Source organism: Streptomyces spongiicola (assembly GCF_003122365.1).
Lineage (GTDB): Bacteria > Actinomycetota > Actinomycetes > Streptomycetales > Streptomycetaceae > Streptomyces > Streptomyces spongiicola.
Window position 1 is genome coordinate 230560 of record NZ_CP029254.1, and the last position, 57307, is coordinate 287866.

Below are 57307 nucleotides of genomic sequence, written 5' to 3' on the forward strand. Positions count from 1 at the left end.
CCCGGTCCGGCGACCGCCCGGGGCGGCTCGCGGGCCCTCGGCTACTCGAACCGCGCGGTGTCGCCGGCGCCCCGGCGCACGATCTCCGGTCCACCGCCGGAGAAGTCGACGACGGTGGTCGGCTCGGTGCCGCAGTCCCCCGAGTCGAGCACGGCGTCCACCACGTGGTCGAGCCGCTCCTTGATCTCCCAGCCCTGGGTCATGGGCTCGTCCTCACCCGGCAGGAGAAGGGTGCTGGAGAGCAGCGGCTCGCCGAGTTCCTCCACCAGTGCCTGAGCGACGACATGGTCGGGAATCCGCACGCCCACCGTCCTCTTCCTGGGGTGCATCAGCTGGCGCGGAACCTCCTTGGTCGCCGGCAGGATGAACGTGTAGCTGCCGGGGGTGGTCGCCTTGACCGCGCGGAAGACGTCCTTGTCGACGTGCACGAACTGGCCGAGCTGGGCGAAGTCCCGGCAGACGAGGGTGAAGTGGTGCCGGTCGTCGAGGTTGCGGATCGAGCGGATCCGGTTGATGCCGTCCCTGCTGCCGAGACGGCAGCCCAGGGCGAAACAGGAGTCCGTGGGGTACACCACCAGGCCGTCGGACCGGATGGTGCCGGCCACGGTGCCGATGGTGCGGGGCTGCGGGTTCTCGGGGTGGACGTCGAAGTACTTCGCCATCCGGTGAGTGTAGGCGATCAGGGTGATCACGCCGCGGTCGGTCCGCCGGCGCCGACGGCGTCCCGGACCGGCCGGCCGGCCGACGTAGCGCACCGGGCGGACGGCCGTCGTACGGGACGGAACGGGCCGGCCGCCGACGTACGGCACCGGACCGGCCGGCCCTCGTACGGAACTCGGCGGATTCCCGGGAATCGCGAACAGGGAAGCGTGCAGACACGCACGCTGGGCATGCCCGGTTGGGACGCCCGCCGGCACGTGGGTGCGGTGGGGCAACCGGACGAACGGCGACCGGCGGGCGATCATGGCACCTGCCCTGGTCGCACCCGACCGATACGGAGGAGTGGACGGATGCCGAACGAGCGCGCGGGACAGCCGGCGCGGCCGGAGGACCTCATCGACGTGCCCCGGCTGGTGACGGCGTACTACGCCCTGCACCCCGACCCGGCGGACCCCGCGCAGCGGGTCGCCTTCGGCACCTCGGGACATCGCGGTTCGTCCCTGGCCACGGCCTTCAACGAGGACCACATCGCCGCGACCAGCCAGGCGATCTGCGAGCACCGGAGCCGGCAGGGCATCGACGGGCCGCTGTTCCTGGGTGCCGACACCCATGCGCTGTCCGAACCCGCGAGGGTGACGGCCGTCGAGGTGTTCGCCGCCAACGGGGTCACCGTGCTGATCGACGAGGCCGACGGCTACACCCCCACCCCCGCCGTCTCGCACGCCGTCCTCCTCCACAACCGCGGCCGCGACACCGGCCTGGCCGACGGTGTGGTGGTCACGCCCTCCCACAACCCACCGTCGGACGGGGGCTTCAAGTACAACCCGCCGAACGGCGGACCCGCCGGCTCCGAGGCCACCGGCTGGATCCAGGAGCGCGCCAACGAGATCATCACCGGCGGGCTGAAGGACGTACGGCGGATCCCCTGGGCGCGGGCGCTCTCCGCCGCGACGACCGGACGGTACGACTTCCTCGGCTCCTACGTGTCCGACCTGCCCTCGGTGCTCGACCTCGACGCGGTGCGCGCCGCGGGCGTGCGCATCGGCGCCGATCCGCTCGGCGGTGCGTCCGTCGCGTACTGGGGCCGGATCGCCGAGCAGCACCGCCTCGACCTGACCGTCGTCAACCCGCTCACCGACCCGGCCTGGCGGTTCATGACGCTGGACTGGGACGGCAGGATCCGGATGGACTGCTCCTCCCCCCACGCGATGGCGTCACTGATCGGGCAGCGCGAGCTGTTCCAGGTCGCCACGGGCAACGACGCGGACGCCGACCGGCACGGCATCGTCACCCCGGACGGCGGGCTCATGAACCCCAACCACTACCTGTCCGCCGCGATCTCGTACCTCTTCCGCCACCGCTCCCGGTGGCCTGCCGGGGCGGCGGTCGGCAAGACGCTGGTGTCCTCGGGCATGATCGACCGGGTGGCCGCCGACCTCGGCCGCGAACTCCGCGAAGTGCCGGTCGGCTTCAAGTGGTTCGTGGACGGGCTGCTCGACGGATCGCTCGGTTTCGGCGGTGAGGAGTCCGCCGGCGCCTCGTTCCTGCGCCGGGACGGCTCGGTGTGGACGACCGACAAGGACGGCATCGTGCTGGCCCTGCTGGCGTCCGAGATGCTGGCCGTGACGGGGGTGTCGCCGAGCCGCCACTACGCCTCGCTCACCGAGCGGTTCGGCGAACCGGCCTACGCCCGGGTGGACGCTCCGGCCACCCGCGAGGAGAAGGCCGTGCTCAGCCGGCTCTCTCCCGGGCAGGTGTCCGCGGACACCCTGGCCGGGGAGCCGGTCACCGCCGTGCTCACCCATGCGCCGGGCAACGGCGCGCCCATCGGGGGCATCAAGGTGAGCACCGCCAACGCCTGGTTCGCCGCCCGCCCCTCGGGCACGGAGGACGTCTACAAGGTGTACGCCGAGTCGTTCCTCGGCTCCGGTCATCTGGCCCGGGTGCAGGAGGAGGCGCGGTCCGTGGTGGCGGCGGCGCTGCACGGCTGAACCCGGCGCTCCCGATCCCACCGGCCGCGGGGGGCAGCGGGTGTCCGGCGCCGCCCCGTGCGGCCGCGGCGCCGAACCGCACGGAACCGGTGCGTCGCGGACGGGGCGGCCCGGGCCGCGCGCTCTTACCGCGCGGGCCCGGTGGTGCGCCGGGGCTCCCCGCTACCGGGCGGCCCCGGCGGCCCCGCCGCGGTGGCCATCGCGGCCTGAGTCCTCGCGGCCGTCCCGCTCCGCCGCTTCACGGCCCCGCTCGCCGGCCGCGGCGGCCGTGGTGCCGTGCGCTGAGAGCCGGTGCACGACGTGCACGGCGTGATGGCGAGCGGGCCGGACGACGCGAACGGCACGCACGGACGGACGGGCCCAAGAGCGCGAACGGCGCGAACGGACGGACGGGCCGAACGGCGCGAACGGAGTGACCAGCAGAACGGGGCGACCGGCGCGACCGGAGTGCACGGCCGGACGGCACCCGCGAAGGACTCCGGGCCGGAGTGCCGGAGGGCGGTGGCGGAACCGGCCCGCCTGCCCGGCCCGGCCGCAAGGCGCCCGGTCGGCCGCCCGGGCGTTGGGCCATCGGGCGGCTTTCGTACAGCCGAACGGCGGGCAGGCCGCCCGGCCGTGTGGTGACCGGTGCCCGAAGGGGGAACACAACCCGGTTCACGGGTCCCGGAACGCCCTCGCCCGCATGCCGGCACCCTTTGGTCACTCACCGCATGGACTAATCACGGAGCGGTACCCCCTGCGCCCATTGGGGTGTCCGCCATTCGGAGTTGCAGCCCCCAGGGGCCATGAGTCCTTAGAAAGCGTGTCCCGCCGGTTCTCACCATCAGGAGGAGACATGGGCACTGTGCAGAACGGCCGACAGAACGACAGGCTGTCCGTGGTTTTCGCGGTCCGGGTCATCGAGGGCGGCGAAGAGGGGTTCCTGGAAATGTACGACAAGCTCCGGAAGTCCGTCGCCGGCACTCCCGGCCACATCGTCGAGCGGCTCGGTGAGCCCGTCGACGACTCCCGTCAGTGGGTGATCACCAGCGAGTGGGAGACTCCCGAGCACTTCTTCGCCTGGCAGCAGAGCGACGACCACGCGCCCTGGTGGCCCCGCTCCGCGAATGGGTCGACTCGACGCAGTCCCTGAGGTTCCGAGTCGTCATGGAGACCGTGAAGGAGACGTCATGACCTACACCACGAACGGCCCCGTCGCCGTCCTCGGTCTCGCACCATGGGCGGCGGCCTGGCCTCACGCCTCCTCGGTCAAGGCATACAGGTCCGGTGTGGAACCGCACCCCGGAGCGTGCCGAGCCGTTCGCCAGGGCGGGCGCCTTCGCGGCGTCCCGCCCGAGCGAGGCGGTCGAGGGCACGAGTGCCGCCATCTGCACCGTCGCCGACGGCGAGGCCCTGCGGACGGTGCTGCGCGGCCCGGACGGGATCCTGGCCCGGGCGGCTACCCCGCGCCCTGATCTGCGCCAGCACCGTCGCGCCCGACGAGGTCGTCCGCCTCGCCGGGGACGCGCCCGCCGTCCTGGACGTCGGCATGCTCGGCAACCGCGACCACGCCCGCGACGGCGAACTGCGCCTGTTCGTGGCGGCGAGGAGCGGGTTCTTCGCCGCAGGCCGGCCGCTGCTGGAGATGCTGGCCAAGGAGGTCGTCCATCTGGGCGCACTCGTTCCGGCATGCGGATGAAGCTGCTCCTCAACCTGCTGATGGGCATAGAGGTGCAGGCGATGGCCGAGGCCGCCGAGCTGGCGGCCGCCTCCGGGCTCGACCGAAGCAGGTCCTGCGCACCATAGCGGGCAGCGTTCGCGTCACCGGTCATGTCCGTTCAAGTCCCGCGCTCGCCTCGGGCGCTTCGAGGAGCCGGACTTCCGCTGCGGCTGATGGCCAAGGACCTCATGCTCGCAACGGAGCAGCCGAAGCCTCCGGCCTGAGCCTGCCGCTCACCCCGGCGGCCGCGGAGACCCATGTCCGCGCCACCGAGCACGGGTTCGGTGACGAGGACTGCGCCGCGGTCACCCGCGCCCTCACACGGAAACCGGGAACCGACAAATGATCATCGACATCCACGGACACCTGTCCCCGCGGAGGCGGCCAAACGCTTCCCCATGCCCCCCAGCCCTGACCGACGTGGACGGCATGCTCGCCGCCCGCGCCCAGGCCGGAATCGACCTCACCATCATCGGCAGCCCCGTCGGCGCCGGGCGATGGCGCGGGTTCCGGGCGTGGACAACTACAAGCAACCGCGCGACCGGCTGCGTGGCTTCCACGCGTGGATGTCGGGCTTGATCACCGAGTTCCCGGACCAGTTGCGCGGGTACGTGTACGCGAACCCGTTCGGGGACGACGACCATCTGGAAGGGGTACGGGAGACGCTGGCGGACCCGCCTTCGTCGGCCTGATCACCACTTTCCAGCGTGCACGGTGAGCTGCTCGGCTCGCCGCGGGCGGACTCCTTCTTCGCGCTGGCCGCCGAGGTGGGAGTGCCCGTCATGGTGCACGCGCGGCCGAACGATCGGCACGGAGCGGGTGGAGAACATCGCCTTCGTCGAGCAGATCGGCCGTTTCGGCGACGTCACCATGGGCATGGCCATGATCGCTTTCGCGGGGTGGCTGGACAAGTACCCCGGTCTGCGGCTGATCGGCGCGACCGGGGCGGGGGGCCATGGCCCTGCTGCCGGAGCGCCTCCAGATGGCGGCACGCCCCCGGCACTGGGGCGGGGGCGCGCCGCCCTCCGCCCCGCCGGAGGCCGGCCGGCAGGGGGCCGGCGGGACCCGGTCCGGACGGCCTCCCGTCCGGCCGGCCCCGGGGGCCGCGGAGCCGACCGTCCAGGGGTCGCCCGACCCGGGCGCCGCACTGCGCCGCATGTACGTCGACACCAGCCCGTTCAGCCCCGCCCATCTGAGCCTCACGCGGAGGTGCTCGGGCCCGAGCGGATGCTGTTCGGCACCGACTCGCCGCCGCTGTCGGTGCCCTCGAGGACCTCATCCGCATGATCGAGAAGCTGCCCCTCGACAGGGCGGCCAGCAGCGCCATTCCTCGCGGCAACGCGAGGCCCTCTTCGACCTCAGGAGCCGTCCGTGACCACGACGCACGACCCCGTCGCGCACACGCGGTGCACCGCATCGCGGACCGCACCCGGTGTACGCGCACTCGGGGACACCGTGTCGCCCGATGAAACCGCCGCCGGCATCAGGACGTACCTGATCCCCGGTCGGCGCCCGCGCGGCGCCGGACCCCGGCCTGGCAGACATGTACGGGGCCTGACGCCGCGTACCGGAGGATCTTGCGACCGTGGTGGCGCTGGAGTTGACAACATGTCAACTCCAGCGCCAAGACCACCCGTCCAAGCCGTCCTCCGGTACCCGCGGCCGGTCAGGCCCTGCGGCAGTCCAGGACTCGTGACCGCTCCGGACGCGTCCCGACCGGGGAGCCGTTCGACCTGCTGCCGGCGTTCGCTTCCCGGTGGCATCACGGGACTGGAGCCTGCTCGGCGCTACGCCGGGAGCGGTCGCGATGCGGTGCACCACGTGGCGCGACGGGGTCGTGCGTCGTGGTCACGGACGGCTCCTGAGGTCGAAGAGGGCCTCGGCGTTGCCGCGAGGAATGCGCTGCTGGGCGCCCTGTCGAGGGGCAGCTTCTCGATCATGCGGATGAGGTCCTCGAGGGCACCGACAGCGGCGGCGAGTCGGTGCCGAACAGCATCCGCTCGGCCCGAGCACCTCCGCGTGAGGCTCAGATGGGCGGGGCTGAACGGGCTGGTGTCGACGTACATGCGGCGCAGTGCGGCGCCCGGGTCGGGCGACGCCTGGACGGTCGGCTCCGCGGCCCCCGGGGGCCGGCCGGACGGAGGCCGTCCGGACCGGGTCCCGCCGGCCCCCTGCCGGCCGGCCTCCGGCGGGGCGGAGGGCGGCCGCCCCCGCCCCAGTGCCGGGGGCGTGCCGCCATCTGGAGGCGCTCCGGCAGCAGGGCCATGGCCCCGCCGCCGGTCCGCGCCGATCAGCCGCAGACCGGGGTACTTGTCCAGCCACCCCGCGAAAGCGATCATGGCCATGCCCATGGTGACGTCGCCGAAACGGCCGATCTGCTCGACGAAGGCGATGTTCTCCACCCGCTCCGTGCCGATCGTTGGCCGGCGCGTGCACCATGACGGGGCACTCCCACCTCGGCGGCCAGCGCGAAGAAGGAGTCCGCCCGCGGCGAGCCGAGCAGCTCACCGTGCACGCTGGAAAGTGGTGATCAGGCCGACGAAGGCGGGTCCGCCAGCGTCTCCCGTACCCCTTCCAGATGGTCGTCGTCCCCGAACGGGTTCGCGTACACGTACCCGCGCAACTGGTCCGGGAACTCGGTGATCAAGCCCGACATCCACGCGTGGAAGCCACGCAGCCGGTCGCGCGGTTGCTTGTAGTTGTCCACGCCCGGAACCCGCGCCATCGCCCGGCGCCGACGGGGCTGCCGATGATGGTGAGGTCGATTCCGGCCTGGGCGCGGGCGGCGAGCATGCCGTCCACGTCGGTCAGGGCTGGGGGGCATGGGGAAGCGTTTGGCCGCCTCCGGCGGGGACAGGTGTCCGTGGATGTCGATGATCATTTGTCGGTTCCCGGTTTCCGTGTGAGGGCGCGGGTGACCGCGGCGCAGTCCTCGTCACCGAACCCGTGCTCGGTGGGCGGACATGGGTCTCCGCGGCCGCCGCGGTGAGCGGCAGGCTCAGGCCGGAGGCTTCGGCTGCTCCGTTGCGAGCATGAGGTCCTTGGCCATCAGCCGCAGCGGAAGTCCGGCTCCTCGAAGCGCCCGAGGCGAGGCGCGGGACTTGAACGACATGACCGGTGACGCGACCGCTGCCCGCTATGGTGCGCAGGACCTGCTTCCGTCGAGCCCGGAGGCGGCCGCCAGCTCGGCGGCCTCGGCCATCGCCTGCACCTCTATGCCCATCAGCAGGTTGAGGAGCAGCTTCATCCGCATGCCGGAACCGAGTGCGCCCAGTATGGACGACCTCCTTGGCCAGCATCTCCAGCAGCGGCCGGCCTGCGGCGAAGACCCGCTCCTCGCCGCCCACGAACAGGCGCAGTTCGCCGTCGCGGGCGTGGTCGCGGTTGCCGAGCATGCCGACGTCCAGGACGGCGGGCGCGTCCCCGGCGAGGCGGACGACCTCGTCGGGCGCGACGGTGCTGGCGCAGATCAGGGCGCGGGGTAGCCGCCCGGGCCAGGATCCCGTCCGGGCCGCGCAGCACCGTCCGCAGGGCCTCGCCGTCGGCGACGGTGCAGATGGCGGCACTCGTGCCCTCGACCGCCTCGCTCGGGCGGGACGCCGCGAAGGCGCCCGCCCTGGCGAACGGCTCGGCACGCTCCGGGGTGCGGTTCCACACCCGGACCTGTATGCCTTGACCGAGGAGGCGTGAGGCCAGGCCGCCGCCCATGGTGCCGAGACCGAGGACGGCGACGGGGCCGTTCGTGGTGTAGGTCATGACGTCTCCTTCACGGTCTCCATGACGACTCGGAACCTCAGGGACTGCGTCGAGTCGACCCATTCGCGGAGCGGGGCCACCAGGGGCGGTGGTCGTCGCTCTGCTGCCAGGCGAAGAAGTGCTCGGGAGTCTCCCACTCGCTGGTGATCACCCACTGACGGGAGTCGTCGACGGGCTCACCGAGCCGCTCGACGATGTGGCCGGGAGTGCCGGCGACGGACTTCCGGAGCTTGTCGTACATTTCCAGGAACCCCTCTTCGCCGCCCTCGATGACCCGGACCGCGAAAACCACGGACAGCCTGTCTTCTGTCGGCCGTTCCTGCACAGTGCCCATGTCTCCTCCTGATGGTGAGAACCGGCGGGACACGCTTTCTAAGGACTCATGGCCCTGGGGGCTGCAACTCCGAATGGCGGACACCCCAATGGGCGCAGGGGGTACCGCTCCGTGATTAGTCCATGCGGTGAGTGACCAAAGGGTGCCGGACATGCGGGCGAGGGCGTTCCGGGACCCGGTGAACGGGTTGTGTTCCCCCTTCGGGCACCGGTCACCACACGGCCGGGCGGCCTGCCCGCGTTCGGCTGTACGAAAGCCGCCCGATGGCCCAACGCCGGGCGGCGACCGGGCGCCTTGCGGCCGGGCCGGGGCAGGCGGGCCGGTTCGCCGCCGCCCTCCGGCACTCCGGCCCGGAGTCCTTCGCGGGTGCCGTCCGGCCGTGCACTCCGGTCGCGCCGGTCGCCCCGTTCTGCTGGTCACTCCGTTCGCGCCGTTCGGCCCGTCCGTCCGTTCGCGCCGTTCGCGCTCTTGGGCCCGTCCGTCCGTGCGTGCCGTTCGCGTCGTCCGGCCCGCTCGCCATCACGCCGTGCACGTCGTGCACCGGCTCTCAGCGCACGGCACCACGGCCGCCGCCGGCCGGGCGAGCGGGGCCGTGAAGCGGCGGAGCGGGACGGCCGCGAGGACTCAGGCCGCGATGGCCACCCGCGGCCGGGGCCGCCGACGACCGGCCGGTACGACTTCCCTTTGCGGCCGGTTCAAGGATCGCGACGCACTCTACGTGGTGGGTCATCGGAAACATGTCACCCTGGACGCAGGCGCTAGAACAGCAGGTCAGAGAGGCTTTCGGATCCCCAATGAGGGTCAGCGGGCGCCCGCAGCATCACGGCCGGGGTGCGTTGCTTCTTGAGTGATGGGTGGGTGGCTGCGGCCGTGGATGCCGGCGACCTCCTCGTCCGAGAGGCGGCGGTTGCCGCTGCGCTCGGCGTTGCGCTCCAGGACGACCTCCAGGCCGGGCAGAAGCACCACGGGCAGCAGTCCGGGCCCCACGTGGCGCTTCCATCCGCCGAGCCCGACGACGGGGCGGTCGGGGAAGACGGCGTCGTCGAGGATGCAGGAGATCCCGTTGGCCAGGAAGTTGCGGGCGGCGAAGCCGCAGGTGCGGCGGGCCAGGCGGTACTGGGTCTCCGACTGCTCGTTCCAGCCCGTCTGGGGGTCGGCGAAGCCGGAGCAGACCCATTCCCGGACGTCGTCGAGGCTGATGTGCGCGGTGGGTACGGGGCGGCGGCGCGCCCAGTGGCGGGCGACGGTCGTCTTGCCCGCGCCCGCCGGTCCGATCAGCAGTACGGCGAGCGTGGCGGCCCCGGTGCCGTTCCCGGCGTGCGTGGCGGCCCCGGTGCCGCTGCCGGTGCCGGTGCCCGCGGGCGGGGGCGGTGGGGGTGCCGGAGCCGACCCGCCCGGCGGCAGGGGAAGGTGTCCTGCGGAATCCGGGGCGTGCGGCACGTGCGAGGTGTGCGGGACGTGCGGGACGTGCGGGACACGCGAGGGGTGCGGGGAGTCCGGGGAGTGCGGTATGGGAGCCTGCTGCGGTACCGGACCGCTCCACCCCCGGACCGGCGGCCCCTGCGGCGGCGGAGGGACGGGGTGCCGGGCCTGCCGTTCCCATCCGGCCGCCGGGCCGTGCCCGGGCTCCGGGACCCGTCCCGGACCGTGGGGAGGCAGCGGGACTCCCCCTGTGTGATGCATCCGGTGCCACTCCGTCCGTCACGAGTTCACGCTGGTCGGACGGGAGTCGGACCGTCCTTACCGAACGGTACCCTTCCCGGCCGCTTGTGAGGGAGCGGCCGGGAGGGCCGCGAAGCACCCGGGACGGAACGGGTTCAGCCGTCGAGTTCCTCGGCCAGCGCGCGCAGCGCCAGCCGGTAGGAGCCGATCCCGAACCCGGCGACGGTTCCGGAGGCGACGGCCGCGATCACCGACGTGTGGCGGAACTCCTCGCGGGCGTACGGGTTCGAGATGTGCACCTCGATGAGCGGGGCGGTCCGCTGGGCCGCCGCGTCGCGCATGCCGTACGAGTAGTGCGTGAACGCACCGGGGTTGATCACGACCGGGATCGATCCGTCGGCGGCCTCGTGCAGCCAGCGGATCATCTCCCCCTCGTCGTTGGTCTCCCGGACGTCGACCTCGAAGCCGAGTTCCCCGCCCAGCGTCCGGCAGGTGCCGACCAGCCCCGCGTAGGAGGTGGAACCGTAGACGTCCGGCTCCCGGGAGCCCAGGCGCCCGAGGTTCGGGCCGTTCAGGACGAGCACCCGGCGGCTCACGCGGACACCTCGCCGAACGCGGCGAGCAGCACGGCCGGGTCCGGGCCCTCCAGCACGGTGGGCTTGGCCAGGCCGTCGAGCACGATGAAGCGCAGCAGGTCGCCGCGGGACTTCTTGTCGACCCTCATGGTCTCCAGCAGCCTCGGCCACTGGTCCCCGCGGTAGGTGAGCGGCAGCCCGACCGATTCCAGCACGGCCCGGTGCCGGTCCGCGGTCGCGTCGTCCAGCCGCCCCGCGAGACGGCCGAGTTCGGCCGCGAAGACCATGCCGACGGAGACGGCGGCGCCGTGCCGCCACTTGTAGCGCTCGTTCTTCTCGATGGCGTGCGCCAGCGTGTGCCCGTAGTTGAGGATCTCCCGGGGGCCGGACTCCCTGAGATCGCTGGAGACGACGTCCGCCTTGACCCGGATCGAGCGCTCGACCAGCTCCGCCGTGTGGGGCCCGGCGGGGGTGCGGGCACCCTCCGGGTCGGCCTCGATCAGCTCCAGGATGGCCGGGTCCGCGATGAATCCGGCCTTGATGATCTCGGCCAGGCCGCTGACGTAGTCGTGCACGGGCAGGGAGTCCAGCGCGCCGAGGTCGCAGATCACCCCGGCGGGCGGGTGGAAGGCGCCCACGAGGTTCTTGCCCTCGGCGGTGTTGATGCCGGTCTTGCCGCCCACGGCCGCGTCCACCATGGCGAGGACCGTGGTGGGCACGGCGATCCAGCGCACTCCGCGGAGCCAGCTCGCGGCGACGAACCCGGCGAGGTCGGTCGTGGCGCCGCCGCCGACACCGACGATGACGTCGGTGCGGGTGAAGCCGGTCTGGCCGAGGGCCTTCCAGCAGTACGCCGCGACCTCGGCGGTCTTGGCCTCCTCGGCGTTGGGCACCTGGATGGCGACGGCCTCGTAGCCCTGCCGGGAGAGGTCCCGCCGGATCTCGTCGCCGGTCTCGGCGAGGGCCTCGGGGTGGACGACGGCGACGCGCTTGGCCCTGGGCCCGATCAGTCCGGGGAGTTCGCCCAGCAGACTGCGTCCGACGAGCACCTCGTACGGGTCGGTGCCCGCGGTGCCGCCGACCTGGATGCGGGTGACTGCCTGCTCGGTCATGCGTCCTTCCATTCGAGTGCGTCGAGGACCGCCTGGGCGACCTCTCCGGGCGTACGGCCGTCGGTGGCGACGACGACCCGGGCGGCTTCGGTGTAGAGGTGCCGGCGGGCATCCATCAACTCGCGCCACTGGCGGCGCGGGTTGACGGCCAGCAGCGGGCGGGCGGTGTTCAGCCCGACGCGGCGCACGGCCTCCTCGACGTCCATCGAGAGATAGGCGACCGGCAGCCCGGACAGCAGCTCGCGGGTCCCCCGGTCGAGGATCGCGCCGCCGCCGAGGGCGAGCACACCCGTGTGCTCGGCGACGGCGGCGCGGACGGCCGCGCGCTCCAGCTCGCGGAAGCGCGGTTCGCCGTCCTCGACGAAGATGTCCGAGATCTCCCGGCCCTCGGCCGCCACGATGTCCGCGTCGGTGTCGCGGTAGCCGGTGCCGAGGCGCTCGGCCAGCAGGGCGCCGACCGTGGACTTGCCGACGCCCATCGGCCCGATCAGCACGACCCTCGGCCCGCCCGGGGCCGGGTCGCCGGCGCCGGGGCCGGCACCGCGGGAGTCCGCCGCGGACCGCGGGGGCGCGGGCTCGGGTGCCTCGCTCACCGGATGGCCAGGTTCTCGAGGTAGGACCGCACGTTGCGGCGGGTCTCGGGGACGCTGTCACCGCCGAACTTCTCCGCGACGGCGTCCGCCAGCACCAGCGCCACCATCGCCTCGGCGACGATGCCGGCGGCGGGTACGGCGCACACGTCGGAGCGCTGATGGTGTGCGGCGGCGGTCTCGCCGGTGCTGACGTCGACGGTCATCAGCGCGCGCGGCACGGTCGCGATCGGCTTCATCGCGGCGCGCACCCGCAGCAGTTCGCCCGTGGCCAGACCGCCCTCGGTGCCGCCGGAGCGGCCGGAGGAGCGGCGGATGCCGTCCTCGGTGCGGACGATCTCGTCATGGGCCCTGGAGCCGGGCACCCGGGCCAGTTCGAAGCCGTCGCCGACCTCGACGCCCTTGATCGCCTGGATGCCCATCAGCGCGGCGGCGAGCCGGGCGTCGAGGCGGCGGTCCCAGTGGACGTGCGAGCCGAGACCGACGGGGACGCCGTAGGCGAGCACCTCGACGACACCGCCGAGGGTGTCGCCGTCCTTGTGGGCCTGGTCGATCTCCGCGACCATCGCCTTCGACGCGTCGGCGTCCAGGCAGCGCACCGGGTCTGCGTCGAGCCTGTCGACGTCGGCCGGGGTCGGGTAGACCCCCCGCGGGGCCTTCGCGGCGGCGAGTTCGGTCACATGCGAGACGATCTCGACGCCCGCGGTCTCCCTGAGGTAGGAGCGGGCGACTGCCCCGAGGGCGACCCGGGCCGCGGTCTCCCGGGCGCTCGCGCGCTCCAGGATCGGGCGGGCCTCGTCGAAGCCGTACTTCTGCATTCCCGCGAGGTCGGCGTGGCCGGGCCGGGGCCTGGTCAGCGGGGCGTTGCGGGCGAGTTCACCGAGTACGGCCGGGTCCACCGGGTCGGCGGCCATGACCTGCTCCCACTTGGGCCACTCGGTGTTGCCCACCATGATCGCGATCGGGGAGCCCAGAGTGAGCCCGTGGCGCACACCGCCGAGGAAGGTGACCTCGTCGCGCTCGAACTTCATCCGCGCGCCGCGTCCGTAACCCAGGCGCCGCCGTGCCAGGTGGTCCGCCACCATCTCCGTGCTGACCGGGACGCCGGCGGGAAGTCCCTCCAGCGTCGCCACCAGTGCGGGTCCGTGCGACTCCCCCGCGGTCAGCCAACGCAACCTGCTCAACGGTGCTCCTCACGCTCGCGCCTGGTCTGCGACGACGCGGCCCCGGGGCACTCCTCCTACTGCCGGAGTCGCACCCGTCCTGTGCTGGCCGGGAGCGGTGCGGCCCGGGCCGCCTACCCCGATCCTCCCACGTCCCCGCGGTGGATCAGGCCGGTGGTCCAGCAGACGGACGCCGGGACGGGGCCCGGCCGGGGGTGCGGGGCGCGGCGCGGCCCGGGATCAGCGCCCGGCGAGGGCTTCCTCGCCGGCGGCGCGCATCGCCGCCAGCGGGGCCGGCGAGCGCCCGGTCATCAGCTCGACCTGGAAGACGGCCTGGTGCACGAGCAGGTCGAGTCCGCCGACCAGCGAGCCGCCCTGTCCGGTCCATGCCGCGGCCAGCGGAGTGGGCCAGGGGTCGTAGAGCACGTCGAAGAGGGTTCCGGGACGCTCCGGGACGTACGGGACCAGGATGTCCGTCGCCCCGGCCGGGGTGGTGGAGACGACCAGTGGAGCGTCGAGGGCGTGCGCCGCCTCCGCCCAGTCGGCGGCGTGCACCTCCACACCGAGCCGTTCGCCCCACCCCCGCATCTCCTCGGCCCGGGCCCGGCTGCGCACATACGCGGTGACGGGTCCGGTGCAGATCCGGCCGAGCGCGGCGAGCGCCGAGGAGGCGGTGGCCCCCGCACCCAGCACGGCCGCGTGGTCGACCTCCGCCACCCCGCGCTCGCGCAGGGCCGCGACCATCCCGGGGATGTCGGTGTTGTCGCCGGTGCGCCGGCCGTCCTCGGCGATGACGACCGTGTTGACGGCCTCGACCGCTGCGGCGGTGTCGCTGATCCCGTCGAGCAGCGGGATGACCGCCCGTTTCAGCGGCATGGTCAGCGACAGTCCGGCCCAGCTCGCGTCCAGTCCCCGGAGGAAGCCCTCCAGGTCCGCCTCCGCCACCTCGAACCGGTCGTAGGACCAGCCGGTCAGACCGAGCGCCGCGTAGGCGGCCCGGTGGAGCACCGGGGAGAGCGAGTGGGCGATGGGGGAGCCGAGGACCGCCGCCCGGCGCGGGTCAGTTGCCGCCACGCGTTCCATTGAACTTCTCCTTGAGCTTCTCGAAGTCCGCGTGCGTCCTGGCGTACTCGGTCTTCTCCTTGCCGTCCGTCGCGACGAAGTAGAGCCAGCCGTCCGAGGTCGGGTTGATCGAGGCGTTCAGCGCCGTCAGGTCGGGGTTGCCGATGGGACCGGGCGGCAGCCCCTTCCGGGTGTACGTGTTGTACGGGTCCTGGTTGCTGTTGATCTCCCGCTCACTGATGTCGATCTTGCTCTGGCCCTTGAGGTAGTTGAAGGCCGAGTCGAACTGCAGGAGCTGGTTGGTCTCGGTGTTGGTGGGCTTCAGGCGGTTGTAGACGACCTCGGCCATCTTCCGGTAGTCGTCCTCGTTCTTGCCCTCCGCCTGCACCAGGCTGGCCACGGTGATCAGTTCCCAGGCGTTCCTCAGCTTGAACTGCTTCGCCTTGGCCTCGAGGTCGATCTTCCCGTACTCCTGGTTGGCCCTGGCGACCATCGCCTTGAGGATCGTCTCCGGCCTGGAGCCCGGCGCGACCGGGTAGGTGGCCGGGTAGAGGAATCCTTCCAGCGGGTCCTTGACGTTCTCGTGGTTCTGGGCCCACACGGGGAGTCCGAGGTTCCCGGCCTCCTTGCCGGCGACGGACTTCGTCGTGCCGGGGTCGAGTTCGAGGCGCTTGTCGATCAGCTCGTAGATCGCCGCGTTCCGCGCGCCCTCGGCGATGCTGAGGGCGTTGCGGTTGTTCGGGTCGAGCAGCGCCTTGACGGCCTCCTCGGCCGACATCTCCTTCTTCAGGGTGTAGACGCCGTCCTGGATGCTGGTGCCGCGCGGATTGTCGTTCTGCGCGGAGACGAAGGCGTCGACGCTCTTGACCACCCCGGCCTTCTTGAGCGCGCTGCCGATGTCCGTACCACTGGCCCCCAGCGGGATCTCGACCTGCACGCTCCCGCTGCCGGGGCCGTCGAAGTCGGGGGCCGCGCCGAACTGGCCCTGCCAGAACTGGTTTCCGACGTAGACCGCGCCGCCGGCACCACCGACCAGGACCAGGGCGACGAACAGGCAGGCGAAGCCGTTGCGGCCCTTCTTCTTTTTCTTGGCCCCGCTGCGGCCGTCACCGCCACGGCGGGGCGACCCGGCGGGATCGCCGCCGCCTTCGCCGCCGCCTTCGCCGCCGCCGCGGTCGTCACCCGTGAAGAACGGGTGGTCCTCCTCCCGCCCGCCGGACGGCGGACCGTCGTCCGCCGGGACGGGCCGCTCTTCCCGGGGCTGCGGCTCGGTGCGGTGCCCGGGAGGCTGCGGCGGCGGATAGGCGTCGGCGGTGCGGTAGTAGTCGCCGCCCCCGCCGTAGGGGGCGGGCCCCGGGTCGTACGGCATCGCGGGCTGCCCGCCGCCGTCCCAGGCGGGGTCGTACGGCCGGCCGCCGGAGTCCTGCGGACCGTACTGCCCGGTGTCGTACTGCGCCGTACCGTACTGCTGCCGGGCGTACGGCTGCTGCCCGTACCGGTCCTGGTGCTGGTGCTGCTCCTGGCCGTACCGGTCCTGGTGCTGGTGCTGCTCCTGGCCGTACTGGTCCTGGTGCTGGTGCTGGTCCTGGCCGTACCGGTCCTGGTGCTGGTCCTGGCCGTACTGCTGCCGTCCGTACCGGTCCTGGCCGTACTGCTGCTGATGACCGGTCTGGTACCGGGCGTTCTCCTGGTGGGCCTCGTCCTGCGGCTGCTGCGGGAACTGCTGCTGCGGCCGGCCACCGTAGGACGCGGGGCCGGCGCCGCCCTGCTGCCCTGTCCACCCCTGGTCCCCGTACAGAGGATCCTCGGGGTGCCACGGTTCGGAGCCGGGGCCCCGGCCATATTCAGTCATCGATCCCCTAGAGCCGCGAGACGGGCGCCGGGCGCTCCGCCTCTACGTAGTGCGGCGGCTGTTCGAACACCGCCGCATCGCGCGGAACGTTACCGTATCGCGATCAGATGACCACTTCGACGCCCTCGCCCGGGGGACCCCCCGAGGTCCGTTCGGCCTCCAGCGCGTTCTGAAGGATGACCACCGCCGCGGCCTGGTCGATGACGGACCGTCCCTTTCTGGACTTGACGCCCGAGGCGCGGAGCCCCTGGCCGGCCGTCACCGTGGTCATCCTCTCGTCGACCAGTCGCACCGGCACCGGATGGACACCGCGGGCCAGGTCCTGCGCGAAGGCGCGGACCTTGGCCGCCGCGGGACCCTCGCCGCCCCTCAGCGAGCGGGGCAGGCCCACCACCACCTCGATCGGCTCGTACTCCTCGACCAGCTGCCGCAGCCGACGATGGGCGGCGGGGACGTCCCGCCCCGGCACGGTCTCGACCGGGGTGGCGAGGATCCCGTCGGGGTCGCACGAGGCGACCCCGATCCGGGCGTCCCCGACGTCGATCGAGAGACGGCGTCCTCTGCGCATCAGGCCGTCTCGGCGACCAGGCGCTCGACGGCCTCGACGGCGCCGCCGATCGCCTCCGGGTTCTGGCCGCCGCCCTGGGCGACGTCCGGCTTGCCGCCACCGCCGCCGCCGAGGGCCCTGGCGGCGGCACGGACCAGCTCACCGGCCTTGAGCCCGCGCTCGCGGGCGGCCTCGTTGGTGGCGATGACGGTGAGCGGACGTCCGCCGGCCGTGGTGAACAGCGCCACCACCGCCGGACGGTCGCCGGCCCCCGGCAGCCGCTGCATCCGGCCGCGTACGTCGAGGACCAGCCTGCGCAGGTCGTCGGCGGACGTACCGTCCGGGACCCGGCCGGTGACCAGCGCCGTGCCCCGGACGTCCCTGGCGCCCTCGGCCAGACCGGCGGCGGCCTGGAGTACCTTCTCGGCGCGGAACTTCTCGATCTCCTTCTCGGCGTCCTTCAGCTTGCCGAGCACGGTGGCGATCTTCTCCGGGAGTTCCTCCGGACGCCCCTTGACCAGCTCCTGGAGCTGGGCGACGACGGTGTGCTCCCTGGCGAGGAAGTGATAGGCGTCGACGCCGACGAGAGCCTCGATGCGGCGCACACCGGAACCGATCGAGGACTCGCCGAGCAGCTTCACCAGACCCAGCTGCGAGGTGTTGTGCACATGCGTGCCGCCGCACAGCTCCTTGGAGAAGTCCCCGATGGTGACGACCCGGACGCGCTCGCCGTACTTCTCGCCGAACTCGGCGATGGCGCCCTGCCTCCTGGCCTCGTCGATGCCCATGACCTCCGCCTGGACGTCGAGTTCACGGGCCAGCACCTCGTTGATCCGCTGCTCCACGTCGGACAGCACGGTGCCGGGCACGGCGGACGGCGAACCGAAGTCGAAGCGGAAGCGGCCCGGGGAGTTCTCGGAGCCGGCCTGGGCGGCCGTCGGGCCGAGGGCGTCCCGCAGCGCCTGGTGGGTGAGGTGGGTGGCGCTGTGGGCGCGGGCGATGGCCCGGCGCCGCCGGACGTCGATGGCGGCGTGGGCGGAGGCGCCCACGGTCACCTCGCCCACCTGCACCGAGCCCTTGTGCACGGAGACGCCGGGAACCGGCTGCTGCACATCGCGGACCTCGATGACCGCGCCGCTGTCCAGCCTGATCCTCCCCTGGTCGGCGAGCTGGCCGCCGCCCTCGGCGTAGAAGGGGGTGCGGTCGAGGACGACCTCGACCTCGTCGCCCTCGGAGGCGGCCGGCGAGGGCACGCCGTCGACGAGCAGGCCGACGACGGTCGACTCGCCCTCGGTGTGCGTGTAGCCGGTGAACTCGGTCGCACCGGAGGCGTCGGCTACCTCGCGGTACGACGACAGATCGGCGTGGCCGGTCTTCTTGGCCCTGGCGTCGGCCTTGGCGCGCTCCCGCTGCTCCTTCATCAGCCGGCGGAAGCCGTCCTCGTCCACGGTCAGGCCCTGCTCGGCGGCCATCTCGAGGGTGAGGTCGATCGGGAAGCCCCAGGTGTCGTGGAGCAGGAACGCCTTGTCGCCGGAGAGGACGGTCGAGCCGGCCCCGCGGGCCTCGGTGACGGCGCCGTCCAGCACATTGGTGCCGGCGTTCAGCGTCTTGAGGAAGCGGGCCTCCTCGGCGAGCGCGACGGTCTCGACCCGCTTGCGGTCGGTCTCCAGCTCCGGGTACTGCCGGCCCATGCTCTTGATCACCACGTCGACCAGCGCGGCGACGACGGGTCCGGTGGCGCCGAGGAGCCGCATGTTGCGGATGGCGCGGCGCATGATGCGGCGCAGGACGTAGCCGCGGCCCTCGTTGCCGGGGGTGACGCCGTCGCCGATGAGCATCACGGACGTGCGGATGTGGTCGGCGACCACGCGGAGGGACACATCCGACTCGTGGCTGTCGCCGTAGCGCACGCCGGTGAGTTCCGTGGCCTTGTCGATGACGACCCGCAGGGTGTCCGTCTCGTACATGTTCCGGACGCCCTGGAGGATCATGGCGAGGCGTTCGAGGCCGAGACCGGTGTCGATGTTCCTGCTGGGCAGGTCGCCGACGATCTCGAAGTCCTCCTTGCCGGAGCCCTCGCCGCGCTCGTACTGCATGAAGACCAGGTTCCAGATCTCCACGTAGCGCTCGTCGTTGACCGCCGGGCCGCCCTCGGGGCCGAACTCGGGACCGCGGTCGTAGTTGATCTCCGAGCAGGGGCCGCACGGTCCGGGGACGCCCATGGACCAGAAGTTGTCCTTCTTGCCCAGGCGCTGGATGCGTTCGGCGGGGACGCCGACCACCTCGCGCCAGATGCGCTCGGCCTCGTCGTCGTCGAGGTAGACCGTGATCCAGAGCCTCTCGGGATCGAGGCCGTAACCGCCCTTGTCCTGCGGCGAGGTCAGCAGCTCCCAGGCGTAGGCGATGGCCCCTTCCTTGAAGTAGTCGCCGAAGGAGAAGTTGCCGCACATCTGGAAGAAGGTGCCGTGGCGGGTGGTCTTGCCGACCTCTTCGATATCGGGGGTGCGCACGCACTTCTGCACGCTGGTGGCGCGGGGCGCGGGCGGCTTGGTCTCGCCGAGGAAGTACGGCTTGAAGGGGACCATGCCCGCGTTGACCAGCAGCAGAGTCGGGTCGTCCGCGATGAGCGACGCCGAAGGCACGACGGTGTGCCCGCGCTCCTCGAAGAAGCTCAGCCAGCGGCGGCGGATTTCAGCCGACTCCATCAGTGGTCCTCATTCCGGTCGTACGGGGGCTTCTCGTCAAGCATCCCGTAGTGCTTCTTGTGGTGCTTGTGGTTTTCCAGGGCGGCCCGGCGGCGCTGGGCGGGCAGCGCCCGGTCGGCGGCGGCGTCGACGCCCAGCGCCTCACCGAGTTCGGCCTCGCGCTGGGCCATGCCGGCCCGGACGTCGAGGGCGAAGTCCTTGAGGCGGTACCCGGTCTCGATCGCCTTGTTCGCCGCCTGGGCGGCGAGGCTCTCCGGGGTCAGCTGCCTCAGCTTGCGGTTGACCTTGGTGGTGGCCCACACGCCGGCGGCGGCGCCGGCGGTGAACCAGAACGCACGACGGAACATCGGGTCTCAGTCCTTCCGCTTCCGGCGCCTGGCGGCCGGCACGGTGCGGCCGACGACGATCGTGCGCCTCACCTGCTCGGGCGGTGCGCCGGCCCCGTCCCGGCCGTCCCGGCCGTCGCGGCCGTCGCGGCCGTCCCGGCTCATCGCGCGGCGCACGCCGTAGCCGAACGCGGCGACCTTCACGAGCGGGCCGCCGAACGTCGAGGCGACCGTGGTGGAAAGCGCCGACGCGTTGGAGGTCACCTCCTGGACGTCGGAGGCGATGGCCTCGACCCGGTCGAGCTGGGTCTGGGCGGAGCGGACGGTGGCCGACGCGTCGGCCAGCAGGGGAACGGCCTGCTCGGTCACCTCCGCCATCAGCCGGGTGGTCGCCCTGAGCGTCTGGGCCAGTCTCACCAGCACCACGGCGAGGAAGGAGACCAGGATCGCCCAGAAGACGGCCACCAGGATCCCGGCAACCTCTCCACCGGTCACGCTGCACCGCTCTCTGCTTGTCGGGGCTTGTCGGGGCTTGTCGGAGCTTGTGTCAGGGCCCGTCAGGGCCTGACGGGGCTTTGTCGGAGTTCTTCAGGACCTGTCGGGCCCGCCGGGGCCCGTCGCGGGTCACCGCGGGTCACCGGGGGTCGTTACGAAAGCCCTCGTCCGACCCTATCGCGCCCGGGCCCGGCCCCCGTAACGGATCGGTGACCGCAGAGCGGGAGTTGCGGGCACTCCCACGGGCCGCTCCCGGCCGCCCGCGCTCACGGCTGACTCGGACGCCGAACGCGAGAGCCCGCCGCTCCCCCACCCCTGAGGGCGGGAGGGCGGCGGGCCGGGGCGCGAAGGCCGGTGGTACTGCCGCCGGCTCAGCGGGCGTAGTACTCGACGACGAGCTGCTCGTCGCAGATCACCGGGATCTCCTTGCGGTTCGGGTCCCGGTCCAGGCGGAAGGCGAGCGCCTTGAGGTTGACCTGCAGGTAGCGCGGGGTCTCACCGTCGGGCGCGTAGCCGCCCTCGCGGGCGACCTGGAACGGGTGCTTGTCGCGCGAGCGCTCGCGGACCGTGATGACGTCGTCCGGACGGACACGGAACGAGGGCTTGTCGACCTTGTTGCCGTTGACCTCGATGTGGCCGTGGACGACCATCTGACGGGCCTGGTAGATCGTCCGGGCGATGCCGGAGCGGAGCACCAGGGCGTCGAGACGGCGCTCGAGTTCGATGATCAGGGCCTCGCCGGTCTTGCCCTGCACCTTGCTGGCGCGCTCGTAGGCGCGGACCAGCTGGCGCTCGGAGACGTCGTACTGCGCGCGAAGGCGCTGCTTCTCGAGCAGCCGGACCTTGTAGTCCGAGTTCTGCTTGCGGCCGCGGCCGTGCTCACCCGGCGGGTAGGGGCGAGCCTCGAAGTACTTGACGGCCTTCGGCGTCAGGGCGATGCCGAGTGCACGCGACTTCTTGACCTTGGGTCGCGACTGGTTCACGGGGAACCTACCTCCATATAAGTTAGGTGAGCCTTGCCTTATTCGAGGAGGACGTAATGTCTCGACCACATGGGATCCCCCTGCCCAGTGCGCATCGCAGTTCGGACGACTCGACGGAATCGGTGTCCGCTTGCGACGACGATGAACAAGGTCAGCCGCGTCCCAGGGAAGGCGCCCGGCAGCCCACCGGAGCCGAGCGCGTACGAACCCTCGTTGAGAACAACGCCTCAGTATCCCTCACTCTGCCGGGTGCTCGCGACCACGGTCCCGGGTCCTGGGAACCCGCCGCACGCACCGTCACTCCCGAGGGGGATGTCGTTCTCCTTGTCGCACGGGATTCTCCCACGGCACGGGCGGTCGCCGGCGCCAGGGGCGGCGGCCTGGGCTGCGTGATGGAGATCACCGATGTCGCCCCCGTCGCGGTACGGCAGCGGATCAGGGGCCGGGCCCGGCTGGCCGGCCGGCTCGCCACCGTGCGCGACGGCGACCGTGCGCGCTGCGAGCGGCTGCTCGCCGAGCGGCACCCGGAGCATTCGCCGGGGCACTCGCCAGAGCACTCAACGGGGCACTCGCCGGGGAACGCCGAGACGGACCCTGCCGCCTGGATGCTCGTCCGGCTGGAGACCGGCGCGGTCTCGGTGGACGACCTGTGGGGTACGGGCTGCGTCACGCCCGCGGCCCTCGGGGCGGCCGAGCCCGACCCCGTGGCGCGGCACGAGGCGGAGCTGCTCCAGCATCTGCATTCGGCACACGGCGACCGGGTGCGCGGGCTGGCCGGCCTCCTCGGGGAGCGCGGCGGCTGCGCCGGCACCGCGGTGCGGGACGTGGTGCCGCTGGCCCTCGACCGCTTCGGACTGCGGCTGCGCTGCACCACCGGGGGAGGCCATGCGTTCGACGCCCGCCTCGACTTCCCCGAGCCCGTCGGCAGCACCGCGGAGCTGCGGTACGCGATGCACACCCTGTTCGCGGCGGCCGGGGATTGACCGGTGCCCTCCGCTGCGCGGCCGCGGGGTGGGAGCCGGGCGGCCCGCCGGGAAGGCCGGGCCGGCGACCCGGCGGGGTGCCGCGCAGCGGCACGGGTCAGCAGCCCGGCGGGGTGTCACCGCGCAGCCGCTCGCGCACCCTCTCGACCACGTCCGCGTACCGCGCCTCGGCGCCGTACCGGGTCGGCTCGTAGTAGCGCCTGCCGTGGACGGCGTCCGGCGCGTACTGCTGCGGGGCGATCGCGCCCGGGACGTCGTGCGGATACACATAGCCCTCGGCGTGGCCGAGCTTCGCCGCTCCCCTGTAGTGGCCGTCCCGCAGATGACTCGGGACCGGTCCGGCCAGTCCGCCCCGCACGTCCGCCAGGGCGGCACCGATCGCCGTCGTGGCGGCGTTGGACTTCGGCGCCAGGGCCAGCGCGATGGTGGCGTGGCTCAGGGTGAGCGCGGCCTCCGGGAAGCCGATCAGGGCCACGGCCTGGGCGGCCGCGACGGCGGTCGGCAGCGCCGCCGGATCGGCGAGCCCGATGTCCTCACTGGCCGAGATCATCAGCCGCCGGGCGATGAACCGCGGGTCCTCCCCGGCCTCGATCATGCGCGCCAGGTAGTGCAGAGCGGCATCCACGTCGGAGCCGCGGATGGACTTGATGAGTGCGCTCGCCACGTCGTAGTGCTGGTCGCCCTCCCGGTCGTACTTCACCGCCGCCCGGTTGACCGTCTCCTCCACGGTCTGGAGGAGGATCGCCGCCTCGCCCTTGGCGAGTGCGGCGCCCGCCGCGGCCTCCAGTGCGGTCAGGGCGCGTCTGGCGTCTCCCCCGGCGATCCGCAGCAGATGCTCCTCGGAGTCGCCCGGCAGCGTCACGGCGCCGCCGAGGCCGCGCTCCTCGGTCAGCGCCCGGCGCAGCAGTCCCCGCACGTCGTCGTCGGTGAGCGGTTCGAGCGTGAGCAGCAGGGAACGGGAGAGCAGCGGGGAGATCACCGAGAAGTACGGGTTCTCGGTCGTCGCGGCGATCAGCGTCACCCAGCGGTTCTCGACGGCGGGCAGCAGGGAGTCCTGCTGGGCCTTGCTGAAGCGGTGGATCTCGTCGAGGAAGAGGACGGTCTCCCTGCCGAAGCCGCCCGCGGCCCGGCGGGCCCCGTCGATGACGGCCCGGACCTCCTTGACTCCCGCGGTGATCGCGGAGAGCTCCACGAAGCGCTTGTTCGTCGCCTTGGAGACGACGTGGGCCAGGGTGGTCTTGCCCGTGCCGGGCGGGCCCCAGAGGATCACCGAGGAGGCTCCGGCGGGCCCGCCGGAGCCCTCGCCGACGAGTCGGCGCAGCGGGGACCCCGGTTTGAGCAGATGCTGCTGGCCCACCACCTCGTCGAGGGTGCGCGGGCGCATGCGGACCGCCAGCGGGCTCGCGGACGGGTCCTTCTCCTGGCGTTCCTCTGCCGCGGCGGTGAAAAGATCGGGCTCCACGTGGTGAAGCCTAGGCGAGGGCACCGACATCGCCCGCCGGGGTACCGGCCGGCGGGGAGACCGGACCGCGCACCGTCCGGCCGGCGGGGAGACCGGACCGCGCGCACCGTCCGGCCGCGTGCCACCGGATCAGCCGAGCCAGAAGTCCCACCAGCGGGTCAGGATCAGCATGCCGATGACGCCGGTGTGCAGCACCGGCAGGACCCAGGTGAACTCGGCGAGGAAGCCCTTCAGCCAGACCGGGGCGGGCAGCAGTCCGCTGCGGACGTTGTGCGACGTCACGTACCAGAACATGAAGATCGTGGCGACCCAGGCCAGACAGCACCACAGGCACAGGGCGTTGATGCTGTAGAGCGACTGGTACTGGAGCCAGGTGCAGAAGGCGACGCCGAAGAGCGTCCCCGCGTTGAACGTGAGCCAGTACCAGCGGCGGAAGCGGGCGCCGGCGAGGAGGCTCATGCCCACGCCGATCACCACGGCGTAGGCGGCGAGGCCGAGCATCGGGTTCGGGAACCCGAACACCGAGGCCTGCTCGCTCTCCATCACGCTGCCGCAGGAGACGATCGGGTTGAGGCTGCAACCGGGAGTGAAGGTCGTCCCGGCGACCTTCGCCTCGAGGATCCTGAACTTGTCGATCGTGATGATCCACGCGGCCAGCAGACCGGCCGCACCGGTGATCACCAGCAGCCATGCGAACGCACGGCTGCCGCCGACGGCACCGCCCTCACGCTCCGCTTTCCGGCCGGAGGACACGTCGTCCACCGCTGCAGTCGTCATATCGCCGCTTCCATCGCTCGGTCGCTGCTCTGGCATGGTCATTCTGCCGCACTCGGGCCCCCGTCCAAGGCTCGATGCTCACAGGGGGCCGGTTCCGGCCGGCCCGGGTACCGGAACGCGAAGGCCCGGCCGGGCCGGCCGGCCGCGAAGCCCGGGCCCGGGGACGCACGTCCCGGCCGGCCGCGTGCCCGGGACGGCCGCGTACGCAGGACGGCCGCGTACGCGGTAGCGCCAGTCGGCCGGCGACCGACGACCGGCGACCGGCGACCGGCGACCGGCGAATCCCGAGCAGGACGGTCGAGACGGCGGTCAGGCGAGGGGCCGACCCGCCGGCGGCGTCCCCACGTCCCGGCCTCACCGTCAGGCGAGTCTCGCGCGGATCTCCTCCACCGCCGAGTCGAGGGCGACCGGTGCCTGCTCGCCGGACTCCATGTCCTTGAGCTGGAGCACGCCGTCCGCGAGATCCCGCTCGCCCGCCACCAGCGCGTATCTGGCGCCGCTGCGGTTGGCGCTCTTCATGGCTCCCTTGAGGCCCTTGCCGCCGTAGGAGAAGTCGGCGGCGACCCCTGCCCTGCGCAGCCCGGTGACCACGGCGAAGAGCGCGCGCCGCGCCTCCTCGCCGAGCGGCACCGCGAACACACTGGTGGACGCGGGCAGTTCGAGCGCGATGCCCTCGGCCTCCAGCGCCAGGACCGTGCGGTCCACGCCGAGCGCCCAGCCGACCGACGGCAGCGCGGGGCCGCCGATCATCTCGGACAGCCCGTCGTAGCGGCCTCCCCCGCCCACCGCGGACTGCGAGCCCAGTCCGTCATGGACGAACTCGAACGTCGTGCGCGTGTAGTAGTCCAGCCCGCGCACCAGCCTCTCGTCGTCCTCGAAGGGCACCGAGGCGGCCGTGAGCAGCTCGCGCACCTCCTCGTGGTACGCCTTGCAGGCGTCGCACAGGTGGTCGCGCAGCAGCGGCGCGCCCACCAGTTGCTTCCGGACGGACTCGCGCTTGTCGTCCAGGACCCGCAGCGGGTTGATGTCGACCCGGCGGCGGGTGTCCTCGTCCAGGTCGAGTCCGCGCAGGAAGCCCTGCAGCGCTTCCCGGTAGACGGGACGGCACTCCCTGTCGCCGAGCGAGTTCAGCAGGATCCGGAACCCGCTCAGGCCGAGCGAGCGGTACGCCTGGTCGGCGAGGACGATCAGCTCGGTGTCGAGCGCCGGGTCCTCGGCGCCGATCGCCTCGGCGCCGACCTGGGAGAAGTGCCGGTAGCGGCCCTTCTGCGGGCGTTCGTAGCGGTAGTACGAGCCCGAGTACCAGAGCTTCACCGGCAGGTTGCCGGACTTGTGCAGATTGGCCTCCAGCGCCGCGCGCAGCACGGAAGCGGTGCCCTCCGGCCGCAGGGCCAGCCGGTCGCCGCCCTTGGTCTCGAAGGCGTACATCTCCTTGGTCACGATGTCGGTGGACTCGCCGACACCGCGGGCGAACAGCTCCACGTTCTCGAAGCCGGGCGTCTCGACGTAGCCGTACCCCGAGTTCCGCAGCGGCGCGGCGATCGCCTCGCGCACGGCCAGGTACTTCGCGGAGTCGGGCGGGATCAGGTCGTACGTGCCCTTGGGGGCCTGGAAGATGGTCACGGAAGGTCTCGTCACATTCCTCGTCGGGGAGCGGCGGTTCCGCCCTCTCCCTGGCCGGCGGCCACCTCCCGCAGATACGGGTTGGCGGCACGCTCGCGGCCGATGGTCGTCTGGGGGCCGTGGCCGGACAGCACCACGGTCGAGTCGTCGAGCGGCAGGCACACCCGCGCCAGCGATTCGAGCATCTCGCCCATGTCACCGCCGGGCAGGTCGGTGCGTCCGATGGAGCCGGCGAAGAGCAGATCGCCCGAGAAGAAGACCGGCGGCCGACCCTCGTCGTGTGAGTTGACCGCGGCCTCGGGCAGACCGAAGGTCACCGACCCCCTGGTATGGCCGGGCGCGTGCCGTACGAGCAGTTCCAGCCCCGCGAGCTCCAGCGCGGCGCCGTCGGTGAGCTCGTGGACGTCGTCCGGCTCCCCCACGGTCAGCTCGCCCATCAGCGGCATCCCGATGGAGCGGCCGAGGGCCTTCTCCGGGTCGCTCATCATGTACCGGTCGGCGGGGTGGATCCAGGCGGGTACGCCGTGGGCTCCGCAGACCGGGACCACCGAGGCGACGTGGTCGATGTGGCCGTGGGTGAGTATCACGGCGACGGGCTTGAGCCGATGCTTTCTGAGCGTCTCCTCGACTCCCTCGGCGGCCTGGTGGCCCGGGTCGATGATCACGCACTCCTCGCCTGCGGCCGGGGCGACCAGGTAGCAGTTGGTCCCCCAGGCCCCTGCGGGGAACCCGGCAATAAGCACGATCGTCCTCGATGTGTCGTCCGACGGGAATGTCACTTCACGGATTGCAACAGGTCAGAGCCTACCGGCGCTGCTCATTTCACAGCCAACCCGTATACGGTACGGGCACACCCGTGCCCCTCGATCACGACATCGCCAAGGAGAAGACCCGGTGGTCAGCAGCGATCAGCGACGGCGCCAGCTCGCCAGGAAGAAGTTCGAGCGGCAGCAGCAGCGCCGTCAGGAGGCCCGCAGGAAGGCCAGGCGCCGCAACGCCGTCATCGCGGCCGGCCTCGCGGTCGTGGTCGCGGCGGGCGGCGCCGCGTACCTCTCGGTGGGCCTGGCGGACGGCGGCTCACGGGACGACGCCTCCCAGCGGACCGACCCGGCGCCCGCGGAGAGCGAGAGCGGTGCGCCGGAGCCGAAGATGGCCATCGACGCCGGGGCCACGTACCGGATGTCGATGGACACCAGCCAGGGCGCCGTCGCGTTCACCATGGACGCCGCGAAGACGCCGCGCACGGTCAACTCCTTCAAGTACCTCGCGGACAAGGGCTTCTTCGACGGCACCACGTGCCACCGGCTGACCACGGAGGGCATCTTCGTACTGCAGTGCGGCGATCCCCAGGGCGACGGCACGGGCGGCCCGGGCTACACGATCCCGGACGAGAACCTCACGGCGCTCGGCAAGCCGGCGGCGGACGGCAAGGTCACGTATCCGGCGGGCACGGTGGCCATGGCGAACACGGGCCAGCCGGACAGCGGCGGCAGCCAGTTCTTCCTCGTCTACAAGGACACCAAGCTGCCGCCGTCGTACACGCCGTTCGGCACGATCGACGAGGCGGGTCTGTCCGTGGTGAAGGCCGTCGGGGCGGCCGGTGTCGCGGGCGGGGCCGGAGACGGCGCCCCCGCGAAGTCCGTCTCGGTGAAGAAGGCGGCGGTCAGCAAGGGGTGACCGGGCGAATTCGGCGGCGCCGAGTGCGGACAGCCGGGCGGCCGGTCGCCTAGATTGGCGTTGTGCAGCGCGGACCGGGTCCGTGTTGCGGGAGGGCGGGCGATGCCCGTCCAGGACACTGTGGACGATGCCCGGGGGCCCGAGCCCCTCGGGGCATCATGTGGAGGAGGCGCTGTGAGCAGCGACCCGTGGGGCCGCGTCGACGAGACGGGCACCGTGTACGTGCGGACATCCGAGGGCGAGAAGGTCGTCGGATCGTGGCAGGCGGGCTCTCCCGAGGAGGCACTCGCCTACTTCGAGCGCAAGTACGAGGGCTTGGTTGTCGAGATCGGCCTCCTCGAGAAGCGGGTGAAGACCACCGATCTGTCGGCGAAGGACGCGACGGCGGCGATCGACCACATCCGCGGGCAGATCGACGAGCACCACGCGGTCGGCGACCTCGAGGCGCTGGGCAGGCGGCTGGACGCGCTCGTGGCCTCGGTCGAGGCTCGTCGTGAGGAGCGCAAGGCCCGTAAGGCGAAGCAGACCGACGAGGCGCGGCACGCCAAGGAGGCGCTGGTCGCCGAGGCGGAGGAGCTGGCGCAGAGCGAGCAGTGGCGGGCGGCCGGCGAGCGGCTCCGGGCACTGGTGGACACCTGGAAGGGCCTGCCGCGGCTCGACCGGAAGTCCGACGACGAGCTGTGGCACCGCTTCTCGCACGCGCGGTCGGCGTTCTCCAAGCGCCGCAAGTCGCACTTCGCCGCGCTGGACGCGCAGCGGGAGGTGGCCCGGCAGGCGAAGGAGCGGCTGGTCGCCGAGGCCGAGTCGCTGTCCGGTTCGACCGACTGGGGTCCCACGGCCGCGCGCTACCGCGAGCTGATGGCGGAGTGGAAGGCCGCGGGCCGCGCGCAGCGCGAGCACGAGGAGGACCTGTGGAACCGCTTCCGCGGGGCCCAGGACGTCTTCTTCGCCGCCCGCAGCGGGGTGTTCGCGGAGCGGGACGCCGAGCAGTCCGAGAACCTGAAGCTCAAGGAGGAGCTGGCGGTCGAGGCGGAGAAGCTGGTGCCGGTGACGGATCTGAAGGGCGCGCGAGCCGCCTTCCGGTCCGTCAACGAGCGCTGGGAGGCGATCGGCCACGTCCCGCGTGACGCCCGGCCGCGGGTCGAGGGCCGGATGCACGCGGTGGAGCGGGCGATCCAGGAGGCCGAGGAGACCGAGTGGCGGCGCACCAACCCCGAGGCCCGGGCGCGCGCCGAGGGCCTGACGGGTCAGCTCCAGGCGGCGGTCGACAAGCTGCGTGCCCAGATCGACGCGGCCCGGGCGGCCGGCAACAACGCCAAGGCCGACAAGCTCTCGCGTGAGCTCGAGGGACGGCAGGCGCTGCTCGACCAGGCCCTGAAGGGCCTGGAGGAGTTCGGCGGCTGACACCCGGAGACGGGCACCAGCGGACAACACGCTGACACCGCTGACACCGCTGACACGAGCGGACACGAGCACGGGACGGGCCCGGCGGCAGATGCCGCCGGGCCCGTCCCGTGCTCAGAGGCGGGCTTCCGCACCCGTGCCGTCCGCCGGGCGGGCCTTTTCCGCACCCGTGGGCGCCGCCGGGGCCGACGGGGGTCGTGCCCCGCGATGTGGTGTAGGTGATCAAGTGCTCCACGTTCCGGTTCGAGGCCCATGGCGATCTCCGTGGGGACGGCAACCCACGAAGCGTCCCGCTGAAACGGGTTGAACATCCAATCCGGCCGAGTCACCGTCTCCGACCTGCGGCTTCCGCCGTCCTGATCCCCTACACCACCCGGCGGGACTCGATCCCGGGGCCGCCGAGGCGTGCGGACCCGTCGGGTGCCCCCGTGGGGTTTCGCGTCCCGACGGGTCCGCACGCGTCCCGACGCGTCCCGCCTCCCCCGCGGCTTGGGGGCGCTCGGCCGCCGGGCCGGCTGCGCGCAGGGGTCCGCGGGGGCCGTCCCGGGTACGCATGGCCACGCCGTGGCTCCCGCATACGCGAGCGCACGCGGGGTCGAAGAGCCTCCAGCCGGCGTGGACGAGTGTCGCTCCCGCATGCGCGAGCACACGGGACCCGCGCCGAGGGGTGCGGGCCCTGCCCGTACAACGAGTGCGGGCCCTGCCCGCCCCGTCTCCCGCCCGGAGCGGAGGGCCCTCGGCCGCCGCCGGGCCGCGGAGGGCCCCGGGGGGGGCCGGGTCGCTAAGGACGCCGTGCCGACGTCACCCGGTAGACGTCGTAGACGCCCTCGACTCCGCGGACCGCCTTCAGGACGTGTCCCAGATGCTTGGGGTCGCCCATCTCGAAGGTGAAGCGCGAGGTGGCCACCCGGTCACGGGATGTCTGGACGGCCGCCGAGAGGATGTTGACGTGCTGGTCGGACAGGACGCGGGTGACGTCCGACAGCAGCCTGGAGCGGTCCAGCGCCTCGACCTGGATGGCGACGAGGAACACCGAGGACTGCGTGGGCGCCCATTCGACGTCGAGCATGCGTTCGGGTTGTTGCGACAGCGAGTCCACGTTGACGCAGTCCGCCCGGTGCACCGACACACCGCTGCCGCGGGTGACGAACCCGATGATCGGGTCTCCGGGCACGGGCGTGCAGCAGCGGGCGAGCTTCACCCAGACGTCGTCGACGCCCTTGACGACCACACCCGGATCGGCGTTGGCGCGGCGCTTGCGGCCGCGGCTGCGGGACGGCGGCGCGGACTCGGCGATGTCCTCGCTGGCCGCCTCCTCGCCGCCGAGCGCCTGGACGAGCTTCTGCACGACGCCCTGTGCGGCGACGTGCCCCTCGCCGATCGCCGCGTACAGCGACGAGATGTCGGGGTAGCGCATCTCGTGCGCGAGGGTGACCAGCGAGTCACCGGTGAGGATGCGCTGGATCGGCAGGTTCTGCTTGCGCATCGCCCGCACGATGGCGTCCTTGCCCTGCTCGATCGCCTCGTCGCGGCGTTCCTTGGAGAACCAGGCACGGATCTTGTTCCTGGCACGGGGGGACTTGACGAAGCCCAGCCAGTCGCGCGAGGGGCCCGCGCCGGTCGCCTTGGACGTGAAGACCTCGACCAGGTCGCCGTTGTCCAGTGTCGACTCGAGCGGTACCAGGCGGCCGTTGACCCGCGCGCCTATCGTGCGGTGGCCGACCTCGGTGTGGACGGCGTACGCGAAGTCGACGGGTGTGGCGCCCGCGGGGAGCGCTATCACGTCGCCCTTCGGCGTGAACACGAAGACCTCGTTGCGGGAGAGGTCGAAGCGCAGGGACTCCAGGAACTCGCCCGGGTCCTCGGTCTCCTTCTGCCAGTCCAGCAGCTGCCGCAGCCACGCCATGTCGTTGACGGCGTCCTTGTCCTTGCCCGAGCCCCTGGGGACATCGGTGCGGATCTTGGACGCGCCGGCGACCGCCTCCTGCTTGTACTTCCAGTGGGCGGCGATGCCGTACTCGGCGCGGCGGTGCATGTCGAACGTGCGGATCTGGAGTTCGACCGGCTTGCCGCTGGGCCCGATGACCGTCGTGTGCAGCGACTGGTACATGTTGAACTTCGGCATCGCGATGTAGTCCTTGAACCGCCCCGGAACGGGGTTCCAGCGGGCGTGGACCGTGCCGAGCGCCGCGTAGCAGTCGCGGACGGTGTCGACGAGGACGCGGATGCCCACCAGGTCGTAGATCTCCGCGAAGTCCCGGCCGCGGACGATCATCTTCTGGTAGACGCTGTAGTAGTGCTTCGGCCGGCCGGTGACGGTGGCCTTGATGCGGGCGGCGCGCAGGTCGGACTGCACCTCGTCCGTCACTATCGCCAGGTACTCGTCGCGCTTGGGGGCGCGCTCGGCGACGAGGCGGACGATCTCGTCGTACATCTTCGGGTAGAGGATCGCGAAGGCGAGGTCCTCGAGCTCCCACTTGATGGTGTTCATGCCCAGCCGATGGGCCAGCGGGGCGTAGATCTCCAGGGTCTCGCGGGCCTTCTTCTCCTGCTTCTCGCGCTTGAGGTAGCGCATCGTGCGCATGTTGTGCAGGCGGTCGGCGAGCTTGATGACCAGGACGCGCGGGTCCTTGGCCATGGCGACGACCATCTTGCGCACGGTCTCGGCCTGGGCCGCCTCGCCGAACTTGACCTTGTCCAGCTTGGTGACGCCGTCGACCAGCAGGGCGACCTGGTCTCCGAAGTCCCGGCGCAGGGTGTCCAGCCCGTACTCGGTGTCCTCCACGGTGTCGTGCAGCAGCCCGGCCATCAGCGTGGCGGGGTCCATGCCGAGTTCGGCGAGGATCGTGGTGACGGCGAGCGGGTGCGTGATGTACGGGTCGCCGCTCTTGCGCTTCTGGCCGCGGTGCCAGCGCTCGGCGACCTGGTAGGCGCGCTCGATCTGGCGCAGGGTCGCGGTCTCGGTCTTCGGGTCGTTGCCGCGGACGATCCGGAGCAGCGGTTCGAGGACCGGGTTGTAAGGGCTGGAGCGCTGGACGCCGAGCCGGGCCAGCCGGGCGCGGACGCGGTTGGAGGAGCCACCGGAGCGCGCGGGCGCGGAGGCGGGTGGCGCGGGCTTGGGGGCCGTGACGGGCACGGGGGCCGGGCCGCGCGCACTTCCCCGTGCGCCCGCGGGGCGCTCCACGGGCGCCTTCTCGGACGCGGCGGCGGCCGTCACAGCCTTGTCGGCCTGCTGGCCGGGCTGCGCGGTGGCGGGACGGGCCTCGTCTGGCAAGTGCGCTCCTCGTGCGGATCCGGGTCCCCCGGTCAGGCCCGGAAAGGCCATGGTATCGACCCCCGGCGTTCGCCTCCCCCCGGGACGGGGACTGTCCGCAACGCGGAACGGGCACCCGGTGTTCCCGGATGCCCGTTCCCGTGCCCGCTGCCGTGCCCGCCGCAGCGCCGGTGCGGCCGCGGCGAGGCGCCGGCGAGATGGTCAGACCGTGAGCAGCGCCTCCAGCGGGGCGCCGTCCAACGCGGGCCCCAGACGGGCCCGCCCGCCGAGGAACCCCAGCTCCATGAGGATCGCGACACCCGCGACCTCGGCGCCGGCGCGGCGGATCAGACCCAGCGACGCCTCGGCGGTGCCGCCGGTGGCGAGGACGTCGTCGATCACCATGACCCGGTCGTCGCGGCCGAGGTCCTCGGCGTGGATCTCGACCTCGGCCGTGCCGTACTCCAGCTCGTACGCCTGCGACAGCGTCGCTCCGGGGAGCTTGCCCGCCTTGCGCACGGGGATGAAGCCGAGGCCGGCGCGGACCGCGACCGGGGCGGCGAGGATGAAGCCCCGTGCCTCCAGGCCGACGACCTTCGTCGCACCGTGCTCCGCGCACAGGCCCGCGAGAGCGCCGGTGAGCGCCGTGAAGGCCGCCGGGTCCGCGAGCAGCGGGGTGATGTCCTTGAACATCACGCCCGGCTTCGGGTAGTCGGAGACGTCCCGGATGCGGCTGAGGAGGAGCTGCCGGACGTCCGCGGTCATCGGCGCCTGCCCGAGGAGGGCCGGCCTCGGCCGCGGCCGCGCTGGCCGACGACCGCCCCGGCCGCCGTCGCCTCGCCCGGCGCGGCGTCCCGTGGCTCGCCGTGGTGCTCGAGGTCACCGTCCTCGGCGGAATCGCCCCTGGCGGCGGCCGCCTCGCGCTTGGCCAGGACCCGCTTCTTCAGCGCCCTGATCGCGGGCTCACGCTCCTTCAGGTCGGCGACCAGCGGAGTGGCGATGAAGATCGACGAGTAGGCGCCGGCGGCGAGGCCGACGAACAGCGAGAGCGAGATGTCGTTGAGCATGCCCGCGCCCAGGAAGCCGCCGCCGATGAACAGCAGGCCGGCGACCGGCAGGAGCGCCACGACCGTGGTGTTGATGGAGCGGACCAGGGTGCTGTTGATCGACCGGTTGGCGATCTCGCCGTACGTCCAGCGGGTCTGCTTGGTGATGTCCTTCGTGCCCTCCTTGAGGCTGTCGAAGACCACCACCGTGTCGTACAGCGAGTAGCCGAGGATCGTGAGCAGGCCGATCACCGTGCCCGGCGTGACCTCGAAGCCGACGAGCGCGTAGACGCCGACCGTGATCGTGATGTCGTGGATCAGCGCCACGAGGGCGGCCACCGCCATGCGCCACTCGAAGGCGATGGCGAGATAGATCACCACGAGGATCATGAACACGCCGAGACCGGTCCAGGCCTTGTTGGCGATCTGCGCGCCCCAGCTCGGGCCGACCAGCTCGGCGTTGATCTTGCCCGCCGGGATGTCCATGTCCTCGGCGAGCTGCCTGCCCACCTGGTTGGCCTCCGCGGTGTCCAGCTCGCTGACCTGGATGCGCAGGGTGTCGTTGCCGAGCTTCTGGACGATCGCCGGGTGGCCGGTGGCCTCCTGGGCGTACTCCTGGGCCTGCGAGACGGACACGCTCGTCTTCGGGGTGGTGAAGACGGCACCGCCCTTGAACTCGATGCCCATGTTGAGACCCCGCACCGCCAGGCCGACGATGGCCGTGATGGTGATCAGGATCGAGATTCCGTACCAGAGCTTCCGCTTGCCGACGAAGTCGTAGCCGACCTCACCGCGGTAGAGCCTGGCGCCAAGGTTGCCGAGACGCGACATCTCACGCCTCCTTCGGGTCGACGGGGGCGGAGACACGGCGCGAGCGGCGCAGCGGCGGCTTGGCGCCGAGGCGCTTCGGGTCCAGCCCGGACCAGGGGTGTCCGCTCGCGAAGAACTTCGTGCGGGCGAGGATGGTCATCAGCGGCTTGGTGAAGAAGAACACCACGACGACGTCGAGCAGGGTGGTCAGACCGAGCGTGAACGCGAAGCCCTGGACCTTGCCCACGGTCACGACGAACAGCACCGCGGCGGCCAGGAACGACACGAAGTCGGAGACCAGGATCGTGCGGCGGGCGCGCGGCCAGGCGCGCTCCACGGCGGGGCGCAGGGTGCGGCCCTCCCGGATCTCGTCCCGGATGCGCTCGAAGTACACGATGAACGAGTCGGCCGTGATGCCGATGGCGACGATGGCGCCGCAGACGGCCGGCAGGTTCAGCGCGAAGCCGATGGCCGGGCCCAGCAGGGACATCAGCGAGTACGTCAGGACTCCCGACACCAGCAGGCTGAGCAGGGCGACGACGGACAGTCCGCGGTAGTAGACCACCAGGTAGATCACGACGAGCGCGAGGCCGATGGCGCCCGCGATGAGACCGGCCTTGAGCTGCTCGCCGCCCAGCGCGGGCGTGACGGTCGTGACGGTCTCGACGTTGAAGCTCAGCGGCAGCGCACCGTAGGACAGGATGTTGCCGAGGTCCTGCGCCGACTGCTGGTCGAAGTTGCCGGAGATCTCGGCGTTGGCGCTGAGGGTCTGGTTGACCTGCGGAGCGGACACCACCTCGCCGTCCAGCACGATCGCGAACTGGTTCAGCGGCGACGGCTGCTGCGACAGCTTGCCGGTGATCTTCGCGAACTTCTTCGCGCCGGCGCTGGTGAAGTCCATCTGCACGATCCAGATGCCGCGCTGCGGATCCAGCACGCCCTTGGCGTCGTCGACGTCCCTGCCGTCGACCTCGGCCGGGCCGAGCAGGTACTTCTCCCACCCGCCGATGCTGTTCTTGCCGCAGGCGACGGTGGGCTGCTCGGGCTGGGCGTCCTTGCCGGCGTTGGCACGTGCCTTCGGGTCGAGGCAGTTCAGCGCGGCGAACTGCCGCTCCAGCGCGGAGTCGGTCGCGGCACCGCTCGGCGTGGGCACCGGGGCCGGGCTCTGGGTGCTCTCCGGCTGCCCGGAGGCGGCACCGCTCGGTGTGGGAGAGGGCGCCTTCAGCGCGTCCGTGACGGCCCGGCCCTGCGTGGTCGGGCTGGCGCTCGGCGCCGTGGCCTTCTCCCCGCCGTCGGCGGCCTGCTCGCCGGGCTCGCCGGAGGGCGAGGCGCCGGGGCTTCCGGAGGGCGAGGCGCTCGGGCTTCCGGAGGGCTCGGGCGTCGCCGGACCGGCGGGCAGCACGTTGAGCACGGGGCGGAAGTACAGCCGGGCGGTCGTACCCACCTGCTTCTGGGCCTGCTCCGAGTTCGTCCCCTTGGGGATGTTGACGATGATGTTCTCTCGGCCCTGGGTCTGGACCTCGGCCTCGGAGACACCCAGACCGTTGACCCGGCGCTCGATGATGCCGACCGCCGTGTTCATGTTGGTCTCGTTGACCGCGCCCTCCTTGCCGGGCTCCGCCTCGGCCTTGAGGGTGATCGTCGTGCCGCCCGCGAGGTCGATACCGAGTCGCGGCGTGGTCTCCCCCGACCAGAACATCCCGCCGACGAGCGCGGCCATGACGACCAGCATCAGCGCGAGGGTACGCCCCGGCCTCCCCTGGCCCCCCGGCGCCTTCCGGCCCTTCTTCGGTGCTGCCACCTTGTCGTTTCTCCCTGTCCAACCGCCCCGCGCCGGGTGTGCGACGGGTCGGCCACGATGTGTTGTGGGGACCTGCCCCCGCGGAAGAAGTGGGCACACGCCGGGGACCGCGCGCGCCGCCGGGCGCGCCGCGGTCCCCGGTCGCGGCTACTTCGCGTCGGTGTCGCCGCCGCTCTTGTCGTCGCTCTTGGCGCCCTCGGCCCCCGGCGTCGGCTCGGCGTCGTCCGCCGCGTCCTTCTTGCCGAGGTCGATCCCGGCATCGCCAGCGGGGTCGGCGGCGGCACCCGGCCCCGTCAGCGAGGAGGCGTCGTCCGGCACGATCGGCGTGTCGCCCTTGAGGTCGCCGTCCTCGTCGCCGTGGACGATCCGGTTGTACTCGGCGTCCTCCAGGACGGCCCCGATGGCGTTCTTGGCGAACACGAGGTGGACGCCGGGCGCGGCCTCGAGGAGCACCGTGTCGTCGTTGACCTCCTTGACGGTGGCGTAGAGGCCGCCGATCGTCCGGACGCCGGTACCGGGCTGCATCTGGTTCCTCATGTTCGCCGCCGCCTGCTGCTTCTTCTTGGCGGAGCGGGTCATCAGGAACATGGCCCCGATGAGGACGATGAACGGGAGGAGGGTCACGATATCCACGGGACGGAATTCCTTCGCACGACCGCGGTGAGGAGCGGCCTGGTCTACGGGGGTGGGTACGCCGACCATCACGGGCGGCATCGGCGGAGTCTAAGCGAGTCCACGTCGATGGAACAACGCCCAGCATCGCACCCCGGTTCCCGCCCGGGCGACCCTCCGCGCCGTCACGTCCCGAACAGACCCGGTTGTCCAGCGCCGCCGGAACCCTGCCGGGGCGGCACCAGGCCGAGATGCGCCCATGCCGCCGGAGTGGCCACCCGGCCGCGCGGGGTACGCGCCAGCAGACCCTCCCGGACGAGGAAGGGCTCGGCGACCTCCTCGACGGTCTCCCGCTCCTCCCCGACGGCCACGGCCAGGGTCGACAGGCCGACCGGGCCGCCGGCGAAGAGCTTGAGGAGGGCCTGGAGCACGGCGCGGTCGAGCCGGTCGAGGCCGCGGCCGTCCACCTCGTACACGCCGAGAGCCGCCACCGCGATCTCCCGGGTGATCCGGCCGTCCGCCTTGACCTGCGCGTAGTCCCGGACGCGGCGCAGCAGCCGGTTGGCGATACGGGGCGTGCCGCGGGAGCGGCCCGCGATCTCCGCGGCACCGTCCGTGTCGATCGCCACGTCGAGAAGCTGGGCGGAGCGGTGGATGACGCGTTCCAGCTCGGACGGCTCGTAGAACTCCATGTGCCCTGTGAAGCCGAAGCGGTCGCGCAGCGGGGGAGGCAGCAGCCCGGCCCGGGTGGTGGCACCGACCAGGGTGAACGGGGGCAGCTCCAGCGGGATCGCGGTGGCGCCGGGCCCCTTGCCGACGATCACGTCGACGCGGAAGTCCTCCATCGCCATGTAGAGCATCTCCTCGGCGGGCCGCGACATCCGGTGGATCTCGTCGAGGAACAGCACCTCGCCCTCCTGGAGGGAGGACAGGATGGCGGCGAGGTCCCCCGCATGCTGGATGGCCGGGCCGCTGGTGATCCTGATCGGGGCGCCCATCTCGGCCGCGATGATCATGGAGAGGGTGGTCTTGCCGAGCCCGGGCGAGCCGGAGAGCAGGACGTGGTCGGCGGTGGCACCGCGGGCGAGGGCCGCCTTCAGGACGAGGTCGAGCTGTTCCCGTACGCGCTCCTGGCCGACGAACTCGTCCAGCGACTTCGGCCGCAGGGCCGCCTCCACGGCCTGGTCCTCGCCGTCGGCGGAGGCCGCGACGAGCCTGCCGTCGGCGTCGTCGGTCGTCGGTGCGGTGTTGTCCCGGTTCACAGTGGATTGCCTCGCGTGGTCGGCGGGTCAGGTTCGGTCCGGCGGGATGCGATCCGGTCCGGTCCGGTCAGCGGGTGCGATCCGGCCCAAGGGGACGCGATCCGGCCCGGCGGAATACGGTCCGGCGGAATACGGTCCGGTCAGCGGGTGCGGTTCAGCGTCCGCAGAGCCGCCTTGAGCAGCGGACCGACCTGGGGTTCACCGGCCGCCGCCTCCGCCTGCGGCGTCACCGCGGCGACCGCCTCGTCGGCCTCACGGGCCGCATAGCCGAGGCCGATCAGCGCGGAGTGCAACTGATCGCGCCAGGCCTGCGCGACGGGAGCCCCGACGGCACGCCCCGGTGACCCGGCGGGCTCGCCGAGGCGGTCCCTCAACTCCAGCAGCAGCTTCTGGGCGCCCTTCTTCCCGATGCCGGGCACGGCGGTGAGCGCCTTCTCGTCGGAGGTGGCCACCGCCCGCCGCAGCGCGTCCGGACTGTGCACCGCGAGCATGGCCTGCGCCAGCCGGGGTCCGACCCCGCTCGCGGTCTGGAGCAGCTCGAAGACCTGCCGCTCGTCGTCGTCCGCGAAGCCGTACAGCGTCAGCGAGTCCTCCCGGACCACCAACGACGTGGCGAGCCTGGCCTGCTGACCCACCCTCAGCCCCGAGAGGGTGTCCGGTGTGCACTGGACGGCCATGCCGACACCGCCGACCTCGACCACTGCGGTGGTCGGGGCCAGGGCGGCGACCACGCCGCTCACAAAGGCGATCATGTGCTACGGCCTTTCGTCGCGTGATGGGCGGCGACCGCCCGCCGCAGGCGGTTCTGCGCGGGCGCGCGCCAGATGTGGCAGATGGCGAGGGCCAGGGCGTCGGCGGCGTCGGCCGGCTTCGGCGGGGCGGCCAACCGCAGCAACCGGGTGACCATCGCCCCCACCTGCGCCTTGTCGGCCCGGCCGCTACCGGTGACGGCCGCCTTGACCTCGCTCGGGGTGTGCAGGGCGACGGGCAGCCCGCGGCGGGCCGCGCACAGCACGGCGACCGCGCTCGCCTGCGCCGTGCCCATGACCGTGCGCACGTTGTGCTGACTGAAAACCCGCTCCACCGCGACCAGTTCGGGCCGGTGGGTGTCCAGCCACTCCTCGATGCCGCGCTCGACGGCGACAAGGCGTTCACCGAGCGCCGCGTCCGCCTCGGTGCGGATCACCCCGACACCGAGCATGGCCAGCGGACGGCCCGCGACACCCTCGACGACACCGACCCCGCACCGCGTCAGCCCCGGGTCCACCCCCAGCACGCGCACACGCCCACCCCTCTTCGCCGTCCCCCGGCCACCGCCGGGCGGTGTCCCGACGTTTGTGCAGGCTATCCGCTCCCTCTGACAACCGCCGACAACCGGGCGGCCCGAAACGCGACGGGCCGACGGGGCGGTGTCCCCGTCGGCCCGTCGCACGAGGCGGGATCAGGCGTCGACCTTCTCCATCACGTCGTCCGACACGTCGAAGTTGGCGAAGACGTTCTGCACGTCGTCGCTGTCCTCCAGCGCGTCGATCAGCTTGAAGATCTTGCGTGCGCCTTCCTCGTCCAGCTCGACCTGCATGGTCGGGACGAAGTCGGCCTCGGCCGAGTCGTAGTCGATGCCGGCGTCCCGGAGCGCGGTGCGGACCGCGACCAGGTCGGTGGCCTCGCTGACGACCTCGAAGTTCTCCCCGAGGTCGTTGACCTCCTCGGCACCCGCGTCCAGCACCGCGCCGAGCACGTCGTCCTCGGACAGCTCGCCCTTCGGAAGCACCACGACGCCCTTGCGGTTGAACAGGTAGGACACCGAACCGGGGTCGGCCATCGAGCCGCCGTTGCGGGTCATGGCGACGCGCACGTCGGACGCGGCACGGTTGCGGTTGTCGGTGAGGCACTCGATGAGCACCGCGACCCCGTTCGGGCCGTAACCCTCGTACATGATCGTCTCGTAGTCCGCGCCACCGGCCTCCAGGCCGGCACCGCGCTTGACCGCGGAGTCGATGTTCTTGTTCGGCACCGACTGCTTCTTCGCCTTCTGGATGGCGTCGAAGAGGGTCGGGTTGCCGTCCGGATCGGCACCGCCGGTGCGGGCCGCGACCTCGATGTTCTTGATCAGCTTCGCGAAGAGCTTGCCGCGCTTGGCATCGATCACGGCCTTCTTGTGCTTCGTCGTGGCCCATTTAGAGTGGCCGGACATCTGCCTGTCTCCTTCGCGTAACCGATCCCTGCTCCGTTCCCCCGTGATCCTACCGGGACACTCCCACCCGTCGCCCGACCACCACCCCTCACGGAGCGCTGACGCGCACACCTTCCACCCGTCGCCCGACCACCACCCCTCACGGAGCGCTGACGCACACACCTTCCACCCGTCGCCCGACCACCACCCCTCACGGAGCGCTGACGCACACACCTTCCGACCGCGCGGTACGCACCATGTCGACGAACAGGGCGTGGACTCTGTGGTCGCCGGTCAGCTCCGGATGGAACGACGTGGCCAGCGAGTTTCCCTGGCGGACGGCGACGATGTGGCCCCCGTGCTCGGCGAGCACCTCCACCTCGGCACCGACGGACTCCACCCACGGGGCGCGGATGAAGACGCCCTCCACCGGGCCGCCTTCGACGCCCGCGACCGCGACCGCCGACTCGAAGGACTCGTTCTGGCGACCGAAGGCGTTGCGGCGCACGATCATGTCGATGCCGCCGACGGTCTCCTGTCCCGAACGCGGGTCCAGGATCTTCTCGGCGAGCAGGATCAGGCCCGCACAGGTGCCGTAGACCGGCATGCCAGCGCGCACCCGCTCACGCAACGGGCCCATCAGTCCGAAGAGTTCGGCCAGTTTGGAGATGGTGGTGGACTCGCCGCCCGGAATGACGAGGCCGTCGACCTCGGCGAGTTCCTCGGGGCGCCGGACCGGCCTGGCCACGGCATCGGCCGCGGCCAGGGCGATCAGATGCTCCCGTACGTCGCCCTGCAGAGCCAGAACTCCGATGACAGGGGTGCCGGGTGTGCTCATGGGTGGCTACCAGCCGCGGTTCGCGTAGCGCTCGGCCTCGGGCAGGGTGTCGCAGTTGATGCCGACCATGGCCTCGCCCAGGTTGCGGGAGGCATCCGCGATGATCTTCGGGTCGTCGTAGAAGGTGGTGGCCTTCACGATCGCCGCGGCGCGCTTGGCCGGGTCACCCGACTTGAAGATGCCGGAGCCGACGAAGACGCCCTCGGCACCGAGCTGGCGCATCAGCGCGGCGTCGGCGGGGGTGGCGACACCACCGGCGGAGAACAGCACCACCGGCAGCTTGCCGAGCCGGGCCACCTCGGCGACGAGCTCGTACGGGGCGCGCAGTTCCTTGGCGGCGGCGTACAGCTCGTTGTTGTCGAAGCCGCGCAGGCGGGCGATCTCGTTCTTGATCTGGCGCAGGTGGCGGACGGCCTCCACGACGTTTCCGGTGCCGGCCTCGCCCTTGGAACGGATCATGGCCGCACCCTCGGCGATCCGGCGCAGGGCCTCGCCCAGGTTGGTGGCGCCGCAGACGAAGGGGGTCGTGAAGGCCCACTTGTCGGAGTGGTTGACCTCGTCGGCCGGGGTCAGCACCTCGGACTCGTCGATGTAGTCCACGCCGAGCGACTGCAGGACCTGGGCCTCGACGAAGTGGCCGATGCGGGACTTCGCCATCACCGGGATGGAGACCGCCTCGATGATGCCCTCGATCATGTCCGGGTCGGACATCCGGGCCACTCCGCCGTCCTTGCGGATGTCGGCGGGGACGCGCTCCAGGGCCATGACGGCCACGGCGCCCGCGTCCTCGGCGATCTTCGCCTGCTCCGGAGTGACGACGTCCATGATCACGCCGCCCTTGAGCTGCTCGGCCATGCCGCGCTTGACGCGCGCGGTGCCGGTCTCGGGAGCCTGCGGGGAGTTGGGGAGCGTGCTGGACACGATCGACCTCATTCGGTGACGGCAAACGGTGCTCCGACGAGGAAACAGTCCGGTGCCAGGCCAATGCAAGGGCCAATGGTGACCCGGTGGCTCGTTTTGGCGGCGCCGCACGGGCCCGCGGAGCGCACCGGACACGGACCGCCGCAGCGGGGCGGCGGGCGGGAGTGCGGGAGGGCCGCGGGCGTACCGCCGTTCCGGGTACGGCCGCCGGGGAGGCGTCCGCTACGGCCGGTCCGCCAGCGCTGCCGGCGGCTCGTCGTCCATCTCGAAGGCCAGCGGGAACGGGGCGTGCCCGGCGAGGCGGAACCAGCGGACCGCACGGTGCCGCCGCAGCGCCCGCGCCGCCCGCACAGCGTCGTTGTGGAACCGCCGTGCCATCGGGACACGGCGGACGGCCGCGGCGAGTTCACCGGCGGCGTCCTCTCCCCCGGGAACCTCCCGCACCGCCTCCACCTGCTCCGTCTCGCCGAACACGGCGCGCAGCGCCTGGCTCAGCTCGCTCTCGGCGACCTCGCGGTGCTCCTCGTCGGCCTGACGGGCCGCGTGCGCGGCCTCGTAGAGCACGATCGAGGCGGCGGGGTCCAGCACTCCCGAGGTGGCCAGCTCCTGGGTGACCGAGGCGCGGCGCAGGAGTTGGGCGTCGAGCGCCGCGCGGGCGGCGTCGATCCGGGCGTGCAGGCGGTCGAGCCGGCCGGCGGTCCAGCTGAGGTAGAGGCCTACGGCGACGAGCGCGACGAGGATCCAGATCAGGGTTGCGGTCACGCCGGGTCAATCTACCGGTGCCTCCTCCGGGCGTGCCGGGGCCGCCACCGCGTCAGGGCTCACTCCGGCGGGCCGAGCCACCGGGCCCGGCCCGCGGAGCAGACCACCGCCCGACGGCAGCGGTTCCGGACGGCCGCAGCGGAGGGGCGGGCAGGGCGGATAGGGCGGACGGGCGGCCAGGGGCGAGGGCGGGGACGGGCAGGCGACCCGTCGCACACCCGTCGGCGCACCGGGGCGATCCTGACGCCGTTGGTGTCGGTCAACCGACCCGTCGCACACCCGACGGCGCATTCGTCAACGCACCCGCGACGGGCCGCCACCCGGCCCGGCGGCGCTCGGTCCGGTGCCCGAGGGCGCCTCGGTCCCGGGCCTGTCGACACACGGCCTCGGGCCGGCGCTGCCGGCGTTCGGTCACGGCCGGCGTTCGGTCACGGGCCAGCGCACGGCCTCGGCCGGCGCTGCCGGCGCTCAGTCGCGGGCGAGGCCGAAGCGGGCCATCAGGCCGCCGGGGCGTTCGTCGGCCGCCACCGAGGCCGCGCCGTCCGTCACCGTCTCGTACACGGCGAGGATGTCCGCACCGACCGTGGACCAGTCGAAACGCCGCACATGGGCGCTCCCCCGCGCGCTGAGTCCGGCGCGCCGGGACGGCGAGCCGAGCAGCCGGATCGCGGCGTCGGCGAGGGCCCCCGCGTCCTCGTTGGCGAAGAGTTCGCCCGCCGCGCCCTGGTCCAGCACCTGGGCGAAGGCGTCGAGGTCCGAGGCCAGGACCGGTGCGCCCGCCGACAGCGCCTCGACCAGGATGATGCCGAAGCTCTCGCCGCCGGTGTTGGGCGCGACGTACACGTCGACGCTGCGCAGCAGCCGGGCCTTGTCCTCGTCGCTGACCATCCCCAGGAACTCGACGCGTGCGCGCACGGACTCGGGCAGGGACTCGACCGCCTCCTCCTGGTCCCCGCGGCCCGCGACCAGCAGCCGGGTGTCCGGATGTGCCTCCAGGATCCGCGGCAGGGCCCTCATCAGGACGGGCAGGCCCTTGCGGGGCTCGTCGATGCGCCCGATGAACCCGATCGTCGTCCCCGTGGCTCCGCGACCGGTACCCGAGCCCTGCCACTGCGCCTTCGGCTCGGCCTTGGCGAAGAAGTCGACGTCGACACCGTTCGGGATGACCACCGCGTCGCCGCCCAGGTGCTCCACGAGCGTGCGCCGGGCGTACTCGCTGACCGCGATCCGCGCGCTGATCTTCTCCAGTGCGGGCTGGAGGATCGGGTAGGCCGCGATCATCGCCCGCGAGCGCGGATTGGAGGTGTGGAAGGTCGCCACGATCGGCCCCTGTGCCGCCCAGCAGGACAGCAGCCCCAGCGACGGCGACGCCGGCTCGTGGATGTGGATCACGTCGAAGCGGCCGTCGTGCAGCCAGCGCCGCACCCGGGCCGCGGAGAGGATGCCGAAGTTGAGCCGGGCGACCGAGCCGTTGTACGGCACGGGCACGGCGCGGCCCGCCGACACGACGTACGGCGGCAGCGGGGTGTCGTCGTCGGCCGGGGCGAGGACGGACACCACGTGACCGAGTCGGATCAGATGCTCCGCCAGGTCGCGGATGTGGAACTGGACGCCGCCGGGCACGTCCCACGAGTAGGGGCAGACGATCCCGATCCTCATGCCCGGGCCTCCCGCCGCCCGCCGCGGTCCGCCGCGTCCGGGAGCCACAACCGCTGCAGCATGTGCCAGTCCTCCGGGTGGTCGGCGATGCCGGTGGCGAAGGCGTCGGCCAGCGCCTGCGTCATCACGGACGTCCTCTCGGCCCGGGTGCCCGTCTCGGGCACGTCGACGGGCGGGTGCACCCTGCCCTTCATGACGGAAGTGTCGTCGTACCAGAGGGTCGCGGGCAGCAGCAGCGCGCCGGTCTGCTGGGCGAGCAGCGCGGGTCCCGCGGGCATCCTGGCCGTCTCGCCGAAGAACTTGACCTCGACGCCGGAGGTGGACAGGTCGCGGTCCGCCACCAGGCAGACCAGGCCGCCGCCGCGCAGCCGCCGGGCGAGCGTGCCGAAGGCGGAGCCGCCGGTGTGCGGCAGCACCTCCATCCCGAGGGACTCGCGGTAGGCGACGAACCGGTCGTACAGCGTCTCCGGCTTCAGCCGCTCCGCGACGGTGGTGAACGGTATGCCCAGCGCGCGGGTGGCCCAGACCCCGGCCAGGTCCCAGTTCGCCAGGTGCGGCAGCGCGAGGACGACGCCCCTGCCCCGGGCCATGCCGTCGTGCAGGCGCCGGATGTTCTCGATCTCCACGCTCCGGCGCACGCGCTCCCGGTCCCAGGCCGGCAACCGGAAGGACTCCATCCAGTAGCGCATGTAGGAGCGCATCCCGGCCCTGGACAGTTCGGCGAGACGCTCGGGGCCCGCGTCCGGCACCACCCGGGCGAGATTGGTCTCCAGCCGCAGCACGCCCCGGCCGCGCCGCTTCCACGCGGTGTCGGCGACGGTGCGCCCGAGCGCGGCGGCGACGGGCTCCGGGAGCCGCTTGACCGTCCCCCAGCCCAGCCCGTACAGGGTGTCCGTCAGCCGGTCCCGGATACCGCTCATGCCTCACTCCCCTGCGACGTGCCGTGGGTGCTCCCCTGCGAGGGCCCCTGCGAGGGCGCGTCCCCGGCCTGCCCGGCATCCGCCTCCGCCGCCTCGCGGCGCACCGTGACGACGCGCTGCGCCAGGGTCACCACGGAGCCGGCGGCCACCACCCAGAGCGCGACGGGAAGCAGCACGTCGACACCGGGGACGCCGAACGCGTGCAGTCCGGCGAGTCCGGCGGCGACCAGCGAGATCACCAGCCGTTCGGCCCGCTCCACCAGCCCGTTCACCGCGACCGGCAGCCCGATGGACTCGCCCCGCGCCTTGGTGTACGAGACGACCTGGCCGCTGGCGAGACAGAAGATGGCCACCGCGCACAGCACGTTGTCGTCACCCTTGCCCGCGTACCAGAGGGCGAAGCCGCCGAAGATCGCGCTGTCGGCGACCCGGTCCAGCGTGGAGTCAAGGAAGGCGCCCCAGCGGCTGGAGACCCCGGCCTGGCGGGCCATGTTGCCGTCGACGAGGTCGGAGAAGACGAAGAGGGTGATGACGATCGTCCCCCAGAAGAACTCTCCGCGGGGGAAGAAGACCAGCGCGCCCGCGACCACTCCGGCCGTGCCGACGAGGGTCACCGCGTCGGGACTCACCCCGCGGCGCAGCAGGAACGCGGCGAACGGTGTGAGAACACGCGTGAAGAACGCACGCGCGTACTTGTTCAGCATGGCCTTCCCGAAAGGTCGGTGGGCCGCGCGGCCCCTTCGGCCACCGGCGGGCCCATCGTAGCCACGCACACGGCCGGCCGGCCGCCCGGGCCGGTCGGGCACGACGTATGGACGCACCGTGAAGTGAGTGGAAAGCTCGAAGGACAACCGCGGGCTTCGCCGGCGCATCCCCCGGAGCACCTGCCCGGGGCCTCCCACAGCGCGCCCGGGTCCGCGCCCTCACCTCACCGTGCAGATCAGTCGGGAGGAACCGATCATGGGCGACAAGGCGAATGCGCAATCCGGAGCCGCCGGCAGGGCTACGACGGCCGGCCAGCCGACATCCGTGAGGAATGTGGTGCTGGTCGGCCACAGCGGATCAGGGAAGACGACCCTGGTGGAGGCCCTGGCGCTGACGGCGGGGGCGGTCAACCGGGCGGGCCGGGTCGAGGACGGCGGGACCCTCTCGGACTACGACGCGATCGAGCACCGCCAGCAGCGTTCCGTACAGCTGAGCCTCGTCCCGGTCGAGTGGGGCGGGTACAAGATCAACCTGTTGGACACCCCCGGGTACGCCGACTTCGTGGGGGAACTCAGGGCCGGTCTGCGAGCCGCGGACGCGGCTCTCTTCGTCGTGTCGGCGGCGCAGGAGGCCGACGCCGTGCCCGCCTCGACCCGCGCGGTGTGGGAGGAGTGCGCGGCGGTCGGGATGCCCCGGGCGATCGTGGTCACCCATCTGGAGACGGCCCGCACCGGGTTCGACGAGCTGATCGAGGTCTGCGGGCAGCTGTTCGGCGGTGACGACCCGGACGCGGTGCTGCCGCTCTATCTGCCGCAGTACGGCCCCGAGGCCGCCGACGGGCACGCACCGGTGACGGGGCTGGCCGGGCTGCTGTCGCGGAAGCTGTACGACTACTCCGGCGGCGAGCGCGTCGAGAAGACACCCGGGCCGGATCAGGAGTCGCTGCTGGCCGGGGCCAGGAACCGCCTGATCGAGGGGATCATCGCCGAGAGCGAGGACGAGTCGCTCATGGAGCGCTACCTGGGCGGCGAGGAGGTCGATCTCAAGACCCTGGTCGAAGACCTGGAGAAGGCCGTCGCGCGTGGCGTGTTCCATCCCGTGCTGGCCGCGGCACCGGCCGTGAACGGGGCGAGGCAGGGCCTGGGCACGGTGGAGCTGCTGGAGCTGATCACCGGGGGTTTCCCGACCCCGCTGGAGCGCGAGGCGCCCGCGGTCACCACTCCCGACGGCCGGCCGAGGCCCGCCGTCGCCTGCGACCCGGACGGCCCGCTGGTCGCCGAGGTGGTCAGGACCGCCTCCGACCCGTACGTCGGCCGGCTGTCCCTGGTCCGGGTGTTCTCCGGGACGCTCCGCCCCGACGAGACCGTGCATGTCTCGGGGCACGGACTGGCCGACCGCGGGCACGAGGACCACGACGTCGACGAGCGCATCGGCGCGCTCTCCTCGCCGTTCGGCAAGCAGCAGCGCACCGTCGGCAGCTGCATCGCGGGCGATCTCGCCTGCGTGGCCAAACTCGGGCGGGCCGAGACCGGCGACACGATCAGCTCGACGGCGGATCCGCTGCTCATGGAGCCGTGGGCGATGCCCGACCCGCTGCTGCCGCTGGCCATCCGGGCGCACGGCAAGGCCGACGAGGACCGGCTGTCCCAGGGGCTGGCCCGGCTGGTCGCGGAGGATCCGACGATGCGGCTGGAGCAGAACCAGGACACCCGGCAGGTGGTGCTGTGGTGCCTGGGCGAGGCCCACGCCGACGTGGCGCTGGAGCGGCTGCGCAGCAGGTACGGGGTCCAGGTGGACGTGGTGCCGCACAGGGTGCCGCTGCGGGAGACGTTCGGCGGGCCGTCGGGCGGGCGGGGCCGCCATGTGAAGCAGTCCGGCGGGCACGGCCAGTACGCGATCTGCGAGATAGCGGTGGAGCCGCTGCCGCCGGGCTCGGGGATCGAGTTCGTCGACAAGGTGGTGGGCGGCGCCGTACCCCGCCAGTTCATCCCTTCGGTGGAGAAGGGCGTACGGGCTCAGGCGGCGAGGGGTGTCGCCGCCGGCCACCCGCTCGTCGACGTGCGCGTGACGCTGCTTGACGGCAAGGCGCACTCGGTGGACTCGTCCGACGCGGCGTTCCAGACGGCCGGTGCGCTGGCGCTGCGCGAGGCGGCGGCGCAGGCCCGGATCGACCTGCTGGAGCCGGTGGCCGAAGTGCAGGTGATGGTGCCGGACGACTACGTCGGCGCCGTCATGAGCGACCTTTCGGGGCGTCGGGGCCGCGTGGTCGGCACCGAGCAGGCGGGCAGCGGCAGGACGGTGGTGCGCGCCGAGGTGCCGGAGATCGAGATCGGGCGGTACGCGGTGGACCTGCGGTCCATCTCGCACGGGACCGGCCGCTTCGACCGGGCGTACGCGCGGCACGAGGCGATGCCGCCCCAGATCGCGGCCAAGGTCAGGGAGGATGCCGCGGACGCCGCGTAGCCCCCGGCGGGAACCGCCCCGCAGGGCCCGGCGGGAGGCGGACCGCGGCCGCCCCGCGGGACCCGGCGGTACGGAAGAAGCCGGTGCGCGCCGCGGACCGGTCCTGACCCGGTCGCGACTCCGGTCCGGGACCGGTCCGGGACCGGTCCTGACCCGGTCGCGGTCGCGGGCGGGTCCTTCTCGCAGGCCGGGCCGGTTCGCGAACACGCCCTTCTCGCAGGCCGGGCCGGTTCGCGAACACGCCCTTCTCGCAGGCCGAGCCCGGTCGGCCCGGGACCGGCCGGTCCCGGGCCGACCGGGCCGCCCGGGACCGGCCGCGAGCCGGTCCTCCGTCGCCGCTCGCCCGGCCCGCGGAAGCGCGGCGGGACCGCGGGGCCGGACCGGAGCGGGGAGACGCCGCCCCCGAACTCGCCTTCGGCGGACTCCCCTTGCGCGATCGGCCGCAGCCCCGGCGACCGGAAGGCGGGGCTGACGCGCGGGCCACGGCCCCGCTACGCTGTTTCGCGCGGCTCGGAAGGTGCGCGGGGCGCGGTAGTCGGTAGGGCCGCGGTGCGGACGGTGCGGCGATGGGGGCGGTAGTGGACCAGGCATTCGATTTCTCGCCCGGGGCCCAGATCCCGGTGCAGGGAGCGGCCGGCGAGACTGCGGCGACGCACGCCCTCGCCTCGGCCGCCTACCGCGACAGTCCGCTGGAGGAGATACTCAAGGCCGACAACGAATGGCACAAGTCCACGGTGAAGAAGGGCAGGTTCTCGCTCTTCGAGCCGAATCTCGGCGAGGCCTTCTCCCGGGCGGTCCAGGTGCGGATGCTCGGCGGCGCCCGCAAGCCGCTGATCCAGTCGTTCGGCGCCGAACCGCAGGCCGTGGTCGAGCACGCGCTCGCGGCGAGCCGGATCCGCAAGCAGCGGGACGCCCGGCTGACCGCGGTCATGGCGGTGTTCGGGCTGCTGTTCCTGCCCGGCGCGCTGCTGTGGATCGGCGTGTTCCAGCTGCGCCGTACCCTCGCGGGCTCCAAGGACAGGAAGGCCGGCATCACCGGATCGGCACTGCTGGCCGCCGTGGGCGTCCTCGCGGTGGCGTTCCTGGTCGCGCTGCCGTTCGGTGGTTTCTGGTCGTACTACCTGCGGGCCATGCTCGTCGCCCCGGTGATCGGCTGGTTGGTCGGCAAGCAGATCTGCGAGGCCACGGCCAAGGACCTGCGGGCCCGCTGGGACGGCCTCCTCTCCGGCGGGGGCGTCGGGGCGAAGATCCCGGAGGCCGTGCCGGGCAACCCCGACGAGACGGCGGCGGAGGAACTGCGGCAGGGCCTGGAGAAGCTCACCGCCGAGCAGCAGTCCAACACGGTCTTCTACGCGGGCCCCAAGGGCATACTCGGCATGGGCACCCGCTGGGGGACCTGGCAGCTCGCCGAGGAACTGGTGGCGAAGGAGCCCGGCAAGGAGTTCCACCGGTTCCGCAGCTGGGACGTCATCAAGGTCATCCACGACCGGCTGACGCTGCTCCAGCGCGGCCCGCTGAACTCGGGCGGTTTCCCGAAGCCGTCGGTGAAGCACTGGATCGTGGTCCCGGTCGGGGAGGGCGCGGCCGAGGTGGCCCGTCCGGAGGGCCAGGACGTGGAGACCTTCCAGGTGAAGCGCCACGAGATACAGCGAATCTGCGACCACCAGCAGTTCGGGAGCGGGAACCGGCACTATCTGGGCGTCCAGTTCACGCTCTGGGACGGCCAGCTGGTGATCACCATGATGATCACGGTGACGGTGCTGTTCGAGACCCTGCGCATCGAGGTGACGGGACACGCTCTCGGGCCGGTGCACTCCCTCTTCACCGCCAAGCCCGCGGCCAAGACCGTCGAGGTCGCCAAGACCGTGCGGTTCTGGGAGACCGTGGAGCGTCGGCTGCCGCTGGTGGAAACCGCCGAGGTGGTGCGGCAGATGGTCCGGGCACCGTTCACCTGGTATCCGCCGATTCTGGACTTCCTGGGCGGCAAGCTGGTCCTGCCCGAGCCGTTCGGGCTGCGGCACGCCTGGGCCGAGCAGCCCTGGCGGCACCGCTTCATGGCGGACGACGCGATACGGGCGGCGACGCCGGTACTGCGGGTGGCGCACTCCGCCGCGATGCGGGTGCTCGAGGAGCACGGCGTGGACACGACGCGCTTCGGCACCCGCTCGACGCTCCTCGGCGGTGGGGTGCAGGAAGCGATGCCCGGCAAGGCGGACCTGTACGACGCGTGACGCGGCGGCCCCGCCGCGTCCCGCGTATGCGCCTCACGTGGGCGCCTCACGTATGCGCCCCCGGGGCGGCAGTGGAGTGCTACGCCGGCGGCCAGGTCTCGGCGAGCATCTTCCGGGTGTCCGCGAGGAGTTGCGGCAGCACCTTCGTGTGTCCGATGACCGGCATGAAGTTGGTGTCGCCGCCCCAGCGCGGTACCACGTGCTGGTGCAGATGGGCGGCGATACCGGCGCCGGCAACCGTCCCCTGGTTCATCCCGATGTTGAAGCCGTGCGCCCCGGAGGCCGTCCGCAGACAGGTCATCGCCCGCTTGGTGAACTCGCCGAGTTCGGCGGTCTCGGCCGGGTCGAGGTCGGTGTAGTCGGCCACATGCCGGTACGGCACCACCATCAGGTGGCCGCCGTTGTACGGGTACAGGTTGAGCACCGCGTACACGCTCTCACCACGCGCGATGACGAGTCCGTCCTCGTCGGACCTGGCGGGGATGGAGCAGAACGGGCAGCCGTCGCCGGCCCCGGGGCCGGTGGGCTTGTTCTCGCCCTGGATGTACGCCATCCGGTGCGGCGTCCACAGCCGCTGGAAGGCGTCCTGGATGCCGACCCCGATCTGCTGCTCCGGCTCACTCGTCATGTGGTGCAGCATATGACTTCGCCCGTACGGAGCGTGTCGCCGGGGCGGACGCGGGCGGCTCCCCGCGATGCTGGCCGGATGGACGTCGACGAGGCAGACACCCCGCTCGACCGCTGGGAGCAGCGGACCGAGCTGCCGCTCTTCTACGCCTCGCTGGTCTTCCTGGCCGCGTACTCGGTGCGGATCCTGGCCCACGACGTGGACGTGGTCTGGCGGGAGGTCGCCCTCGCGACGATGCTGCTGATGTGGTTCGTCTTCGGGGCCGACTTCGTGGCGCGTGTGCGGCTCAGCGGTCAGCGGCTCCCCCGCTTCCTGCGGACGCGCTGGCTGGACGCCGTGGTGCTGCTGCTGCCGCTGCTGCGCCCGCTGCGGCTCGTCAGGCTGTACACCACGCTCCAGCGCCGGCGGGACCAGCCGGTGCTCAGCCTGTACGTGCGGGTGATCGTCTACGCCGGTCTGAGTGCCGTGCTGCTGGGCTGGGCCGGAGCGCTCGCGGTCTACCACCAGGAGCGGACCGCGCCCGGGGCGACGATCCTGACCTTCGGCGACGCCGTGTGGTGGGTGTGCGAGACGCTGACCACCGTGGGTTACGGCGACGTCACGCCGGTGACCGCCTGGGGGCGGACCGTCGCGGTCGGGCTGATGGTCTGCGGTCTGGCGCTGCTCGGCGCGGTGACCGGATCGTTCTCTTCCTGGCTGATCCAGGTCTTCGCCCGGGAGGACGAGAGGAGGCCCCCGGGGGACGCGCGTCCCCCGGGGGCCTCCTCCTGACGGTGCGGGGTTCCGGGCCCGCCTCACCGGCCTGCACCCGCCTCACCGGCCGACAGGCACCGCCGACCGGCAGGCACCGCCGACCGGCAGGCACCGCCGACCGGAAGGGCACCGCGCGCCTGAAACCACCCGTCGGCAGGGCGCCACGCGCCTGAACCCGACCGCCGGGAAGGCACCGCCGGCCGGCTCAGATCTGGGTGCGCTCCTCGACGACCTTCACGATCTTGGCGATGGCCTCGTCGACCGGGATGCCGTTCTCCTGCGAGCCGTCGCGGTAGCGGAACGACACCGCGCCGTGCTCCATGTCCTCGTCGCCCGCGATGACCATGAAGGGCACCTTCTGCTTCTGGGCGTTGCGGATCTTCTTCTGCATCCGGTCCGAGGAGGCGTCCACCTCGACGCGGAGTCCGCGCCGCCTCGCCTTGGCCGCGAACTCCCGGAGATACGGCACATGGGCGTCGCCGATCGGGATGCCGAGGGCCTGGACGGGGGCGAGCCAGGCCGGGAAGGCACCGGCGTAGTGCTCGAGCAGCACCGCGAAGAACCGCTCGATGGACCCGAACAGCGCCCGGTGGATCATGACGGGGCGCTGCTTGGCGCCGTCCGGTCCGGTGTACTGAAGGTCGAATCGCTCCGGCAGGTTGAAGTCGAGCTGGACCGTCGACATCTGCCAGGTGCGGCCGATCGCGTCCTTCGCCTGGACGGAGATCTTCGGGCCGTAGAAGGCCGCACCGCCCGGGTCGGGGGTGAGCGGCAGGCCCTGCTTCTCGGCCACCTGCCGCAGGACCTCGGTGGCCTCCTCCCATGCCTCGTCGGAGCCGACGAACTTCTCCGGGTCCTTGGTGGACAGCTCCAGGTAGAAGTCGGTCAGACCGTAGTCGCGGAGCAGGTCCAGGACGAAGGTGAGGGTGGTGTCCAGCTCCTCCGCCATCTGCTCGCGGGTGCAGTAGATGTGCGCGTCGTCCTGGGTGAAGCCGCGGGCCCGGGTCAGACCGTGCACGACGCCCGACTTCTCGTACCGGTACACGGTGCCGAACTCGAAGAGGCGCAGCGGCAGTTCGCGGTAAGAGCGGCCGCGCGCGTCGAAGATCAGGTTGTGCATCGGGCAGTTCATGGGCTTGAGGTAGTAGTCCACGCCCTCGTCGAGCTGCATGGGCGGGTACATGCCCTCGGCGTACCAGTCCAGGTGGCCCGACTTCTCGAACAGCTTGCCCTTGGTCGCGTGCGGCGAGTAGACGAACTCGTAGCCGTGCTCCTCGTGGCGCTTTCGCGAGTAGTCCTCCATGACCCGGCGGATCACCCCGCCCTTGGGGTGGAAGACGGCGAGCCCGGAGCCGACCTCGTCGGGGAAGGAGAAGAGGTCCAGCTCGTTGCCGAGCTTGCGGTGGTCGCGCTTCTCGGCCTCGGCCAGGAAGTCCAGATGCGCCTTCAGCTCCTCCTTGGACGGCCAGGCGGTGCCGTAGATGCGCTGCAGCATCGGGTTCTTCTCGCTGCCGCGCCAGTAGGCCGCCGCGTTGCGCATCAGCTTGAACGCCGGGATGGCGCGGGTGGTGGGCAGGTGGGGGCCGCGGCAGAGGTCCTTCCAGCACGGCTCGCCGGTCCTGGCGTCCAGGTTGTCGTAGATGGTCAGCTCGCCGCCGCCCACCTCGACGTCCGCCCCGTCGTCGTGCGAGGCGGCGCCCTTGATGCCGATCAGCTCCAGCTTGTACGGCTCGTCCGCCAGCTCCGCACGCGCGGCCTCGTCGGTGACGACGCGGCGCGAGAAGCGCTGCCCGCGCTTCTGGATCTCCTGCATCTTCTTCTCGACGGCCTTGAGATCCTCCGGGGTGAAGGGCTTCGCCACGTCGAAGTCGTAGTAGAAGCCGTCCCGGACCGGCGGGCCGATGCCGAGCCTGGCCTCCGGGAAGAGTTCCTGCACCGCCTGCGCCATGACGTGCGCGGTGGAGTGGCGCAGGATGTTCAGCCCGTCCTCCGAGGAGATCGCGACGGGCTCCACGGTCTCGCCGTCGCCCACCTCGTACGCCAGGTCCTTCAGCTCCCCGCCGACCCGCGCGGCGATCACGGTGCGCTCGCCGCCGAAGAGATCGGCCGCCGTGGTGCCCGTCGTCACCACGCGCTCTTCCCGCTCGGAATCGCGTTGGATGATCACACGGACGTCTGACACCGGTCTCTCCTGTCTGAAGGGCAGCACGCGCAGGGGTGTCGCGCGTGCACTCGTCATGCTACCGAGCGGTGGATCGCGCCCGCTAAACGCGCTGCGCGTGTGGAGCGCACCCGCGGCGGGAGTGCCGTGCGGCGGGCGCGGCCCGGCGCGGACCGCGGACTTCGTCCACGCGCCGCGGCGGCCCGGGGCCGCCGTCCCGGGAGGAGGCGCGGCGCCTCTCCGGAGCAGGGCCCCGGCCGCGCTCAGTCCTCCCCTCCGCATGCCTCCTCGAAGAAGCCGAGGTTCTCGTGCAGCGCCTTCATCAGCCTGTCCCGCTCCGCCTCGTCCACCCGCACCGGCGCCACCCCGCTCGCCTCGGTGAGCCGCCGGAAGCCGCCGCGGCTCTCGAGGCGGCCGACGACCCGGATGGGGAGCCCCACGAGGTGGGCGTGGCCCGCGGTCCGGTAGGCGTCCTCGTCCAGGACCGCGCGTACGTAGGGGACGTCCGCTCCGCCGAGGACGTGCAGCCGCACGGTGCCCTCGCCGCGCGTGCCGGAGCGCCGCATCCGCACCACCGTGCCGGTGACGCGGACCGGCACGGACGGCTCCTCACGCAGATACCGGGCACCGGCGGCGCGGAGGGCGGGCAGGTCGCCGGGGGAGAACTCCACCGGTTCGGGCCGGGCGGCGCAGCCCTCCGGCACCCCCGCCGAGGGCGACCACGCCACCGCGATCCGCGCGCCCTCGGCACCCCGCACCAGCGTCACGAGGGCCTCGGTCAGCTCGCGGCTGACCCCCGCCGCGACCGCCGCGCCGAAGGCGTCCAACCCACCCGTGGCGCGCTGGTGGTCGACGGCCTCGCGGGCCGCGTGCAGGGCGTGGTGCAGCCGGACGGCGACGGACCGGCCGGTGTCCACGGGCAGGAACGCGGTGAGACCGCGCCCGCCCGGCGCCGGGCCGACCAGGACTCCCCGAAGGACCGCCCGCGCCTGCCGCCGGTGCCGCGCTCCGTGGTAGCCGGCGCGTCCGCGCACGGCGAGCGCGCCCGCGAGCAGGAACTGCCGGGCGGCGGACCGCAACTGCTCCTGCACGGTCCAGGAGGCCGCGCCCGACGGGCCCTGGGGGACGTCGCGCCACCAGCGGACCTCGTCACTCGGCACGGCGAGCCCGACCAGCACCTCGCGGGCCGCGGGCGCGGCCGATCCCGCCAGGGCGGCCAGGGCCTCACCCAGCAGGTCCTCGCAGTCGGGGAACTCCCTGCTCTCGGGCACCAGCAGGCTCGTCCCGCCGGTGCCGGGCCCCGGCGGGGTCCAGCGGGCGTACCGGCCGGCCGCTCCGCCCCTTCTGCGCCACCCGTGCCGGTGCAGCAGCGCACCCAGCACCAGGGGGTCGACCAGGGCCGGGTCGGGGAGTTGGCTGCCGTACCAGGGGGCGGGCACGCGGTCGGGAAACGGCAGGGGCTCCGGACGGGCGTGCGGCACCGAGGGGGAGCCGGCCGCGCGGGGTGCGCCTTCGTCGATCGGGCGGTGCATCAGGGTCTCCCTCCCGTCCCGACCCGCGTCATGATCCCGCAGAGCGCCCGGTCGTCGAAGACGCGGGAGGTCGGGATCCGCACGGTGGTCCGCCGCCGGCCCGTCACCGGGTGGCCGGCCAGGTTGGTCCAGTAGCAGCAGTGCCTCAGGCCGAGCGCTTCGTGCCCGGCCCGCAGCCACTCGTCCCGGGCTCGCGGCACGATCATGACGACCAGGATCTTGTGTACCGACACGGGGGTGCGGGCCAGTTTCACCAGGTGCTCGTTGTCCAGGGTGAAGGCGAACGACGGACCGGGGGGACGGGGCGCGAGCTGGTAGGTGGCCTTCAACTGCACCTTGATGGTGACCTCGTCGTCGACGGTGTGTCCGGGAGCGCTGTGGCTGACGTGCCAGTCGATCCCGTTGTCGGGGAACGGCTGGGACAGCGAGCAGCCGGCGGCCGCCGCGACCGCGTGCAGGTACCCCACCTGGAGGGTCTCCATGCAGGCGGTGGTGGCGAGTGCTCCGCGCAGCGGTGCGGTCCGCTCGGGCAGCGCACCCGGTTCGGGCTGCGCGAGCGCCATGGCTCCGTCTGCCTTCCGGGCTGTGCCGATGGTGGTCGTCCTCACGACGGACCGTCAGCAGCGCGCCCCGTCATCTGTGTTGTCACCCGCCTGCGTAGTGCGCAAACGGTCCGGGTATCACCGAGTCGGGCAGGGGATACCACCATCTGCCAGGCATGGGCGAGGAGTTCGGGGATGACGCACTGGTACGAGGGACCCCTGGCAGCGTTCGACACGGAGACGACGGGAGTGGACGTCGAGCGGGACCGGATCGTCTCCGCCGCGCTCGTGGTCCAGGACTCGCCGGGTGGACGCACACGCGTCAAGGGCTGGCTGGTCAATCCGGGTGTGCCGGTACCGGCCGAGGCCACGGCCGTGCACGGACTCACCGAGGAGCACCTGCAGCGCAACGGCCGCTGGCCGGCCCCGGTGATGGAGGAGATAGGGCGGTCGCTGGCGGAGCAGTGCGCTGCGGGCCGCCCGCTCGTGGTGATGAACGCGCCGTTCGACCTGACCCTGCTGGACCGTGAACTGCGCCGCCACCGCGCCTCGTCACTGGCGCGCTACCTCGAGAACGCACCGATGTGCGTACTGGACCCGCGGGTGCTGGACAAGCACCTGGACCGCTACCGCAAGGGCCGACGCACGCTCACCGATCTGTGCGGGCAGTACGGGGTGACGCTGGACGGGGCCCATGACGCGGCGGCGGACGCGACCGCGGCGCTGGACGTCGTCCGGGCGGTCGGCCGCCGTTTCACGGCGCGCCTGGAGCGGCTGTCCGCGGCGGAGCTGCACAC

General features: G+C 72.4%; 47 protein-coding genes and 6 pseudogenes (1 of these 53 cut by a window edge). 12 read left to right on the forward strand and 41 right to left on the reverse strand.

Going from position 1 to position 57307, the window contains the following annotated elements; all coding sequences use genetic code 11:
* Nucleotides 1-41: 41 nt before the first annotated feature.
* Nucleotides 42-662 carry an L-threonylcarbamoyladenylate synthase gene (locus DDQ41_RS00920; protein WP_109297474.1) on the reverse strand — a complete coding sequence of 207 codons (621 nt, stop codon included), beginning with the start codon at nucleotides 660-662 and terminating at the stop codon, nucleotides 42-44.
* A gap of 348 nt (nucleotides 663-1010) precedes the next feature.
* On the opposite strand from DDQ41_RS00920, the gene pgm reads away from it, so the two are divergent.
* The 5 genes and pseudogenes from pgm (at nucleotide 1011) to DDQ41_RS32125 (ending at nucleotide 5042) form a co-directional block, all read left to right on the forward strand.
* Complete coding sequence (gene pgm, locus DDQ41_RS00925; protein WP_109292723.1) at nucleotides 1011-2651, forward strand: phosphoglucomutase (alpha-D-glucose-1,6-bisphosphate-dependent); 1641 nt, start codon at nucleotides 1011-1013, stop codon at nucleotides 2649-2651.
* Between the two features lie 835 nt (nucleotides 2652-3486).
* A pseudogene (locus tag DDQ41_RS00930) lies at nucleotides 3487-3824 on the forward strand (antibiotic biosynthesis monooxygenase family protein).
* A 93-nt stretch (nucleotides 3825-3917) separates the two neighbouring features.
* Nucleotides 3918-4028, forward strand: a pseudogene (locus DDQ41_RS32115) (NAD(P)-dependent oxidoreductase); the annotation flags it as partial.
* On the forward strand, nucleotides 4009-4329 hold the full coding sequence (locus DDQ41_RS32120; RefSeq protein WP_262508697.1) for an NAD(P)-binding domain-containing protein: 321 nt from the start codon (nucleotides 4009-4011) through the stop codon (nucleotides 4327-4329). The pseudogene DDQ41_RS32115 and the gene DDQ41_RS32120, both read left to right, overlap by 20 nt.
* Nucleotides 4330-4865: 536 nt before the next feature.
* Nucleotides 4866-5042, forward strand: a complete 177-nt coding sequence (locus DDQ41_RS32125) for a hypothetical protein (protein ID WP_262508320.1) — start codon at nucleotides 4866-4868, stop codon at nucleotides 5040-5042.
* On the opposite strand, the gene DDQ41_RS32130 is transcribed toward DDQ41_RS32125, so the two are convergent.
* From DDQ41_RS32130 to rpsD, 17 genes and pseudogenes are all read right to left on the reverse strand, one after another.
* Nucleotides 5043-5261, reverse strand: a complete 219-nt coding sequence (locus tag DDQ41_RS32130; RefSeq protein ID WP_262508321.1) for a hypothetical protein — start codon at nucleotides 5259-5261, stop codon at nucleotides 5043-5045.
* Nucleotides 5262-6880: 1619 nt separating this feature from the next.
* Nucleotides 6881-7057, reverse strand: a complete 177-nt coding sequence (locus tag DDQ41_RS32135; protein WP_262508320.1) for a hypothetical protein — start codon at nucleotides 7055-7057, stop codon at nucleotides 6881-6883.
* A gap of 622 nt (nucleotides 7058-7679) precedes the next feature.
* Nucleotides 7680-7916 (reverse strand): annotated as a pseudogene (locus DDQ41_RS32140) (hypothetical protein); the annotation flags it as partial.
* A pseudogene (locus DDQ41_RS32145) lies at nucleotides 7849-8169 on the reverse strand (NAD(P)-binding domain-containing protein); the annotation flags it as partial. The pseudogenes DDQ41_RS32145 and DDQ41_RS32140, both read right to left, overlap by 68 nt.
* A pseudogene (locus DDQ41_RS00955) lies at nucleotides 8103-8440 on the reverse strand (antibiotic biosynthesis monooxygenase family protein). The pseudogenes DDQ41_RS00955 and DDQ41_RS32145, both read right to left, overlap by 67 nt.
* 864 nt (nucleotides 8441-9304) lie before the next feature.
* Nucleotides 9305-10123: pseudogene (locus DDQ41_RS00965) on the reverse strand (AAA family ATPase); the annotation flags it as partial.
* A 134-nt stretch (nucleotides 10124-10257) separates the two neighbouring features.
* Nucleotides 10258-10698, reverse strand: a complete 441-nt coding sequence (gene aroQ, locus DDQ41_RS00970) for a type II 3-dehydroquinate dehydratase (RefSeq protein WP_109292726.1) — start codon at nucleotides 10696-10698, stop codon at nucleotides 10258-10260.
* On the reverse strand, nucleotides 10695-11789 hold the full coding sequence (gene aroB / locus DDQ41_RS00975; RefSeq protein WP_109292727.1) for a 3-dehydroquinate synthase: 1095 nt from the start codon (nucleotides 11787-11789) through the stop codon (nucleotides 10695-10697). Before aroB ends, aroQ begins: the two co-directional genes overlap by 4 nt.
* A complete protein-coding gene (locus tag DDQ41_RS00980) occupies nucleotides 11786-12382 on the reverse strand; it encodes a shikimate kinase (protein WP_109292728.1) in 597 nt (198 codons plus the stop codon). Before DDQ41_RS00980 ends, aroB begins: the two co-directional genes overlap by 4 nt.
* Complete coding sequence (gene aroC / locus DDQ41_RS00985; RefSeq protein ID WP_109292729.1) at nucleotides 12379-13563, reverse strand: chorismate synthase; 1185 nt, start codon at nucleotides 13561-13563, stop codon at nucleotides 12379-12381. The genes DDQ41_RS00980 and aroC overlap by 4 nt, the downstream gene beginning before the upstream one ends.
* Nucleotides 13564-13782: 219 nt before the next feature.
* Nucleotides 13783-14625 (reverse strand): shikimate dehydrogenase, encoded by an 843-nt coding sequence (locus tag DDQ41_RS00990; protein ID WP_109292730.1) that lies wholly within the window; start codon nucleotides 14623-14625, stop codon nucleotides 13783-13785.
* Entirely contained in the window at nucleotides 14603-16456 is a 1854-nt protein-coding gene (gene mltG, locus DDQ41_RS00995) for an endolytic transglycosylase MltG (protein ID WP_109292731.1), read from the reverse strand. The genes DDQ41_RS00990 and mltG overlap by 23 nt, the downstream gene beginning before the upstream one ends.
* A gap of 103 nt (nucleotides 16457-16559) precedes the next feature.
* Complete coding sequence (gene ruvX / locus DDQ41_RS01005; RefSeq protein ID WP_109292732.1) at nucleotides 16560-17024, reverse strand: Holliday junction resolvase RuvX; 465 nt, start codon at nucleotides 17022-17024, stop codon at nucleotides 16560-16562.
* A complete protein-coding gene (gene alaS / locus DDQ41_RS01010) occupies nucleotides 17024-19708 on the reverse strand; it encodes an alanine--tRNA ligase (RefSeq protein ID WP_109292733.1) in 2685 nt (894 codons plus the stop codon). The genes ruvX and alaS overlap by 1 nt, the downstream gene beginning before the upstream one ends.
* Nucleotides 19708-20055 carry a DUF6167 family protein gene (locus DDQ41_RS01015; protein WP_109292734.1) on the reverse strand — a complete coding sequence of 116 codons (348 nt, stop codon included), beginning with the start codon at nucleotides 20053-20055 and terminating at the stop codon, nucleotides 19708-19710. The genes alaS and DDQ41_RS01015 overlap by 1 nt, the downstream gene beginning before the upstream one ends.
* A 6-nt stretch (nucleotides 20056-20061) precedes the next feature.
* Nucleotides 20062-20529, reverse strand: a complete 468-nt coding sequence (locus tag DDQ41_RS01020; RefSeq protein ID WP_109292735.1) for a DUF948 domain-containing protein — start codon at nucleotides 20527-20529, stop codon at nucleotides 20062-20064.
* Nucleotides 20530-20900: 371 nt separating this feature from the next.
* Entirely contained in the window at nucleotides 20901-21512 is a 612-nt protein-coding gene (rpsD, locus tag DDQ41_RS01025) for a 30S ribosomal protein S4 (protein ID WP_109292736.1), read from the reverse strand.
* 392 nt (nucleotides 21513-21904) lie between these two features.
* Here rpsD and DDQ41_RS32840 point away from each other — a divergent pair, with 392 nt between their 5' ends.
* Nucleotides 21905-22495, forward strand: a complete 591-nt coding sequence (locus DDQ41_RS32840) for a DUF2470 domain-containing protein (RefSeq protein WP_109292737.1) — start codon at nucleotides 21905-21907, stop codon at nucleotides 22493-22495.
* A gap of 97 nt (nucleotides 22496-22592) precedes the next feature.
* Here the strand turns inward: DDQ41_RS32840 and DDQ41_RS01035 are convergent, their stop codons facing one another.
* From DDQ41_RS01035 to DDQ41_RS01050, 4 genes are all read right to left on the reverse strand, one after another.
* Nucleotides 22593-23957, reverse strand: a complete 1365-nt coding sequence (locus DDQ41_RS01035; RefSeq protein WP_109292738.1) for a replication-associated recombination protein A — start codon at nucleotides 23955-23957, stop codon at nucleotides 22593-22595.
* Nucleotides 23958-24086: 129 nt separating this feature from the next.
* Nucleotides 24087-24734 carry a vitamin K epoxide reductase family protein gene (locus tag DDQ41_RS01040; RefSeq protein ID WP_172607817.1) on the reverse strand — a complete coding sequence of 216 codons (648 nt, stop codon included), beginning with the start codon at nucleotides 24732-24734 and terminating at the stop codon, nucleotides 24087-24089.
* Between the two features lie 360 nt (nucleotides 24735-25094).
* On the reverse strand, nucleotides 25095-26357 hold the full coding sequence (gene hisS / locus DDQ41_RS01045; RefSeq protein WP_109292740.1) for a histidine--tRNA ligase: 1263 nt from the start codon (nucleotides 26355-26357) through the stop codon (nucleotides 25095-25097).
* Nucleotides 26358-26368: 11 nt separating this feature from the next.
* Nucleotides 26369-27100, reverse strand: coding sequence for an MBL fold metallo-hydrolase (locus DDQ41_RS01050; RefSeq protein WP_109292741.1), 732 nt, complete (start codon nucleotides 27098-27100; stop codon nucleotides 26369-26371).
* Between the two features lie 151 nt (nucleotides 27101-27251).
* On the opposite strand from DDQ41_RS01050, the gene DDQ41_RS01055 reads away from it, so the two are divergent.
* Both DDQ41_RS01055 and DDQ41_RS01060 read left to right on the forward strand, forming a co-directional pair.
* A complete protein-coding gene (locus DDQ41_RS01055; protein WP_109292742.1) occupies nucleotides 27252-28034 on the forward strand; it encodes a peptidylprolyl isomerase in 783 nt (260 codons plus the stop codon).
* Nucleotides 28035-28208: 174 nt separating this feature from the next.
* Nucleotides 28209-29438: a DUF349 domain-containing protein gene (locus DDQ41_RS01060; protein WP_109292743.1), complete on the forward strand. Its 1230-nt coding sequence runs from the start codon at nucleotides 28209-28211 to the stop codon at nucleotides 29436-29438.
* Between the two features lie 781 nt (nucleotides 29439-30219).
* Here the strand turns inward: DDQ41_RS01060 and DDQ41_RS01065 are convergent.
* The 15 genes from DDQ41_RS01065 to pgsA form a co-directional block, all read right to left on the reverse strand.
* Complete coding sequence (locus DDQ41_RS01065; protein WP_109292744.1) at nucleotides 30220-32712, reverse strand: RelA/SpoT family protein; 2493 nt, start codon at nucleotides 32710-32712, stop codon at nucleotides 30220-30222.
* 201 nt (nucleotides 32713-32913) lie between these two features.
* On the reverse strand, nucleotides 32914-33456 hold the full coding sequence (locus DDQ41_RS01070) for an adenine phosphoribosyltransferase (protein WP_109292745.1): 543 nt from the start codon (nucleotides 33454-33456) through the stop codon (nucleotides 32914-32916).
* The gene (secF, locus tag DDQ41_RS01075) at nucleotides 33453-34568 is read right to left on the reverse strand and encodes a protein translocase subunit SecF (protein ID WP_109292746.1); all 1116 of its coding nucleotides are present in this window, start codon (nucleotides 34566-34568) and stop codon (nucleotides 33453-33455) included. Before secF ends, DDQ41_RS01070 begins: the two co-directional genes overlap by 4 nt.
* Nucleotide 34569: 1 nt before the next feature.
* Nucleotides 34570-36348, reverse strand: coding sequence for a protein translocase subunit SecD (gene secD, locus DDQ41_RS01080; protein WP_172607818.1), 1779 nt, complete (start codon nucleotides 36346-36348; stop codon nucleotides 34570-34572).
* Nucleotides 36349-36495: 147 nt separating this feature from the next.
* Complete coding sequence (gene yajC, locus DDQ41_RS01085; protein ID WP_109292747.1) at nucleotides 36496-36981, reverse strand: preprotein translocase subunit YajC; 486 nt, start codon at nucleotides 36979-36981, stop codon at nucleotides 36496-36498.
* A gap of 164 nt (nucleotides 36982-37145) precedes the next feature.
* The gene (gene ruvB, locus DDQ41_RS01090) at nucleotides 37146-38222 is read right to left on the reverse strand and encodes a Holliday junction branch migration DNA helicase RuvB (protein ID WP_109292748.1); all 1077 of its coding nucleotides are present in this window, start codon (nucleotides 38220-38222) and stop codon (nucleotides 37146-37148) included.
* Between the two features lie 140 nt (nucleotides 38223-38362).
* Entirely contained in the window at nucleotides 38363-38974 is a 612-nt protein-coding gene (gene ruvA / locus DDQ41_RS01095; protein WP_109292749.1) for a Holliday junction branch migration protein RuvA, read from the reverse strand.
* Complete coding sequence (ruvC, locus tag DDQ41_RS01100; protein WP_109292750.1) at nucleotides 38971-39504, reverse strand: crossover junction endodeoxyribonuclease RuvC; 534 nt, start codon at nucleotides 39502-39504, stop codon at nucleotides 38971-38973. The genes ruvA and ruvC overlap by 4 nt, the downstream gene beginning before the upstream one ends.
* Nucleotides 39505-39663: 159 nt before the next feature.
* Entirely contained in the window at nucleotides 39664-40416 is a 753-nt protein-coding gene (locus DDQ41_RS01105) for a YebC/PmpR family DNA-binding transcriptional regulator (RefSeq protein WP_109292751.1), read from the reverse strand.
* A gap of 190 nt (nucleotides 40417-40606) precedes the next feature.
* Nucleotides 40607-41233, reverse strand: coding sequence for a pyridoxal 5'-phosphate synthase glutaminase subunit PdxT (pdxT, locus tag DDQ41_RS01110; protein ID WP_109292752.1), 627 nt, complete (start codon nucleotides 41231-41233; stop codon nucleotides 40607-40609).
* A gap of 6 nt (nucleotides 41234-41239) precedes the next feature.
* The gene (gene pdxS, locus DDQ41_RS01115; RefSeq protein WP_109292753.1) at nucleotides 41240-42166 is read right to left on the reverse strand and encodes a pyridoxal 5'-phosphate synthase lyase subunit PdxS; all 927 of its coding nucleotides are present in this window, start codon (nucleotides 42164-42166) and stop codon (nucleotides 41240-41242) included.
* 210 nt (nucleotides 42167-42376) lie between these two features.
* Entirely contained in the window at nucleotides 42377-42916 is a 540-nt protein-coding gene (locus tag DDQ41_RS01120; protein ID WP_109292754.1) for a hypothetical protein, read from the reverse strand.
* Nucleotides 42917-43384: 468 nt separating this feature from the next.
* On the reverse strand, nucleotides 43385-44575 hold the full coding sequence (locus tag DDQ41_RS01125) for a glycosyltransferase family 4 protein (protein ID WP_109297476.1): 1191 nt from the start codon (nucleotides 44573-44575) through the stop codon (nucleotides 43385-43387).
* Nucleotides 44572-45495, reverse strand: coding sequence for a phosphatidylinositol mannoside acyltransferase (locus tag DDQ41_RS01130; protein ID WP_109292755.1), 924 nt, complete (start codon nucleotides 45493-45495; stop codon nucleotides 44572-44574). The genes DDQ41_RS01125 and DDQ41_RS01130 overlap by 4 nt, the downstream gene beginning before the upstream one ends.
* The gene (gene pgsA, locus DDQ41_RS01135) at nucleotides 45492-46199 is read right to left on the reverse strand and encodes a phosphatidylinositol phosphate synthase (protein ID WP_109292756.1); all 708 of its coding nucleotides are present in this window, start codon (nucleotides 46197-46199) and stop codon (nucleotides 45492-45494) included. The genes DDQ41_RS01130 and pgsA overlap by 4 nt, the downstream gene beginning before the upstream one ends.
* Before the next feature lie 256 nt (nucleotides 46200-46455).
* Between pgsA and DDQ41_RS01140 the strand changes: the two genes are divergently transcribed.
* Both DDQ41_RS01140 and DDQ41_RS01145 read left to right on the forward strand, forming a co-directional pair.
* Nucleotides 46456-48663 carry an elongation factor G-like protein EF-G2 gene (locus tag DDQ41_RS01140; RefSeq protein WP_109292757.1) on the forward strand — a complete coding sequence of 736 codons (2208 nt, stop codon included), beginning with the start codon at nucleotides 46456-46458 and terminating at the stop codon, nucleotides 48661-48663.
* A gap of 566 nt (nucleotides 48664-49229) precedes the next feature.
* Nucleotides 49230-50894, forward strand: a complete 1665-nt coding sequence (locus DDQ41_RS01145) for a hypothetical protein (protein WP_109292758.1) — start codon at nucleotides 49230-49232, stop codon at nucleotides 50892-50894.
* A gap of 79 nt (nucleotides 50895-50973) precedes the next feature.
* Here the strand turns inward: DDQ41_RS01145 and DDQ41_RS01150 are convergent, their stop codons facing one another.
* On the reverse strand, nucleotides 50974-51534 hold the full coding sequence (locus tag DDQ41_RS01150; RefSeq protein ID WP_109292759.1) for an HIT family protein: 561 nt from the start codon (nucleotides 51532-51534) through the stop codon (nucleotides 50974-50976).
* Between the two features lie 66 nt (nucleotides 51535-51600).
* On the opposite strand from DDQ41_RS01150, the gene DDQ41_RS01155 reads away from it, so the two are divergent.
* Entirely contained in the window at nucleotides 51601-52293 is a 693-nt protein-coding gene (locus tag DDQ41_RS01155) for a potassium channel family protein (RefSeq protein WP_109292760.1), read from the forward strand.
* Nucleotides 52294-52480: 187 nt separating this feature from the next.
* Here the strand turns inward: DDQ41_RS01155 and thrS are convergent, their stop codons facing one another.
* The 3 genes from thrS to DDQ41_RS01170 form a co-directional block, all read right to left on the reverse strand.
* Complete coding sequence (gene thrS / locus DDQ41_RS01160; protein ID WP_109292761.1) at nucleotides 52481-54457, reverse strand: threonine--tRNA ligase; 1977 nt, start codon at nucleotides 54455-54457, stop codon at nucleotides 52481-52483.
* A 242-nt stretch (nucleotides 54458-54699) separates the two neighbouring features.
* Nucleotides 54700-55968 (reverse strand): hypothetical protein, encoded by a 1269-nt coding sequence (locus tag DDQ41_RS01165; protein ID WP_109292762.1) that lies wholly within the window; start codon nucleotides 55966-55968, stop codon nucleotides 54700-54702.
* On the reverse strand, nucleotides 55968-56531 hold the full coding sequence (locus DDQ41_RS01170; protein ID WP_109292763.1) for a DUF4365 domain-containing protein: 564 nt from the start codon (nucleotides 56529-56531) through the stop codon (nucleotides 55968-55970). The genes DDQ41_RS01165 and DDQ41_RS01170 overlap by 1 nt, the downstream gene beginning before the upstream one ends.
* Before the next feature lie 174 nt (nucleotides 56532-56705).
* Here DDQ41_RS01170 and DDQ41_RS01175 point away from each other — a divergent pair, with 174 nt between their 5' ends.
* A protein-coding gene (locus tag DDQ41_RS01175) for a 3'-5' exonuclease (RefSeq protein WP_109292764.1) crosses the window boundary here: on the forward strand, nucleotides 56706-57307 show its 5' portion. Its footprint extends 127 nt past the window's final position; only the first 602 of its 729 coding nucleotides appear in the window; its start codon is at nucleotides 56706-56708; its stop codon lies off the right edge, out of view.

What these genes read in the sequence shown, in the direction of transcription:
- DDQ41_RS00920 (WP_109297474.1), bottom strand. Translation starts at nt 662, where the DNA reads ATGGCGAAGTACTTCGACGTCCACCCCGAGAACCCGCAGCCCCGCACC.
- pgm (WP_109292723.1), top strand. Translation starts at nt 1,011, where the DNA reads ATGCCGAACGAGCGCGCGGGACAGCCGGCGCGGCCGGAGGACCTCATC.
- aroB (WP_109292727.1), bottom strand. Translation starts at nt 11,789, where the DNA reads ATGACCGAGCAGGCAGTCACCCGCATCCAGGTCGGCGGCACCGCGGGC.
- DDQ41_RS00990 (WP_109292730.1), bottom strand. Translation starts at nt 14,625, where the DNA reads ATGGAACGCGTGGCGGCAACTGACCCGCGCCGGGCGGCGGTCCTCGGC.
- mltG (WP_109292731.1), bottom strand. Translation starts at nt 16,456, where the DNA reads ATGACTGAATATGGCCGGGGCCCCGGCTCCGAACCGTGGCACCCCGAG.
- ruvX (WP_109292732.1), bottom strand. Translation starts at nt 17,024, where the DNA reads ATGCGCAGAGGACGCCGTCTCTCGATCGACGTCGGGGACGCCCGGATC.
- alaS (WP_109292733.1), bottom strand. Translation starts at nt 19,708, where the DNA reads ATGGAGTCGGCTGAAATCCGCCGCCGCTGGCTGAGCTTCTTCGAGGAG.
- DDQ41_RS01015 (WP_109292734.1), bottom strand. Translation starts at nt 20,055, where the DNA reads ATGTTCCGTCGTGCGTTCTGGTTCACCGCCGGCGCCGCCGCCGGCGTG.
- DDQ41_RS32840 (WP_109292737.1), top strand. Translation starts at nt 21,905, where the DNA reads ATGGAGATCACCGATGTCGCCCCCGTCGCGGTACGGCAGCGGATCAGG.
- DDQ41_RS01040 (WP_172607817.1), bottom strand. Translation starts at nt 24,734, where the DNA reads ATGACGACTGCAGCGGTGGACGACGTGTCCTCCGGCCGGAAAGCGGAG.
- DDQ41_RS01070 (WP_109292745.1), bottom strand. Translation starts at nt 33,456, where the DNA reads ATGACCGCGGACGTCCGGCAGCTCCTCCTCAGCCGCATCCGGGACGTC.
- secF (WP_109292746.1), bottom strand. Translation starts at nt 34,568, where the DNA reads ATGTCGCGTCTCGGCAACCTTGGCGCCAGGCTCTACCGCGGTGAGGTC.
- ruvA (WP_109292749.1), bottom strand. Translation starts at nt 38,974, where the DNA reads ATGATCGCCTTTGTGAGCGGCGTGGTCGCCGCCCTGGCCCCGACCACC.
- DDQ41_RS01105 (WP_109292751.1), bottom strand. Translation starts at nt 40,416, where the DNA reads ATGTCCGGCCACTCTAAATGGGCCACGACGAAGCACAAGAAGGCCGTG.
- pdxT (WP_109292752.1), bottom strand. Translation starts at nt 41,233, where the DNA reads ATGAGCACACCCGGCACCCCTGTCATCGGAGTTCTGGCTCTGCAGGGC.
- pdxS (WP_109292753.1), bottom strand. Translation starts at nt 42,166, where the DNA reads ATGAGGTCGATCGTGTCCAGCACGCTCCCCAACTCCCCGCAGGCTCCC.
- DDQ41_RS01125 (WP_109297476.1), bottom strand. Translation starts at nt 44,575, where the DNA reads ATGAGGATCGGGATCGTCTGCCCCTACTCGTGGGACGTGCCCGGCGGC.
- DDQ41_RS01130 (WP_109292755.1), bottom strand. Translation starts at nt 45,495, where the DNA reads ATGAGCGGTATCCGGGACCGGCTGACGGACACCCTGTACGGGCTGGGC.
- pgsA (WP_109292756.1), bottom strand. Translation starts at nt 46,199, where the DNA reads ATGCTGAACAAGTACGCGCGTGCGTTCTTCACGCGTGTTCTCACACCG.
- DDQ41_RS01140 (WP_109292757.1), top strand. Translation starts at nt 46,456, where the DNA reads ATGGGCGACAAGGCGAATGCGCAATCCGGAGCCGCCGGCAGGGCTACG.
- DDQ41_RS01145 (WP_109292758.1), top strand. Translation starts at nt 49,230, where the DNA reads ATGGGGGCGGTAGTGGACCAGGCATTCGATTTCTCGCCCGGGGCCCAG.
- DDQ41_RS01150 (WP_109292759.1), bottom strand. Translation starts at nt 51,534, where the DNA reads ATGCTGCACCACATGACGAGTGAGCCGGAGCAGCAGATCGGGGTCGGC.
- DDQ41_RS01155 (WP_109292760.1), top strand. Translation starts at nt 51,601, where the DNA reads ATGGACGTCGACGAGGCAGACACCCCGCTCGACCGCTGGGAGCAGCGG.
- DDQ41_RS01165 (WP_109292762.1), bottom strand. Translation starts at nt 55,968, where the DNA reads ATGCACCGCCCGATCGACGAAGGCGCACCCCGCGCGGCCGGCTCCCCC.
- DDQ41_RS01170 (WP_109292763.1), bottom strand. Translation starts at nt 56,531, where the DNA reads ATGGCGCTCGCGCAGCCCGAACCGGGTGCGCTGCCCGAGCGGACCGCA.